Source organism: Sedimentibacter sp. (assembly GCF_038562225.1).
Taxonomy (GTDB): Bacteria; Bacillota; Clostridia; order Tissierellales; family Sedimentibacteraceae; genus Sedimentibacter.
The window spans coordinates 115344-173014 of record NZ_JBCFAS010000004.1 but is presented as its reverse complement, the minus strand read 5'-3'; the positions used below and the strand labels follow the sequence as shown (position 1 = coordinate 173014).

At 40.0% G+C, this 57671-nt stretch carries 54 protein-coding genes and 3 tRNA genes (2 of these 57 cut by a window edge); 43 read left to right on the top strand and 14 right to left on the bottom strand.

Going from position 1 to position 57671, the window contains the following annotated elements; all coding sequences use genetic code 11:
* The 6 genes from gyrA to dnaA form a co-directional block, all read right to left on the bottom strand.
* Positions 1-719, bottom strand: partial view of a DNA gyrase subunit A gene (gyrA, locus tag AAGU76_RS15745; RefSeq protein WP_342486477.1) — the beginning only. Its footprint begins 1753 nt before the window's first position; 719 of the gene's 2472 nt are visible here — the first part of the coding sequence; its start codon is at positions 717-719; the stop codon falls past the left edge of the window.
* 15 nt (positions 720-734) lie between these two features.
* On the bottom strand, positions 735-2645 hold the full coding sequence (gene gyrB / locus AAGU76_RS15740) for a DNA topoisomerase (ATP-hydrolyzing) subunit B (protein WP_342486476.1): 1911 nt from the start codon (positions 2643-2645) through the stop codon (positions 735-737).
* Positions 2646-2659: 14 nt separating this feature from the next.
* Positions 2660-3781 (bottom strand): DNA replication/repair protein RecF, encoded by a 1122-nt coding sequence (gene recF / locus AAGU76_RS15735; RefSeq protein WP_342486475.1) that lies wholly within the window; start codon positions 3779-3781, stop codon positions 2660-2662.
* Positions 3778-3996 (bottom strand): RNA-binding S4 domain-containing protein, encoded by a 219-nt coding sequence (locus AAGU76_RS15730; RefSeq protein WP_342486474.1) that lies wholly within the window; start codon positions 3994-3996, stop codon positions 3778-3780. The genes recF and AAGU76_RS15730 overlap by 4 nt, the downstream gene beginning before the upstream one ends.
* 58 nt (positions 3997-4054) lie before the next feature.
* Positions 4055-5155, bottom strand: a complete 1101-nt coding sequence (gene dnaN / locus AAGU76_RS15725; protein WP_342486473.1) for a DNA polymerase III subunit beta — start codon at positions 5153-5155, stop codon at positions 4055-4057.
* A gap of 242 nt (positions 5156-5397) precedes the next feature.
* Positions 5398-6735: a chromosomal replication initiator protein DnaA gene (gene dnaA, locus AAGU76_RS15720; RefSeq protein ID WP_342486472.1), complete on the bottom strand. Its 1338-nt coding sequence runs from the start codon at positions 6733-6735 to the stop codon at positions 5398-5400.
* A 401-nt stretch (positions 6736-7136) separates the two neighbouring features.
* On the opposite strand from dnaA, the gene rpmH reads away from it, so the two are divergent.
* From rpmH to AAGU76_RS15645, 15 genes are all read left to right on the top strand, one after another.
* Positions 7137-7271, top strand: coding sequence for a 50S ribosomal protein L34 (gene rpmH / locus AAGU76_RS15715; protein WP_019228796.1), 135 nt, complete (start codon positions 7137-7139; stop codon positions 7269-7271).
* A gap of 45 nt (positions 7272-7316) precedes the next feature.
* Positions 7317-7655 carry a ribonuclease P protein component gene (rnpA, locus tag AAGU76_RS15710; protein WP_342486471.1) on the top strand — a complete coding sequence of 113 codons (339 nt, stop codon included), beginning with the start codon at positions 7317-7319 and terminating at the stop codon, positions 7653-7655.
* On the top strand, positions 7652-7861 hold the full coding sequence (gene yidD, locus AAGU76_RS15705) for a membrane protein insertion efficiency factor YidD (RefSeq protein WP_342486623.1): 210 nt from the start codon (positions 7652-7654) through the stop codon (positions 7859-7861). Before rnpA ends, yidD begins: the two co-directional genes overlap by 4 nt.
* A gap of 14 nt (positions 7862-7875) precedes the next feature.
* Positions 7876-8658 (top strand): YidC/Oxa1 family membrane protein insertase, encoded by a 783-nt coding sequence (locus tag AAGU76_RS15700; RefSeq protein ID WP_342486470.1) that lies wholly within the window; start codon positions 7876-7878, stop codon positions 8656-8658.
* Positions 8659-9285, top strand: coding sequence for an RNA-binding cell elongation regulator Jag/EloR (jag, locus tag AAGU76_RS15695; protein ID WP_342486469.1), 627 nt, complete (start codon positions 8659-8661; stop codon positions 9283-9285).
* Between the two features lie 197 nt (positions 9286-9482).
* A complete protein-coding gene (mnmE, locus tag AAGU76_RS15690; protein WP_342486468.1) occupies positions 9483-10859 on the top strand; it encodes a tRNA uridine-5-carboxymethylaminomethyl(34) synthesis GTPase MnmE in 1377 nt (458 codons plus the stop codon).
* Between the two features lie 27 nt (positions 10860-10886).
* Positions 10887-12791 carry a tRNA uridine-5-carboxymethylaminomethyl(34) synthesis enzyme MnmG gene (mnmG, locus tag AAGU76_RS15685; RefSeq protein ID WP_342486622.1) on the top strand — a complete coding sequence of 635 codons (1905 nt, stop codon included), beginning with the start codon at positions 10887-10889 and terminating at the stop codon, positions 12789-12791.
* Positions 12784-13497, top strand: coding sequence for a 16S rRNA (guanine(527)-N(7))-methyltransferase RsmG (gene rsmG, locus AAGU76_RS15680; protein ID WP_342486467.1), 714 nt, complete (start codon positions 12784-12786; stop codon positions 13495-13497). Before mnmG ends, rsmG begins: the two co-directional genes overlap by 8 nt.
* Positions 13498-13510: 13 nt before the next feature.
* Entirely contained in the window at positions 13511-14299 is a 789-nt protein-coding gene (gene noc / locus AAGU76_RS15675) for a nucleoid occlusion protein (RefSeq protein ID WP_342486466.1), read from the top strand.
* 11 nt (positions 14300-14310) lie between these two features.
* Entirely contained in the window at positions 14311-15072 is a 762-nt protein-coding gene (locus tag AAGU76_RS15670; protein ID WP_342486465.1) for an AAA family ATPase, read from the top strand.
* Positions 15073-15082: 10 nt separating this feature from the next.
* Positions 15083-15928 carry a ParB/RepB/Spo0J family partition protein gene (locus AAGU76_RS15665; protein WP_342486464.1) on the top strand — a complete coding sequence of 282 codons (846 nt, stop codon included), beginning with the start codon at positions 15083-15085 and terminating at the stop codon, positions 15926-15928.
* A gap of 306 nt (positions 15929-16234) precedes the next feature.
* Positions 16235-16729, top strand: coding sequence for an NADH-quinone oxidoreductase subunit NuoE (nuoE, locus tag AAGU76_RS15660; RefSeq protein WP_342486621.1), 495 nt, complete (start codon positions 16235-16237; stop codon positions 16727-16729).
* 12 nt (positions 16730-16741) lie between these two features.
* On the top strand, positions 16742-17113 hold the full coding sequence (locus tag AAGU76_RS15655) for a (2Fe-2S) ferredoxin domain-containing protein (protein WP_342486463.1): 372 nt from the start codon (positions 16742-16744) through the stop codon (positions 17111-17113).
* Between the two features lie 16 nt (positions 17114-17129).
* Positions 17130-18920 carry an NADH-quinone oxidoreductase subunit NuoF gene (gene nuoF, locus AAGU76_RS15650; protein WP_342486462.1) on the top strand — a complete coding sequence of 597 codons (1791 nt, stop codon included), beginning with the start codon at positions 17130-17132 and terminating at the stop codon, positions 18918-18920.
* 18 nt (positions 18921-18938) lie between these two features.
* On the top strand, positions 18939-20753 hold the full coding sequence (locus AAGU76_RS15645) for an NADH-dependent [FeFe] hydrogenase, group A6 (RefSeq protein WP_342486461.1): 1815 nt from the start codon (positions 18939-18941) through the stop codon (positions 20751-20753).
* 85 nt (positions 20754-20838) lie between these two features.
* Here AAGU76_RS15645 and AAGU76_RS15640 read toward each other — a convergent pair whose 3' ends face one another.
* Positions 20839-21498, bottom strand: a complete 660-nt coding sequence (locus AAGU76_RS15640; protein WP_342486460.1) for an HAD family hydrolase — start codon at positions 21496-21498, stop codon at positions 20839-20841.
* A gap of 325 nt (positions 21499-21823) precedes the next feature.
* On the opposite strand from AAGU76_RS15640, the gene AAGU76_RS15635 reads away from it, so the two are divergent.
* The 12 genes from AAGU76_RS15635 to pyrE all read left to right on the top strand — a co-directional run bounded on the left by AAGU76_RS15635 (position 21824) and on the right by pyrE (position 31780).
* Positions 21824-23107, top strand: a complete 1284-nt coding sequence (locus AAGU76_RS15635; protein ID WP_342486459.1) for a dihydroorotase — start codon at positions 21824-21826, stop codon at positions 23105-23107.
* A gap of 61 nt (positions 23108-23168) precedes the next feature.
* A complete protein-coding gene (locus AAGU76_RS15630) occupies positions 23169-24317 on the top strand; it encodes an aminotransferase class V-fold PLP-dependent enzyme (protein ID WP_342486458.1) in 1149 nt (382 codons plus the stop codon).
* A gap of 115 nt (positions 24318-24432) precedes the next feature.
* Positions 24433-25503: a DUF5711 family protein gene (locus AAGU76_RS15625; protein ID WP_342486457.1), complete on the top strand. Its 1071-nt coding sequence runs from the start codon at positions 24433-24435 to the stop codon at positions 25501-25503.
* Between the two features lie 14 nt (positions 25504-25517).
* Positions 25518-26183 carry a CvpA family protein gene (locus AAGU76_RS15620; protein ID WP_342486456.1) on the top strand — a complete coding sequence of 222 codons (666 nt, stop codon included), beginning with the start codon at positions 25518-25520 and terminating at the stop codon, positions 26181-26183.
* Positions 26184-26192: 9 nt separating this feature from the next.
* A complete protein-coding gene (gene yedF / locus AAGU76_RS15615) occupies positions 26193-26801 on the top strand; it encodes a sulfurtransferase-like selenium metabolism protein YedF (protein WP_342486455.1) in 609 nt (202 codons plus the stop codon).
* 12 nt (positions 26802-26813) lie between these two features.
* Entirely contained in the window at positions 26814-27035 is a 222-nt protein-coding gene (locus tag AAGU76_RS15610; protein WP_342486454.1) for a DUF951 domain-containing protein, read from the top strand.
* Between the two features lie 226 nt (positions 27036-27261).
* A complete protein-coding gene (gene pyrB, locus AAGU76_RS15605) occupies positions 27262-28188 on the top strand; it encodes an aspartate carbamoyltransferase (RefSeq protein ID WP_342486453.1) in 927 nt (308 codons plus the stop codon).
* Positions 28188-28613, top strand: coding sequence for an aspartate carbamoyltransferase regulatory subunit (locus AAGU76_RS15600; RefSeq protein WP_342486452.1), 426 nt, complete (start codon positions 28188-28190; stop codon positions 28611-28613). The genes pyrB and AAGU76_RS15600 overlap by 1 nt, the downstream gene beginning before the upstream one ends.
* 55 nt (positions 28614-28668) lie before the next feature.
* Positions 28669-29541 (top strand): orotidine-5'-phosphate decarboxylase, encoded by an 873-nt coding sequence (gene pyrF / locus AAGU76_RS15595; RefSeq protein WP_342486451.1) that lies wholly within the window; start codon positions 28669-28671, stop codon positions 29539-29541.
* Complete coding sequence (locus AAGU76_RS15590; protein ID WP_342486450.1) at positions 29541-30269, top strand: dihydroorotate dehydrogenase electron transfer subunit; 729 nt, start codon at positions 29541-29543, stop codon at positions 30267-30269. Before pyrF ends, AAGU76_RS15590 begins: the two co-directional genes overlap by 1 nt.
* 9 nt (positions 30270-30278) lie before the next feature.
* Entirely contained in the window at positions 30279-31181 is a 903-nt protein-coding gene (locus tag AAGU76_RS15585; protein ID WP_342486449.1) for a dihydroorotate dehydrogenase, read from the top strand.
* 35 nt (positions 31182-31216) lie between these two features.
* The gene (gene pyrE / locus AAGU76_RS15580; RefSeq protein ID WP_342486448.1) at positions 31217-31780 is read left to right on the top strand and encodes an orotate phosphoribosyltransferase; all 564 of its coding nucleotides are present in this window, start codon (positions 31217-31219) and stop codon (positions 31778-31780) included.
* An 80-nt stretch (positions 31781-31860) separates the two neighbouring features.
* Here the strand turns inward: pyrE and AAGU76_RS15575 are convergent, their stop codons facing one another.
* A complete protein-coding gene (locus tag AAGU76_RS15575) occupies positions 31861-32148 on the bottom strand; it encodes a hypothetical protein (RefSeq protein WP_342486447.1) in 288 nt (95 codons plus the stop codon).
* 157 nt (positions 32149-32305) lie between these two features.
* On the opposite strand from AAGU76_RS15575, the gene AAGU76_RS15570 reads away from it, so the two are divergent.
* Positions 32306-32381, top strand: a tRNA-Thr gene (locus tag AAGU76_RS15570).
* Between the two features lie 238 nt (positions 32382-32619).
* Here AAGU76_RS15570 and AAGU76_RS15565 read toward each other — a convergent pair.
* Positions 32620-33849, bottom strand: coding sequence for a helix-turn-helix domain-containing protein (locus AAGU76_RS15565; protein ID WP_342486446.1), 1230 nt, complete (start codon positions 33847-33849; stop codon positions 32620-32622).
* A gap of 163 nt (positions 33850-34012) precedes the next feature.
* On the opposite strand from AAGU76_RS15565, the gene AAGU76_RS15560 reads away from it, so the two are divergent.
* From AAGU76_RS15560 to AAGU76_RS15535, 6 genes are all read left to right on the top strand, one after another.
* Entirely contained in the window at positions 34013-35395 is a 1383-nt protein-coding gene (locus tag AAGU76_RS15560) for an MFS transporter (RefSeq protein ID WP_342486445.1), read from the top strand.
* A 100-nt stretch (positions 35396-35495) separates the two neighbouring features.
* The gene (locus tag AAGU76_RS15555; protein ID WP_342486444.1) at positions 35496-37427 is read left to right on the top strand and encodes an aldehyde ferredoxin oxidoreductase family protein; all 1932 of its coding nucleotides are present in this window, start codon (positions 35496-35498) and stop codon (positions 37425-37427) included.
* Between the two features lie 254 nt (positions 37428-37681).
* Entirely contained in the window at positions 37682-39043 is a 1362-nt protein-coding gene (locus AAGU76_RS15550) for an MFS transporter (RefSeq protein WP_342486443.1), read from the top strand.
* Between the two features lie 37 nt (positions 39044-39080).
* Entirely contained in the window at positions 39081-39293 is a 213-nt protein-coding gene (locus tag AAGU76_RS15545; protein WP_342486442.1) for a MoaD/ThiS family protein, read from the top strand.
* A gap of 162 nt (positions 39294-39455) precedes the next feature.
* Positions 39456-40652 (top strand): class I SAM-dependent rRNA methyltransferase, encoded by a 1197-nt coding sequence (locus AAGU76_RS15540; protein ID WP_342486441.1) that lies wholly within the window; start codon positions 39456-39458, stop codon positions 40650-40652.
* Positions 40653-40932: 280 nt separating this feature from the next.
* Positions 40933-43236, top strand: coding sequence for an ATP-binding protein (locus AAGU76_RS15535; RefSeq protein WP_342486440.1), 2304 nt, complete (start codon positions 40933-40935; stop codon positions 43234-43236).
* 20 nt (positions 43237-43256) lie between these two features.
* Here AAGU76_RS15535 and AAGU76_RS15530 read toward each other — a convergent pair.
* Positions 43257-43327: transfer RNA gene (locus tag AAGU76_RS15530), tRNA-Gly, on the bottom strand.
* Between the two features lie 129 nt (positions 43328-43456).
* Positions 43457-45691 carry a UvrD-helicase domain-containing protein gene (locus AAGU76_RS15525; protein ID WP_342486439.1) on the bottom strand — a complete coding sequence of 745 codons (2235 nt, stop codon included), beginning with the start codon at positions 45689-45691 and terminating at the stop codon, positions 43457-43459.
* A 289-nt stretch (positions 45692-45980) separates the two neighbouring features.
* On the opposite strand from AAGU76_RS15525, the gene AAGU76_RS15520 reads away from it, so the two are divergent.
* Both AAGU76_RS15520 and serS read left to right on the top strand, forming a co-directional pair.
* On the top strand, positions 45981-46535 hold the full coding sequence (locus AAGU76_RS15520) for an XRE family transcriptional regulator (RefSeq protein ID WP_342486438.1): 555 nt from the start codon (positions 45981-45983) through the stop codon (positions 46533-46535).
* Between the two features lie 166 nt (positions 46536-46701).
* Complete coding sequence (gene serS, locus AAGU76_RS15515; protein ID WP_342486437.1) at positions 46702-47973, top strand: serine--tRNA ligase; 1272 nt, start codon at positions 46702-46704, stop codon at positions 47971-47973.
* Positions 47974-48360: 387 nt separating this feature from the next.
* On the opposite strand, the gene AAGU76_RS15510 is transcribed toward serS, so the two are convergent.
* From AAGU76_RS15510 to AAGU76_RS15500, 3 genes are all read right to left on the bottom strand, one after another.
* The gene (locus tag AAGU76_RS15510; RefSeq protein WP_342486436.1) at positions 48361-49674 is read right to left on the bottom strand and encodes a hypothetical protein; all 1314 of its coding nucleotides are present in this window, start codon (positions 49672-49674) and stop codon (positions 48361-48363) included.
* Positions 49674-50261: an RNA polymerase sigma factor gene (locus AAGU76_RS15505; RefSeq protein ID WP_342486435.1), complete on the bottom strand. Its 588-nt coding sequence runs from the start codon at positions 50259-50261 to the stop codon at positions 49674-49676. The genes AAGU76_RS15510 and AAGU76_RS15505 overlap by 1 nt, the downstream gene beginning before the upstream one ends.
* A 183-nt stretch (positions 50262-50444) precedes the next feature.
* A complete protein-coding gene (locus AAGU76_RS15500; RefSeq protein WP_342486434.1) occupies positions 50445-51044 on the bottom strand; it encodes a hypothetical protein in 600 nt (199 codons plus the stop codon).
* A gap of 149 nt (positions 51045-51193) precedes the next feature.
* On the opposite strand from AAGU76_RS15500, the gene AAGU76_RS15495 reads away from it, so the two are divergent.
* The 7 genes from AAGU76_RS15495 to AAGU76_RS15465 all read left to right on the top strand — a co-directional run.
* Positions 51194-51742 (top strand): gamma carbonic anhydrase family protein, encoded by a 549-nt coding sequence (locus tag AAGU76_RS15495; RefSeq protein ID WP_342486433.1) that lies wholly within the window; start codon positions 51194-51196, stop codon positions 51740-51742.
* Positions 51743-51826: 84 nt separating this feature from the next.
* Positions 51827-52240 carry a VOC family protein gene (locus AAGU76_RS15490; RefSeq protein WP_342486432.1) on the top strand — a complete coding sequence of 138 codons (414 nt, stop codon included), beginning with the start codon at positions 51827-51829 and terminating at the stop codon, positions 52238-52240.
* 40 nt (positions 52241-52280) lie between these two features.
* Entirely contained in the window at positions 52281-53111 is an 831-nt protein-coding gene (locus AAGU76_RS15485) for a deoxyribonuclease IV (protein ID WP_342486431.1), read from the top strand.
* A gap of 117 nt (positions 53112-53228) precedes the next feature.
* Positions 53229-54161, top strand: a complete 933-nt coding sequence (locus AAGU76_RS15480) for an alpha/beta hydrolase (RefSeq protein WP_342486430.1) — start codon at positions 53229-53231, stop codon at positions 54159-54161.
* 178 nt (positions 54162-54339) lie between these two features.
* Positions 54340-55500, top strand: a complete 1161-nt coding sequence (locus AAGU76_RS15475) for a D-alanyl-D-alanine carboxypeptidase family protein (RefSeq protein ID WP_342486429.1) — start codon at positions 54340-54342, stop codon at positions 55498-55500.
* 281 nt (positions 55501-55781) lie between these two features.
* A tRNA-Arg gene (locus AAGU76_RS15470) sits at positions 55782-55858 on the top strand.
* A 73-nt stretch (positions 55859-55931) separates the two neighbouring features.
* Positions 55932-57671, top strand: the 5' portion of a protein-coding gene (locus tag AAGU76_RS15465; protein WP_342486428.1) for a peptide ABC transporter substrate-binding protein. It continues 168 nt past the right edge of the window; 1740 of the gene's 1908 nt are visible here — the first part of the coding sequence; the start codon lies at positions 55932-55934; its stop codon lies beyond the right edge, outside the window.

Sequence of the window (57671 nt, the reverse complement as noted above, 5' to 3'; positions counted from 1 at the left end):
CCTCTTCCCGTCATATAGGCTTCCCTGATGTTGTCCTTGCCTTCTATGATTGCTCCTGTAGGGAAATCCGGTCCTTTCACATACTTCATAAGACCTGGTATATCTATTTCCGGGTCATCGATGTAAGCTATGGTTCCGTCGATGACCTCCGTCAGGTTATGCGGAGGAATTGAACTCGCCATACCTACTGCTATTCCTGATGAACCGTTTACCAGTAAATTAGGAAAACGGCTTGGAAGTACTACCGGCTCCTTCAGTGTTTCATCGAAGTTGGGCCTGAAATCCACTGTGTCCTTGTTGAAGTCCCTTAACAGCTCCATGGCCATTTTTGACATGCGCGCTTCCGTATAACGCATTGCCGCTGCTCCGTCGCCGTCTATGGAACCGAAATTTCCGTGACCGTCGATGAGCGGATAGCGCATTGAAAAACTCTGTGCCAGCCTTACCATGGCATCATATACTGCCGTGTCTCCGTGTGGATGGTACTTACCCAGAACGTCTCCGACAATACGGGCACTTTTCTTATGAGGTTTGTCAGGGGTAAGTCCGAGTTCGCTGGCAGAATAAAGTATTCTTCTGTGAACAGGTTTCAAACCGTCTCTCACATCAGGCAGCGCCCTTGACACAATTACAGTCATGGCGTAATCCAGATATGACTTTCTCATTTCCTCGGTTATGTTGGTATCTATAATCTTGCTGTTATTTTCTATTTCACTCATTTGCAACCTCTCAGACTATATATCTAAATTCTTCACGTAACGTGCGTTTTCTTCGATGAATTCCCTTCTGGGGGCAACTTTGTCACCCATGAGCATGCTGAAAGTTTCATCAGCAAGAATTGCATCGTCTTCATTGACCTTCAGCAGAATTCTGTCTGCCGGGTTCATGGTAGTCTCCCAAAGCTGCTCAGGATCCATCTCTCCGAGACCTTTGTACCTTTGAATTTCAACCTTGTTGTCTCTGCCTATCTCTTCAAGCACCTTGTTGAGCTCCGCATCACTGTATACATACCTTTCAAATTTGCCCTTCCTGATTCTGTACAGAGGAGGCTGGGCAGCATAAACATGACCTTCCCTTATGAGGTCTCTCATATATCTGTAGAAGAATGTCAGAAGAAGCGTGCGTATGTGTGCTCCGTCAACGTCGGCATCTGTCATGATAATTATTTTGTGGTATCTCAGCTTGGATATGTCGAAATCTTCGCCTATTCCCGTTCCGAATGCTGTAATCATGTTCTTTATTTCTTCAGAATTGAGTATCTTGTCAATTCTGGATTTTTCTACGTTCAGTATTTTTCCTCGAAGCGGCAGAATTGCCTGAAATCTTCTGTCTCTGCCTTCCTTGGCGGAACCTCCGGCGGAATTACCCTCAACTATGCATATTTCACAGAGTCTTGGATCTTTTTCGGAGCAGTCAGCCAGCTTTCCGGGCAGAGCCATGCTGTCAAGCGCTCCCTTTCTTCTTGCCAGGTCTCTTGCCTTTCTTGCAGCGTCCCTTGCCCTGGCAGATCTGAGAGATTTTTCCACTATGAGCTTGGCTGTCTTGGGATTTTCCTCGCAGTATGCGCTCAAAGCTTCTCCGGTTATGTTGTCTACAACTCCTCTTACCTCGCTGTTGCCCAGTTTTGTCTTCGTCTGTCCTTCAAACTGAGGATTTGGGATCTTTATGGATAATATTGCAGTTATACCTTCTCTTATATCTTCACCTGTGAGAGGAATGTCATTTTCTTTCAGAATGTTGTATTTTTTTGCATAATCATTTATAACTCTCGTGAGAGCTGTCTTGAAGCCTACAAGATGGCTTCCTCCTTCTATTGTATTGATGTTATTTACGAAGGAAAATATGTTTTCGTTGTAGGAATCCGTATACTGCAGGGATATTTCAACCATAACCTTGTCTTTTTTGCCTTCGGTGTATATTATGTCCTCATGAAGGGGTTCCTTCTTGGTGTTCAGGTAATGAACAAACTGCTTTATTCCTCCTTCATAGTGGAATTCGTCCATTATGTTGTCTCTTTTGTCCTCAAGGCTTATTCTTATTCCCTTGTTGAGGAAAGCAAGTTCCCTCATGCGGTGCTTCAGTATTGTGTAGTTAAATTGAATTGTTTCAAATATTGTTGCATCAGGCAGAAATTTTATGGTTGTTCCCCTGTCCTCGGTATCATACATAAATTCAACCTCGGACTTTGCGATTCCTCTTTCGAACTTCTGGCTGTATCTTTTGCCATTCCAGTTTACTTCTGCAACCAGGTAGTCAGAAAGGGCATTTACGCATGAAACACCAACTCCGTGAAGACCGCCTGAAACCTTGTATGCGTCATTGTCAAACTTTCCTCCGGCATGCAGTACTGTTAAAACTGTTTCTAACGTGGATTTGCCGGTCTTCTTGTTTTTTTCTATAGGAATTCCTCTTCCGTTGTCCACTACTACAATTGAATTGTCTTCATTTATGGTTACATGTATGGTATCACAGAATCCGGCCAAAGCTTCGTCTATGCTGTTATCTACAACTTCATATACGAGCTGGTGCAATCCTCTTTCACCGGTGGACCCGATGTACATGCCTGGTCTTTTTCTTACAGGTTCCAATCCTTCGAGCACTTGAATCTGCTCGGCCCCGTAATGAATGTTATTATTGTCTGCCATTTATTTAAACTCCTCTAATTTGTAATATTGCCAATATTTCCTTCGTTTATATAAAAAAATTTTTTATTGAAATTCTTAGCCAGTTCTCTAAGGTCATGGTCGTCAGTAGTTGTTATGACAGCCTGAATATCCCTGATGTAGTTCATCAGATAACCCTTCCTCTTGTTGTCGAGTTCTGAAAGAACATCATCCAGCAGGAGTATGGGGTATTCACCTATTTCTTCCCTAATTATTTCTATTTCAGCAAGCTTGATTGCTAAAATGGCGGAACGCTGCTGTCCCTGAGAACCAAAGTACTTGCATTCCTTGCCGTTTATTCTGATAATAAGATCGTCCTTGTGAGGACCGTACAATGTGTATACCCTCTGAATCTCATGTTTCAGGTTTGAATTTATTTTATCTTGAAAAATCTTTTTTATGCTGTCCTTGTCCAGATTCATGTCATGTAAAACATTGCTCTGGTACTCAAGGCTGAAGTTTTCCCTGTTGCCTGAAATATCTGCATAAATATCCACAGCATATTTTTTAAGCTTCTCTATATAATCATTCCTGTAATGAATTATCTCAGCTCCTGTACCAGCCAGATAATCATTCCAAATATTTATAATATCCTTATTTTGAGAATTTGTAAAATAATTTTTTAAAATTACATTTCTTTCCGAAACAATTTTCTTGTACCTGTTGAGCAGGTACTTGTACTTGGGTTTTATCTGAGAAATGTCTATGTTGATAAACTTTCTTCTTTCAACGGGGCTTCCCTTGATTATTTTCATATCATCCGGAGTGAATATTACATTGTTCAAAATTCCAATCATTTCAGATGTTTTATCAAGCTTCACACCGTTTATGAAAACCTGTTTTCTTTTGTTCTTTTCCAAAAGAAGCTCTATTTTTGTATTGTAATTGTTTTTTACAAGAGAAATTTCTACAGAACTTTTACTTTCGTTGAAATTGATCAGCTCGTTTTCACTGTTCAGCCTGAACGTTCTTCCTATGGAAGAAAGATATATGGACTCCATCAGGTTTGTTTTTCCCTGGCCGTTGTCGCCTATAAAAATATTCAGTGAGCTGTTGAGATTAATTTCCGCATCCTTGAAGTTTCTGTAATTTTTTATTTTCAGCTTATTGATTATCATTTTTCCTCTTTTGAAATGATATACTGCTCATTGTTGAATTCAACAATGTCTCCTTCTCTCAACTTCTTTCCCCTTTGAAGTTCCACCTGTCCGTTGACCTTTACAAGTCCGTCCTGTATAACATTTTTGGCCATTCCGCCGCCTTCAACTGCATTTGCATATTTAAGAAGCTGATCCAGCTTTATGAATTCTGTGCTTATATATATGCTTTCCATATTGCACCTCATTTTTAAAGTATTTTGAACAAATACATATTTCTTTCCATCGACGCCTTTAGCTTATTCTAACCGGAAGAACCATGTAGATGTAGTCCTGCTTGTTGTCTTCATTGATGAAGCATGGATTATTTTTGCCTATTAAATTCAAAGTTATGTTTTCATCTTCAATAACTTTAAGGAAATCCAGTATATATTTGGAATTGAATCCAATTTTTATGTCTTCACCGTTCTTTTTTATGCTTAAATTTTCTTCAACGTTGCCGTACTCTGAAGCAGAGTTTATCTGCATATTGTCATTCTTGATGTCCAGTATGATGAGGTTGTTCTTGTCATCCTTAGCCAAAAGAGAAGCTCTTTCGACACTTTCCCTTATGTCTGTGGTGCTTGCGGTGACTACTGTCACATAGTTGTCCTTTATTATACCTTCGTAATCGATGAATTTTCCATCCAGCAGGTTTGATATAATGATGGTATTGTCAACCTTGAATGAAATATGGCTTTCCGATACAACTATATCCGTGTTTCCTTTGTTCTCCTCTATGATTCTGAGTATTTCCAGCAGAGTCTTTGATGGAACAACAACCGATACTTCTCCGCCATACTCTATTACTTCCTTCTTCACAGCCATTCTGTAACCGTCAAGGGCAACAAAAGTACAGATGTTGTTTTTTATTTCTATGAGGCAGCCTGTAAAAATAGGCTTTATATTTTCCTGTGCAGCTGCAAAGTTTGTGTACTTAATGAGATTTTTCAATGATTCAGACTTAATGGGAAATGAACTTCCTTCATTGTCAAATGTATTGTCCGGATACTCGGCAGCTGAATTGCCAAGTATGTTAATTTCAGAATTAAGGCATTTTATTTCTATGTTGTTGTTTTCCATGGTTTCTATGTTCACGTAGGAATTTGAAGGAAGTTTTCTTACGAAATCTCCAATTAACCTCGCCTGTACAACTATAGAACCTTCTTCTTCTATCACACAGGGAGAATACGTCTTTATGCCTAGATCCAAATCTGTAGCCGTCAATATGAGCATATTGTTCTTAGCTTCTATCAGTATGCCTGAAAGTATTGGAAGAGGTGTTCTCGAAGAAACAGCTTTTTGTACAATGTTTATGGATTTATTAAGTTCATTTTGGTTTATTCGTATTTTCATCTTTTGCTCCTTTTATTTTTTGTTGTTCACAGGTGAAACTGAAAAATCATTTAATAGAAATATATAAAATACTTATTAGTAATAATAGTAGGCCCTGTTAATTTGTTGAAAACCTGTACATGCTTTAATATTTCAAAGAATATGAAAATCTGTGGCTGTTGATGGTTTTATTTTTTCAGAAAAACAAAAAATATAAAAAATAATTTTGTAAACAGACTTTAACAGTTTATCAACAAGTTAATTTAATTATTCAGCATGGAAATCAGGTCATCAACGTTCTTTTTTATTTCCTGGCTGTTTTCCATGTCTTCCTCAACCTTATTGCAGGCATGAAGAACTGTTGAGTGGTCCCTTCCGCCGAACTCGTCTCCAAGCTTTGGAAGAGAGTAGTCTGTTAGCTTTCTGGCTATATACATGGCTATTTGTCTGGGGTAAGCTATGTTCTTGGTCTTTTTCTTGGAAACAAGGTCTTCCATGGATATGTTGTAGTAGTTTGCAACAACTTCCTTTATATCGCCAAGAGTAATTTTCTTGTTGTTTGATATAAGGTGCTTCAACGCTTCTTGGGCAAGCTCAAGGTTAACTTCCTTTTTATTAGTCAGTGAAGCGTAGGCATAAATCCTTATGAGAGCTCCCTCCAGCTTACGAATGTTTGACTGTATGTGCTGGGCGATGTAAGTGATCACGTCGTCCGGTACATTGTAATTTTCAGCCTCAGCTTTTTTTCTAAGAATAGCTATTCTTGTTTCATAATCCGGCGGCTGTATGTCTGCAATGAGTCCCCACTCGAAACGGGAGCGCAGTCTGTCCTCAAGCGTTGGAATTTCGCTGGGTGGATTGTCGCTGGACACAATTATCTGCTTGTTTGCCTCGTGAAGAGCATTGAATGTGTGAAAAAATTCCTCCTGTGTACTTTCCTTTCCGGCTATAAACTGAATGTCGTCCACCAGAAGGACATCAGCTTTTCTGTATGTGTTTCGGAATTCCTCGTTTGTGCCGTCTTTGATGGAGTTGATGAGGTCATTAGTAAATTTTTCACTGGTTACATACAAAACATAGGCATCAGGATTGCTGTCCAGAATGTAGTGACCGATGGCGTGCATGAGGTGAGTCTTTCCGAGACCAACACCTCCATATAAAAATAAAGGGTTGTAAGCAGTTGAAGGAGCCTCTGCCACAGCCAGCGATGCAGCGTGAGCAAATCTGTTGCTGTTGCCTATTATGAAGTTATCAAAGCGGTACTTAGGGTTTAATTTTCTCTCATTGTTTATGGAGTCTGTTTCCTCAGCAGAGCCTGAGGAAAAACTTTTTTTGGTTTCTTCCTTGTCTACGCTCTCTCCAGGTACAGTAAAAATCAGCTCCGTTTCTTTTTTTAGAACATATGTGAATGCATTTTTTAGAAAGTTGTAATGTCTTTTTTTCAGGGTGTTTTTTAAGAAATCATCGGCTGTTTCCAAATAAATTGTATTATTTTTATAGGCAACTATCTTAAGGGGCTTGAACCAAGTATTAAAACTGACTTGATTGGTATCTTCCTTTACAATTTCCAGGACTTCGTTCCATAATTCTTCAAAGTTCATATAATTCCTCCGGTTGTTGATAAAAAAATTAACATGGTGTTAATCAGTAGCTGAAAATATATGTCAAAAATCATTGTATTAACAATTGTTAATAATAGCTGTCAACAATTTTCAAAATTGAATATTCAATATTTTTAAAAAGTTAATAACAGTTTGTCCATAAATAAACCGCAAATTAAAAAGTTATCCACAGACACATATCATACTATCATTTTTTATCCACAATTTCAATTTTAATTTTATTTATTTTAAAAAATAATTGCATTCTTCGAAAAAATGTAGTATATTACAGTAGCTATAAATATTTTTGCGTTGACAGGGAATTTCAAAAATATTATAATTTAAAAACATGAAAATTTAAGATATTTATATAGATATCTGTGTACAAGGAGGTGTTTTTTGTGAAAAGAACTTATCAGCCAAAGAGAAGACAGAGAAGCAGCGAGCATGGATTTATCAAAAGAATGAGCACAAAATCCGGAAGAAATGTTTTGAAGAGAAGAAGGGCAAAAGGTAGAAAGAAATTGTCAGCATAAGGCCGCATTTTGTGGCCTTTTATTCCATTCTCACAGGGAAAAAATATGATTATTATTAAAAACAACAAGGAATACAAGTCTGTTTACAACTGCAACAATTCTATTTCCGATTATAATCTGGTGCTGTTTGTAAAAAAAAACGATTTCGGTTATAACAGATTTGGTTTCACTGCTGCAAAAAAAATCAAGAAAGCAGTTTTAAGGAATATTATAAGAAGACGGCTTAAGGAAATAGTCAGATTAAACGAGTATAATTTGAAGGAAGGCTACGACTTTGTGTTGATGGCCAGGGTTAATGCTGCCGAATCGGATTACAAAAGTCTGGAAAAATCATTTTTTAAACTCATGAAGAGAAAGAAACTGTTGAAGGGTGATTTGAAATAAGCAATCTGTTGATTTTTATTATACGAATATATCAGAAGTTTTCTTCAAGTTCGGGAGTAAGACACTGCAGATTTTACCCCACATGTTCGCAATATTTTGTTGAAGCGTTGCAAAAATACGGCTTTTTTAAAGGTTCATATTTAGGAATAAGAAGAATACTAAGATGTCATCCCTTCCACCCCGGAGGGTATGATCCTTTGAAATAATACGGAGGATAAACATGAATTTAAATTTTATAGCAAAGCCAATGGGCATGCTTGTTAAATTGTTATACGACATGGTGTCTGTACTGGATACCGAATATCTTTCTGCTTATGCGATATCAATCATATTGTCAACGATAATATTTAAGCTTGTAATATTGCCGCTGACAATAAAACAGACAAAATCAATGAAAAAGATGCAGGATCTGAATCCAAAAATTCAGGAACTTCAGGAAAAATACGGCAAGGATCCACAGACTCTTCAGAGAAAGCAGATGGAGCTTTACAAGGAAGCAAACTACAGTCCTTTTGCTGGATGCCTGCCTATGCTTATACAGTTTCCGATTCTCATTGCGTTCTTTTATGTTATAAGATCGCCGGAAGTTTATGTATTTCAGAATCAGGAAGCTTACAATCTGATTAACAAGGCATTTTTGTGGGTGAACGACCTCAGTTTTGCTGAAAACCATGTGTTTGACGGAGGATTGATAAACGGTTTGTCCATGGGAGGAATGGTTCTTCCTTTCATAGGAGCGGCAGTGCCTATTCTTGCTACAATTTCAGCTCTTACAACTTACCTTACAAGCAAGATGACCATGGCAGGACAGCCGGCAGGAAATGAACAGGCAATGGCTACTCAGAAGTCAATGAACATGATGATGCCTGTCATGATATTTGTTTTTGCTTTGCAGTTCCCTGCAGGATTAGGATTGTACTGGGTGGTGTCCAACGTTTTTCAGTTAGTACAGCAATATGTCATTATGCATTCGTCCAAAAATCCGAAGGAGGAATTAAAATAAATGAAAAATGTAACTATTGAAAGATCTACCGTAGAAGAAGCTGTTGCCGCAGCCTTAGAAGAGCTTCACGCTGAAAAAGACGAAGTTGAAATAGAAGTCATAAAAGAACCTTCAAAAGGCTTTTTCGGTTTGATTGGAAGCAAGGATGCAAAAGTTAAAGTTACCGTTACAAATGGTCCGGAAGAAAGAACAAGAAAATTTTTCGACATCCTTCTTAAAAAAATGGATATAGCGGCAGATTATGAAGTGGATTTTTCCGACAATGTTTTAAAAGTTGATATAGTTAAAATCGGAGAAGACGACAAAGGTATAATAATAGGAAAAAGAGGAAAGAACCTGGATGAAATTCAATTTCTTCTGAATTTGATTGTAAACAAGGGCAGGGAAAATTACGTAAGAGTAATATTCAATGTTGAAGATTACAGGGCAAAAAGAGAAGAAACTCTGAAGAGGCTTGCGGTAAAGATGGCTGAAAAATGCAGATACTATAAGCATAAGGTTCGCCTGGAGCCCATGAATCCATACGAAAGAAGAATAATACATTCTACTTTGCAGGATGAGAAGGACATAATAACTTATTCTGAGGGAGATGAGCCTTACAGAAAAGTTGTAATTGATTTGAAGTAATTAGCATTTCATATAACCCGGACAACCGGGTTATATTTTATTGTAAAGGCTACAATAGCGAGTATTGCTTTTACAGGATTAATTCTTGATGGATAGGCAATAATAGAGCAAAACAGAACAAATTAAATATTTATGTACATTTGTGAAAAATTAATGTAGAATATATGTGTAAATTTCTTACAAAGGATAGTGAAAGGATGAACTCTGACACAATTGCTGCAATTGCTACATTTCCAGGCAATGCAGGCATCAATATCATCAGAATAAGCGGTGATGGCGCCCTTGAAATAGCAGAAAAAATTTTTGTTAAAAATGGAAGCAAAACAGAAGGCAGTAAATTAAAACCCAGATACCTTCACTACGGTCACATAACAGACCAGGACAACAAGGTAATAGATGAGGTTCTTTTGTCATACATGAAAGGTCCGGGTACGTACACAAGGGAAGATGTGGTAGAAATAAACTGCCACGGAGGTATAATTTCGGCAAAAAAAATACTGGAGACTGTCCTTTTTCATGGCTGCAGACCGGCTGAAAGAGGAGAGTTCACCAAAAGAGCCTTTCTTAACGGAAGAATTGACCTGACCCAGGCAGAGGCAGTCATAGACATAATCAATTCCAAGACAGATTCAAGCCATGCCATATCCGTAAACCATCTGGAAGGAAGGCTGTCCAGGGAAATAAACGAAATAATAGAAAAAATCATGCAGATTCTTGCCAACATAGAGGTAAACATAGACTTTCCGGAATATGATGAGGACCAGATTACAATTTCTATGGCAAGGGAATTCTGCAGCGAAGTGCTGGTCAAAATTAACAAGCTCATAGAAACTGCAGATACCGGCAAGATTTTCAAGGAAGGAATAAAAACCGTAATACTCGGAAAACCCAATGTGGGCAAATCTTCTCTTATGAATTTCCTACTCAATGAAAACAGGGCTATTGTTACTGAAATTCCCGGAACCACCAGAGACACCATCGAAGAGTACGTGAACATCAAAGGCGTTCCGCTCAGAATAATTGACACTGCCGGTATCAGGGATACAGATGATGCGGTGGAGAAGATCGGAGTTGAAAAGGCTCTTTCAAAAGTAGGTGAGGCTGACCTTGTAATGATGATTTTTGATTCATCCCGGGAGCTGGAGGAAGAAGACGAAAAGATTCTTGATTACATCAGGGAAAAGAAAACAATTTTTATCAAAAACAAGACAGATTTGGAAACAAGGCTGGATTTAAGCGGACAAAAAGAAATTGAAAGTGAAGTTATAAACATTTCAGTTGCCAGAAACCAGGGGCTGGATGAAATAATGGAAAAAATCAGCAGCATGTTTTTCCAGGGAACCATAAATCTTGACAGCCAGCTGATTATAAACAACGCAAGGCATAAAAGCCTTCTTGTCAACGCGAAGAGAAACCTTGAAGAGGTATTAAAATCAATAGATAATGATATGACAATTGATTTCGTTGAAATTGACCTTAAGGAAGCTATGGAAAACCTGGGGCTTATTGTGGGCAAGTCTGTAAGCGATGATCTTGTAGACAAAATATTCAACGAATTTTGTATCGGAAAATAGAAAGAGAGAAACAAAATGGATGACAAAGTGAGAGATTTTCTTGCAGAAGAAGTAGATGTGGCTGTCGTTGGGGCAGGACACGCAGGCTGTGAAGCAGCCCTGGCATCAGCAAGGCTGGGAATGAAGACAGCAATGCTGACCATGACATTGGATTCCATTGCCATGATGCCGTGCAACCCTAACATAGGAGGAACTGCAAAAGGGCATCTGGTCAGGGAAATTGATGCTCTTGGCGGAGAAATGGCTTTAAATATAGACAAGACTATGATACAATGTAAGATGTTAAACCGCTCCAAGGGCCCGGCTGTTCACTCGCTAAGAGCCCAGGCGGATAAAAACAGATATCACACTGAAATGAAAAAGGTTATTGAAAATCAGGAGAACCTTGAGGTTGTACAGGCAGAGGTAACGAAACTGACGGTCAATGATGACAAGAGCTTCAACCTGTACACAAAGGTCGGAGCATATTACAGAGCTAAGGCGGTTATTTTGACAACAGGTACCTACCTTAAGGGAAGGGTTTACATTGGCGAGCTTAACTATGCTTCAGGTCCCAATGGCCTGGCACCGGCAAATGAGCTGTCTGATTCTCTCATGGATTTGGGAATAGAGCTTCGGAAGTTCAAGACAGGAACACCTGCAAGGATTCACTCGGACTCCATGGATTACAGCAAGATGGATATTCAGTCCGGAGATGAGGAGATAATTCCTTTTTCATTCATGACAGACAAAATAGAAATACAACAGGTTCCATGCTATATAACGTATACAACTGAACAGACTCATGACATCATAAGAAACAATCTGGACAGGTCTCCTCTTTATGAAGGAGTAATAAAGAGCATAGGTCCTAGATACTGCCCTTCAATTGAAGACAAGGTTGTTAAGTTTTCAGACAAAGACAGGCACCAGCTTTTTGTGGAGCCTGAGGGTTTGGACACAAAGGAAATGTACATTCAGGGAATGTCTTCATCTTTACCCTACGAGGTGCAGATCCCCATGTACAGGTCCATGATAGGGCTTGAAAATGCAAAAATCATGAGGCCTGCGTATGCCATAGAATATGACTGCATCGATCCAACACAGCTTAAGACCAGCCTTGAAGCCATAAGCATTAAAAATTTGTTTTTTGCAGGACAGGTAAACGGTAGTTCCGGTTATGAAGAGGCTGCTGCACAGGGTTTGATTGCCGGCATAAATGCGGCAATGAGCCTCAAGGGCAGAGAACCGCTTGTGCTGGATCGTTCAGAAGCATACATCGGAGTTCTTATAGATGACCTGGTAACGAAGGGAACGAATGAACCGTACCGAATGATGACATCAAGGGCGGAATACAGACTGCTGCTCCGTCAGGATAACGCTGATGAAAGACTGACTGAAAAGGGGTACAGTGCAGGTCTGGTAACAGAGGAAAGATACAACAGGTTCCAGGCCAAGAAAAAGAAAATAGAAGAAGAAATAGAAAGACTTAAAAGTATAAAGCTTACTCCCAAAAATGAAGTAAATGAAATACTGGAGAAACTGGACAGCGTTCCTTTGAAAATGCCGATCAGCTTTTACGATTTGCTGAGAAGAACAGAGCTTAACTACGACAATACGGCTGATCTTGATATGGAAAGACCGCCTCTTTTCAAGGAGACAAAGGACTATGTGGAAACTGTAATCAAGTATGACGGATATATCTCAAAGCAGATAAAACAGGTTGAACAGTTTAAGAAACTTGAGAATAAAAAGATACCTAAAGATATAGACTACAACAACGTTGGAAGCCTCAGGCTGGAAGCAAGGCAGAAACTCAGCCGGGTACGGCCGGATTCAATAGGTCAGGCTTCAAGGATTTCCGGCGTGTCACCGTCCGACATTAATGTACTGCTGGTTTATCTTATGACTTACAGCTCAAAATCACAGGATAAAGGAGAAAATCTTGATTAAGACATTGGAAGAGGGTTTCAAACAGCTGAAATTGCCCTACAGCACTGAAATTGAAAACAAGTTTATCAAGTACCGGGATCTTTTGAAGGAATGGAACAAGAAAATAAACATTACTTCAATTGATGACGATGAGGAAATTTATGTGAAGCATTTCCTTGACAGCATATTGCTTCTTTGCCCTGAAACCGCTCTGGAGAAAAAGAGCATCATCGATGTGGGCACCGGTGGAGGTTTTCCGGGTTATCCGCTGAAGATAGCCAATGATAACTACTCAGTCACCTTGCTGGACAGTTTGAGAAAAAGAATTGACTTTCTTGAAGAGGTTTCTAGGAGCTTAAATCTTAAGAATGTTGAATTCATCCACGGAAGGGCAGAGGATTTCGGGCAGAATCCAGGCTACAGGGAAAAGTACGACATATGTGTTTCCAGGGCTGTGGCACCTCTTAACGTATTAAGCGAATACTGCCTTCCATTTGTGAAGGTGGGTGGGTATTTTGCAGCATACAAAAGCGAAAATATTTCCAAGGAAATATCAGATTCGGAAAAAGCCATTGCTAAGCTGGGCGGAAGAATAAGTGAAGTGAAAGAAGTCAGCCTGCCGGGCTCGGATATTGTAAGGAAGATTGTTATAATAGAAAAAACTGAAAAAACCGATGCGAAATATCCGCGAAAGGCAGGAAAACCTGCCAAGGATCCGTTGGTGTAAGGGGGAGAAGCTATTGATAAGCAATATAGTGAATTTGGATGTAAACAAAATAATTCCTAATAAAAACCAGCCCAGAAAAATATTTGATGACAAGGCACTGGAGGAACTGAGCCAGTCCATTAAAAACTACGGTATTATCCAGCCCATAACCGTAAGAAAGATTTATGACGACATTTTTGAGATCGTTGCAGGGGAAAGACGTTTTAAGGCAATAAGGCTTTTAGGACACGAAACCATACCTGCGGTTGTGATTGAAGTAAAGGAAGAAGAATCCGCAGCCATGGCGCTCATTGAAAACCTTCAGAGAGAGGACCTGGACTTCATAGAGGAAGCTTACGCATATGAAAGGCTCATTGAGGATTTTGAACTGAATCAGACCCAGCTTGCAGAAAAACTTGGGAAATCTCAGTCCACAATTGCAAATAAAATGAGAATACTGAAGCTTCCCGAAGCCGTAAAGCAGAAGCTGAGGGAAGGAAAATTAAGCGAGCGTCATGCAAGGGCTCTTTTGAAAATAGAGGATGAAGAGCTTCTTCTTACGATTGTAGAAAAGGTAATAAAAAAGGACCTTAATGTAAGCGAAACAGAAAAGCTTGTCAATTCAATCGCAGAGGATGTCAATCTCAAAAAGTTGAAGGACAAGCGCTATGTAAGGAATTTCATCAATTATAAAATATATATTAACACAATAAAGAATGCGTACAACGAAATAGTAAAAACAGGTATTGATGCCAGGTTCGAACAGGATGAGTCGGAAGAATTCATAGAAATAAAGGTAAAGATCCCTAAAAAAAGCATGTAGAAGGTGAAAAGATGGCAAAGGTCATAAGCATATTCAATCAAAAAGGCGGAGTTGGAAAAACAACTACAAATGTCAATCTGTGCGCCGCTCTGGCTTTAAAGGGCAAAAAAGTACTAAGCATTGACATAGACCCCCAGGGCAATTCCACAAGCGGCTTCGGTGTCAATAAGAATGAGCTTGAATATACGATTTACGATGTGTTGATTGAAGATTACGATATAAATAAGGTGATTCAAAAGACGAGCATTGACAACCTGGACCTCGTTCCTGCCAACATACAGCTTGCAGGAGCTGAAATAGAACTTACGAACACAAAATTCAGGGAAAAGACCTTGAAGGAAAAAATGAATATGCTGGATGAGAAATATGATTTCATCATCATAGATTGTCCGCCGTCGCTGGGGCTTTTATCATTGAATGCACTGACTGCTTCAAATACTGTTCTAATTCCCATACAATGTGAATATTATTCATTGGAAGGGGTAGGTCAGCTCATAGACACTGTGAAGCTTGTGAGAAAAAATCTGAATCCCAAGCTGGATATCGAAGGAGTTCTCCTCAACATGTTTGACGGAAGAACGAATCTTTCCGTGCAAGTGGTTGAAGAGGTGAAAAAATACTTCAAGGATAAGGTATACAGGACTGTTATTCCCAGAAGCATAAGATTGGCCGAGGCTCCAAGCTTCGGACAGCCTATAATGATGTATGATGAAAAATCAAAGGGAAGCACGGCATATATGAAACTATCCGAGGAAATAATAAAAAACAATTGAGGAGGATAACATGGCTGTAAAGAGAAAAGCCCTGGGCAGGGGTTTGTCAGCTTTGATACCGGAGGATCTGGAAAAGGAAGACAACAAGAGAATTGAAGATATTGACACAAATTTAATATGCCCGAATCCAAATCAGCCCCGCAAGGCATTTGAGCAGGACAAACTTGAAGAGCTGACGGAGTCAATTAGGAAGTATGGAGTTATCCAGCCTATAATTGTCAGAAAGGATAACGACATATATACCATAATAGCAGGAGAAAGAAGATGGAGGGCATGCAAAAACGCAAATATTAAAAGCATCCCCTGCATAGTAAGGGACATCGAAAACAGGAATGCTTCTGAGATAGCCCTTATCGAAAATATCCAAAGGGAAGACTTAAATCCCATAGATGAGGCAAATGCTTATGATTATATAATGGATAGATACGGAATAACACAGGAAGAAGTATCAAACATTGTTGGGAAATCAAGGGTGTATGTTACAAACATCATGAGGCTTTCAAACCTTGACAGCTACGTAAAGGAAAAAATTGTTTCAAATGAAATTACCGCCGGACACGGAAGGGCCATGCTGAGCCTCTCTCCTGAAAAGCAGATTTTAATGACAAACCTTATAATAAAGGAAGACCTGAGCGTAAGGGATGTGGAAAAGCTTGTAAGGAATGAGAAGAAACCAAAAAGAAGAGTACAGCCGGAAAAGGACAAATACATTGCCTACGTGGAAGAAATGCTCACAGATAGATTTTCGTCAAAAGTAAACATAAAAAGAAATAAAAACCGTGGAAAAATTGAAATAGAATATATTAACAACGAAGATTTGAATAGAATTTTGGACTTGTTGAAAATAGAAGATTGATCATTGTGTACGCAATGATTTTTTTCTGCTTTGAATTTGTCCTTAAATTACAAACGTTTACAACTTTAAGATTAATAATATTTGAACAAACTTCAATATCTTAAACGTTTAAATTACTTTACTTAATGAAGAGCCTGTCTTAATAATAGTAAATATTATTAACTAAATTACATCTTGTGATTAATATTAGTAAATAGAAGTATAGACAAACAATCTATTCTATTTAATTGTTTTTTATAATTGACATTATATTAACATAATTATATAATGTGAACAAAATATCTTTCAAAATATACTAGGGAGGTTATTATTTTGATTAAAGGACTTGATGTAAGAGCTAATGAAAAGCAGTTTGTTGAACTCAAAGAATACATTGACTCAATCAGACAATCACAGGGCATCTTAATGCAGACACTGCACAAAGCTCAGGAAATCTTTGGTTATCTTCCAATTGAAGTTCAAAGATTTATTTCCGAGGAAATCGATGTTCCGCTGGCTGAGGTCTATGGAGTAGCAACATTCTACACTCAGTTTTCTATTGAGCCGAAAGGAAAACATAAGATAGGTGTATGCCTTGGAACTGCCTGCTACGTAAAAGGTTCTCAGCTTGTATTGGACAAGTTGTCAAAAGAACTTAACATAAAGGTTGGAGGTACCACAGAAGACAACATGTTTACTCTGGAAGCTACACGATGCCTGGGATGCTGCGGTTTGGCTCCTGTTATGATGATAGACGGTGATGTTTACGGAAAGCTTGAAGCTAAAAAGGTACCGGAAATTCTGGCTAAGTATAAGGATTAAGGGGGCACGCACATGAAATCTTTGGAAGAATTGAAAAAATTAAGAGAAGAGTCAATCAAAAATATAGAAATGCGCAATACCGACAAGGACATTAGAGTGGTTGTAGGCATGGCAACATGCGGGATATCAGCAGGAGCGAGACCTGTACTGACAACTTTGGTTGAAGAGGTTGCTAAAAGAAACTTAAAAAATGTTCAGGTTGTTCAGACAGGATGCATCGGAATGTGCACCCTGGAACCTATTGTAGAGGTTTATTCAGCAGACAGGGAAAAAGTGACATACGTTCATGTAGACCCTGAAAAGGCTAAGAGAATTGTGTCCGAACACTTGGCCAACAACAATGTTGTCGTTGAATATACTATAGGTTCAGCTGAAAAACAGTAGAAGTGGAGGAGAAGCGATGAAGATTTTCAGATCTCATGTATTGGTTTGTGGCGGAACTGGGTGCAGTTCTTCAAATTCAGGCTTAATCAAAAACCGATTTGAAGAAAAGATAAAAGAGTTGAATCTGCAAGATGAAATACAGGTTGTTCAAACAGGATGTTTCGGTCTTTGCGAGGAAGGACCTATCGTAATAATATATCCTGAAGGATCATTTTATGCAAGAATGACAGTTGAAAGAGTTGACGAAATATGCGAAGAGCACCTGCTGAAGGGCAGAATCGTAAGAAAATACCTGTTTGACGAAAGCGCCAAGGAGGAAAAGATTAAACCTCTGGCTGACGTTGAATTCTATAAAAAACAAAAAAGAGTTGCATTGAGAAACTGCGGAGTGATAAATCCAGAAGATATTAATGAATATATAGCACGTGACGGTTATATGGCTCTGGGTAAGGTCCTGACAGAAATGACTCCGGAACAGGTTGTTCAGCTGGTAAAGGAATCCGGTCTTAAGGGAAGAGGAGGAGCTGGATTCTCCACAGGCATGAAATGGAGTTTTGCGGCACCGAACAAGGCCGACCAGAAGTATGTAATATGTAACGCTGACGAGGGAGACCCCGGTGCGTTCATGGACAGAAGCGTTCTTGAAGGAGACCCGCATGCTGTTCTCGAAGCAATGGCAATTGCAGGCTATGCAATTGGAGCAACAAAAGGATTCATATATGTGAGAGCAGAGTATCCCATAGCTGTTCACAGGCTTGAAATAGCAATAAGGCAGGCAAGAGAGATCGGACTGTTAGGAAAGAATCTTTTCGGAACAGATTTTGACTTTGATGTAGAAATAAGGCTTGGAGCAGGAGCGTTCGTGTGTGGAGAAGAAACGGCGCTGATGCAGTCTATAGAAGGCAAGAGAGGTATGTCAAGAAATAAACCTCCGTTCCCGGCAAACAAGGGATTGTGGGGCAAGCCTACAATTATAAACAACGTTGAGACTCTGGCCAACGTTCCACAAATTATAATAAACGGTCCTGAATGGTTCAGAAGCTTCGGTACTGAGAAATCACCGGGAACGAAGGTTTTCGCCTTGGGCGGAAAAATAAACAACACAGGTCTTGTTGAGGTTCCCATGGGTACTTCGCTCAGAGAAGTAATATATGATGTAGGCGGAGGATGTCCAAACGGAAAAGCATTTAAGGCAGTTCAGACAGGAGGTCCTTCTGGCGGATGTCTGACAAAGGATCACCTGGATATTCCCATAGATTACGATAACCTTACTGCAGTGGGTTCAATGATGGGCTCCGGCGGGATGATAGTCATGGATGAAGACAACTGCATGGTTGACATAGCAAGATTCTTCCTTGACTTTACAGTAGACGAATCATGCGGAAAGTGTACTCCGTGCCGTGAAGGTACAAAGCGTATGCTTGAAATTCTTGACAAGATTACAGAAGGCAAGGGCACCATGGAAGACCTGGATAAGCTTGAAAAGCTTGCTGTAACCATAAAAGAAACAGCTCTGTGCGGTTTGGGACAGACAGCTCCAAATCCGGTATTGTCGACACTGAAGTATTTCAGGGATGAATATGAAGCTCATGTAGTTGAAAAGAGATGTCCAGCTGGTGTTTGCCAGTCATTGCTGAAGTATATAATTACTATGGATTGCAAGGGATGTACAAAATGTGCCAGAGTTTGTCCTGTAGGTGCTATTGACGGAAAAGTCAAGGAAATGCATGTCATCAATCAGGAAAAATGCATTAAGTGCGGCGCTTGTATGGATTCTTGTACGTTCCATGCTATCATTAAAAAGTAAGGAAGGCAGGTGCTAAAATTGGATAAAGTAAATGTAACTATAAATGGAATAACAGTAAGTGTCCCAAAAGATTATACGGTCCTGATGGCAGCAAGAGAAGCAGGTATAGATATACCGACGCTTTGTTACCTGAAGGATATTAATGAAATAGCAGCATGCAGACTTTGTGTTGTTGAAGTTGACATAAAGGGAGCGCCAATGCGTAACCTTCCTGCATCATGCGTACTGCAGGTTCAGGATGGAATGAATGTTAAAACCAACACTCCCAAGGTAAGAAATGCAGTAAGGATGAACCTTGAGCTGATTCTTGCAAACCACAACAGAGAATGTCTGACCTGTCTTAGAAACGGAACATGCGAACTTCAAAAGCTCTGTGATGAAATGGGAATAGATGATATAGAGTTTCAAGGAGCTAAAAGAGAAGCGAAAATAGACAACCTTTCATATTCAATCGTAAGGGATTCCAGCAAGTGCGTTCTTTGCGGAAGATGCGTTTCAGCATGCCGTGATGTTCAGGGCATAGGAATTCTGGATTTCACGAAGAGAGGATTTAACACCGAGGTTGCTCCGGCATTCGATTACAGCATGAAGGATGTTCCGTGCGTATACTGCGGTCAGTGCATCCAGGCATGTCCGGTTGCAGCTTTGAGGGAAAGAACATACATCGATGATGTATGGGATGCAATAGATGATCCAGAAAAATTTGTTGTAGTTCAGACAGCTCCTGCAGTAAGAGCATCTCTGGGTGAGGAGTTCGGCTATCCTGTAGGAACTGATGTTACCGGAAAGATGGTTGCAGCATTAAAGAGATTGGGATTTGATAAAGTATTTGATACTAACTTCTCAGCTGACCTTACAATCATGGAGGAAGGAACAGAACTTCTCAGCAGAATCAAAAATGGCGGAACACTGCCAATGATAACATCATGTTCTCCTGGATGGATCAGATACTGCGAGCTAAACTATCCGGATTTCCTTGAAAATCTTTCCACATGCAAATCTCCGCAGCAGATGTTTGGAGCAATCGTTAAGACATACTACGCTGAAAAAGCTGGAATTGATCCTAAAAATATAGTTTCTGTTTCTGTTATGCCTTGTACATCAAAGAAAACAGAAGCAAACAGACCTGAAATGGAAGTGGATGGCTTAAGAGACGTAGATTATTCATTGACTACAAGAGAACTGGGAGACATGATCAAGCGTGCAAGAATAAACTTCAAGAAACTGTCCGATGAGCAGCCTGACAGAATCATGGGTGACTATACTGGAGCAGGCGCAATATTCGGAGCTACCGGAGGAGTTATGGAAGCAGCTCTTCGTACGGTTGCTGACATCCTGACAGGAAAGGACCTTGAACAAATTGAGTACCAGGCTGTAAGAGGTATTGAAGGCGTAAAGGAAGCAACGCTGGTTCTTCCTATAGAAGGAAAAGACACACCTGTGACCATAGCGGTTGCTCACGGAACTGCTAATGCCGCTAAAGTGCTTGAAGCAGTAAAAGCGGGAGAAAAGCAGTACACATTCATTGAAGTTATGGCATGCCCGGGCGGATGCGTTCATGGGGGCGGACAGTCTCACGTTTCAGCAAAGGCAAGGCTTGAGGTTAATCCTAAGGTTAGCAGAGCAAATGCTCTTTATGAGCTGGACAGATCGCTTCCTCAGAGAAAATCTCATAAGAATCCGGAAGTTGTGAAGCTTTATGATGAATATCTGAAAGAGCCAAACGGTCACTTGTCGCACAAACTCCTTCACACTCACTATGTAAAAAGAGAAGCATACGTGGTTGAGCAAGAGGAAGAATTTGAACAAATGCTTGAAAAACTGAACAAGTAACAAGGTTTAAGCAGCAGCCAGACAATAGAAAAAGAGATTTCCAACCGGGAATCTCTTTTCGTATTTAGGTATGAACAACTTATTCTCAATTGTTGATAATTATTTTTTTTAAATCATCAACTGTGGATGCTATGTAATCCGCGCCTTCATTTTCAAGCACTGATGCCGGGCGGAAACCCCACAATACTCCAAGGGATTTTACGTTGGCGTTTTTGGCAAGCTGTATGTCTATTTCTGTATCGCCTATGTATATGCACTGATTTTTTTCAAGACCGAGGCTGCTGATTATTTCCAGAAGTGTCATGGGGTCCGGTTTTGCTTCATATCCTTCCTTAAGGCCATACACTGTCTTTATTTTGCTGCCAAAATACTTTCTTGACATGTTAACCGTGTAATCATGAGGCTTATTGGATAACACTGCTGTTATAACCCCGTTATCATTTAGGTAGTCAAGCATTTCAGGTATTCCATTAAACGGTCTTGTGTTATCGTACATGTGAACTTCATAGTATTCATTGTAGTAGTTTAGGAACTGTTCGACAACTCCAGGCTCGTCCTTTCCAAAAAAATCTCCGACTATGCTTTCAATCACCTTTTGCCTGCCCTTTCCAAGGAGAAGCCTGTACTTCTGTGAATCGACCTTAGGCAGGTTAAACTTCTCCAACGCGTAGTTGCATGCCGTCTCAAGATCGGTCTGAGAGTCGAGCAGTGTGCCGTCCATATCAAAAATTGCAGCTTTAAACATAATTTCCTCCGAATATAATCTATTTTTATATTAACACAATTAATAGATTAAATGAAGATATTTATTCTTTAAGACATCCTGAGGATATGATATAATAAATACAAAAGATGAAGCAAAGGCTAGGCCTTTGCCCGATGTATTTATTGTATCGTTGTGAAGCAAGCCGATTTGCGGCTTGCCTGATGATAAAATAAATACAAAAGATGAAGCAAAGGCTAACGTCTTTCTCTTGAAATGAAGATGCTTAACGATGTATTCGTTTTTCGGTTATTAAGCCGCAAATAACTTTTCATCATAAATTATAAATAGTCTGGCAGGTGATAATATGTTGCTTATTAAAAACGGAAGAGTCATTGATCCTGAAACAGGAATGGATGAGGTTGCCGATATTCTTACAGATAGTGAAACAATAATAAAGATTGGAAAAAATCTGAGTCCCCAGGGAGACTGCATGGTTATAGATGCGGAAGGCTTTGTTGTTTCTCCTGGATTTATTGATGTTCACGTTCATTTCAGGGATCCGGGATTCACGTACAAGGAAGATATCAGCACCGGTTCGATGGCTGCAGCACGCGGAGGATATACAACGGTTGTATGTATGGCTAATACAAAACCTCCTGTGGACAATGCTGAAACTCTTGAATATATTTTAAATAAAGCAAAGGATTCTCCCATACATGTCCTGCAGACTGCGTGCATAACAAAGGGAATGAGAGGAACGGAGCTTGTAGACATGGAGCTTCTGAAGGATAAGGGAGCTGTTGGATTCAGCGATGATGGTTATCCCATAATGAATTCGCTACTGGTAATGAAAGCCATGAAGGAAGCAGAAAGGCTCAATGTGCCTGTGAGCTTTCATGAGGAAGACCCGAGTTTAATAGAAAGTGCGGGAATCAATCAAGGAAAAATATCAGAAGCAATGGGCCTGGGAGGAGCATCACATCTGGCTGAGGATGTGATGGTGGCCAGGGACTGTGCCATTGCTTCAGCAATTGGAGCAAAAGTGAACATACAGCATCTCAGTTCCGGTATTTCGGTGGAGATCATCAGATGCGCCAGAAGAAACGGAACAAATATAACAGCTGAGTCATCACCGCACCATTTTTCAATGACAGAGGTTGATATTTTGAAATACGGTACTAATGCCAAGATGAATCCTCCTCTCAGAACGGAGCAGGACAGGATTAAAATAATAGAGGGTCTTGCTGATGATACAATTCAAATAATTGCAACGGACCACGCACCTCACAGCAGCGAGGAAAAAATGCAGGAGTTTACTAAATCACCCAGCGGCATAATAGGGCTTGAAACTGCTCTGGCTGTGGGGATTACACAATTGGTTGACAAGGGACACCTGAGTCTGTTAAAGCTTTTGGAGAAGATGACCGTAAATCCTGCAAAGTTATACAATCTAAGAACTGGACGGCTTCAGGAAGGGCACCCAGCTGACATGGTTATATTTGGACCGGAAGAAAAGTGGACAGTAAGTGGTTTCAGTTCAAAGTCATCAAATTCTCCGCTCGTAGGGACTGAGCTGACTGGAAAGGTTAAATACACCATCTGCAGAGGCATGGTGGTCTATGAGGACAAAACAAATCAATGGTTTTAGTTATATCCATTAATGGTTAGTGTCATATAATATATCAAATACAATAATAGCAGGTGATAGAATGATTTATCTGGACAATGCAGCAACAACATACCCAAAGCCCAAGCAGGTTTACCAAAGCGTCATGGATGCTATGACGAAGTATGGAGCAAACCCGGGAAGAGGCAGCCATGCAATGGCCATTGAAGGTGCAAGAGTAATTTATGAAACAAGGGAGCTTCTCTGCCAGCTTTTTAACCTAGAGGACCCCATGCGGGTGATATTTACATTTAACGCAACAGATGGATTAAATATGGCTATCAAGGGTATACTAAGACAAGGTGATCACGTTGTGACTACCTCTATGGAGCATAATTCCGTATTGAGGCCCATATCTGAGCTTGAAAAGTACGGAGTCGAACATACAATAGTACAATGTGCTCCTGACGGAACCGTTAATGTTAATGATATCGAAAATGCCATTAAGAGCAATACGAGGCTTGTTGTTACTACACATGTGTCAAATCTTACAGGAACAATTTTCCCGATAGAAAAAATAGGAGAAATGTGCAGACGAAGGAGTGTGCTTTACCTGGTAGACGGATCTCAGAGTGCAGGAGTCATGGAAATAGACATGCAAAGGCAGAAAATAGATTTGCTTGCTGTTCCGGGACATAAGGGACTTCTTGGACCTCAGGGAACCGGTGCACTCCTGATCAACACAGATGCAGAAATAAGACAGCTTAAGGAAGGGGGTACAGGCAGCGAGTCCAGCAGCATGTACCAGCCGAATTTCTATCCGGACAAATTGGAAGCGGGAACGCATAACCTTCCGGGTATAGCAGGTCTGAACGCCAGCTTGAAGTACATTTTAAACAAGGGCACAAAATCGATTTTAAAGCACGAAAAAAGTATTTTAGAGCTATTCATCAATGAAATGAAAAAGAACCCTAAAATCAAAATATACGGTCCGGAAGACATCGACCTTCGATGCGGTGTTGTTCCGGTGAACATTGAAGGGAAGGATTCATCAGAAGTGGCATACATCCTGGATACGGAGTACAACATTGCAGTAAGACCGGGTTTGCATTGCGCTCCTCTGGCACACAAGACAATCGGAACAGATAAAATTGGTGCTGTAAGATTTGGTGTGGGGCCTTTTACAACAAAAGCAGATGTGATGGCTGCCGTAAAAGCTTTGAATGAAATATCCGAAAAAAAAGAAAATTAAAAGAGACAAGAAAATTGCTTTGCAGTTTTCTTGTCTTCCAATTTAATATTTTTTTAATGAAAAGTTGTCATGCATTTGATATAATGAATTTAACATAATTTAACAAGGATAGAATATGAAGAAAATAATTATATTTATATCAATAATCCTTATTATTGTGGCTGGAATATTGTATTCAACCTATGGAAGAGAACTCTTAAGCAAATTGGATGAAAAGCGGGTTTACAGCATGTCAGATGCAAAGACAACAAGTCTTAATCTTCTTGATGAATTCAAATTTTACAACGGAGGAATAGTTACATACAACAATCAAAAGCTTCAATTCATAAACTACGACAGCAGTGTTGCCTGGGAAAGGGAAAATAATTATTTCGCAAACAGGGTATTCGTCACTGACAACTATATATTCAGCCAGACAGACAGCAAGGTAGAAGTGCTGGACAAAAATAATCAGAAGTATGTAATAGCTGAAATTTCAGGGGATATACTGAATGTTTCACGTGAAAACAATGAAGTTTTCATTATAGTCAGACTGGGTACAGGACAAAATTCACTTTATGTTATGAATGATAACAACGAAGTTGTTGTAGATAACAAGGTTTTTGACGATATTATTACGGGAGTGGCCATAAGCGACAAGTCGGAAGCATACGCCCTGACTACTTTGAACTTTGAGAAGGGTGTTCCCGGGAATACTCTTTACTTCAACCTTCTGGATGATGTTGAGCTGTGGAGTGTACCAATTGAAAATGAAATATTGATAAGGACACAGATCGTTAACAACAATGTCATAGCCATAGGTTCTAAAAATATATATTACTTCAACACAAACGGAAAACTGATGTGGAAAAACAGCATATACAACAAAGTAGCAGATATTGAAATTGATAAGGAAAACCAGAAAATATATATTCTCTATGATAAGGATGTGAAAACTGAACTGATTACCTACAGCTTTGAGGGCAAGGTAGCTGAGATTCAGGAAGCTCCGGCAGGTATGGACAACCTTAAGCTTTATGGAAGCAAGACATTTGTAGCCGGAACCAACGGTATATTTTTGCTTCACGGAAGAAAGACGGACAAAATATACGAGGATTCGGAAGGTCTGATTACTGACTTTGAGCTTGATGGGAATCTCATCAGAATTATATCCAAGGACAAGCTGGTTACCGGTCAAATCAAATAAAAGGGGAGGCACTTATGAACTATGTAGATATTCTTATTATTATTTTTGTAATATTGTCATGTTTACAGGGATACAGGAGAGGATTCATTAAAACACTATTTGATACTCTTGGAGTTATAGTTGCATTTTTTGCCAGCAAGGAGTTCTACTACATAATAGAAAATTTTTTGCTGGACAATACAAAGCTATTTGTGAAGGTGCATGATTTCTTTGAAAGCAAAATGTCACACGGTATAGTGGAAAGTTTCAATAATCCTGCTCATCTTCCGGCGGAACTTCAGAATGTTGTAAGCACCATATTAAATTCTGAAAGTTCGGCACAGCTGGATACTTTCTCGCTTTTTGTTGATAATATCAGCTTAATAGTAATAAGGTCCATAAGCTTTGTGCTGACATTTCTGATTATATACGTTGCCTTGGTGCTGTTGTCCAACTTCATAAATGTGATCTTTAAACTCCCGCTTCTTAATCTGACAAACAGGGTTTTCGGAGCTGCCACAGGTGCCCTGAAGAGTGTAATAATACTATACTTGGTATTTGCGCTAAGTTCGCCTGTCATCAGTTTCATGGAGGACGGCTTTATATCTCAGGGAGTACTAAACTCAGAATCAAGCAAAATATTTTATGACAACAACATATTACTGAATTATTTATCATACAAAGGATTTTATAACAATTAGGAGGAAAAGATGAAAACAGTCGACGCAAGAGGTATGTTATGCCCACAACCTGTAATTATGACAAAAAAGGAAGCGGATTCAGGTGAAAAAGAAATTACGGTTATAGTTGATAATGATACTGCTAAGTCCAATGTTCTTAAATTCGGAAACAAGCTGAACTTCAAAACAAACAGCGAAGAAAGAGAAGATGGTATATACGTGCATCTCAACAAGGAAGAGTGTGTAGAATGCGAAGTGATAATTGCAGAAGCAGGCGAAGAATCTGAAATAAGGAATAAGAAACAAAACAAGGGTTATGTTATAGGAGGGGATAAACTCGGCAAAGGTGATGATAATCTTGGCAGGGTACTCATGAAAAGTTTTCTGTACACCGTTTCAGAAAAAAAACCATATCCGGATTTTATGATATTTTTAAACTCAGGAGTAAGACTAACGACGGAAGGTTCCGAGTCTTTGGATGACCTTAAGAAGCTTGAAGAAGGCAATGTTAAAATTGTTTCATGTGGAACATGTCTGGATTTCTTTGAAATTAAAAGCAAATTAGCGGTTGGTTCTGTTTCGAATATGTACGATATAGTTGATCTCATATCTGAATCGGACAATGCAGTAATGATATAAAGGAGTAATTATATGCCAATGCAATTAAATGTAGGAGATGTTGTCAAACTAAAAAAGAAACACCCCTGCGGAGGATATGACTGGGAGATATTGCGTGTAGGAGCAGATTTCAGAATAAGATGCACAACATGCAGCCGGCAGGTTTGGCTGCCTCGCCGGGAGGTTGAAAGAAGAATAACCAAAATTGTCAGCCAGGTTCAGGTTCCTTCGGATAATTCTCCAAAAGAAGAATAATAATAAAAAAACTATTGACATGCAGGATGAAATGTAATAAGATAATACAAAAGTTAATACCTTTAATCTGGCACAGTGAGGCTAGAAAGGAAAAATCAGATTTTAGATAGGTAAGTCTTCCTTTGCTGTGCGCGGAAGACTTTTTTATATTATAAGTCAGTTCAGGAAAGTCGGCATGGCCGGTTACAACTTTAAAATAGTCCAGAGAGGCTAATAAGGAGGAAATATGTTAAAAGGCAGAAGTTTAATTGAACCAATGGATTTATCACTTGAGGAGCTGGATGAGCTGCTGGATTTGGCAGACAGCATCATTGGAGAACCGGCATCATATGCAGATGTATGCAAGGGAAAGGTCCTGGCAACATTGTTTTATGAACCAAGCACAAGAACCAGACTCAGCTTCGAAGCTGCCATGCTGAGACTTGGCGGAAGCGTTATGGGGTTTTCTTCGGCAGATTCAAGTTCTGCAGCTAAGGGAGAAAGTGTTGCGGATACCATAAGAACCATAGCATGCTATGCAGATATAGCTGCTATGAGGCATCCAAAGGAAGGTGCACCAATGGTCGCTGCCATGAGCACTGATATGCCTGTAATCAACGCAGGAGACGGCGGACATCAGCATCCTACTCAGACATTGACTGATCTGCTCACTATAAGGTCATTGAAGGGAAGGCTGAACAATTTCACAGTTGGACTGTGCGGAGACCTCAAATTTGGTAGAACAGTACACTCGCTTATCAAAGCCTTATCAAGATACGAAAACATAAGATTCGTGCTCATATCACCTGAGGAACTTAGAATTCCGGAGTACATCAGAGAAGAGGTTCTCGTTAAAAACAACATAGAATTCAAGGAAGTTGAAAGACTGGAAAATGTAATGGATGAACTTGACGTGCTGTACATGACAAGAGTTCAAAAGGAAAGATTTTTCAACGAAGCAGACTATATAAGACTTAAAGACAGCTATATCCTCAATGCCGAAAAGCTTGAGAAAGCTAAAAGCGATATGATAATTCTGCATCCTCTGCCAAGAGTAAATGAAATATCCGTGGAAGTGGACAATGACCCGAGGGCATGTTACTTCAAGCAAGCGAAGTACGGAATGTTTGTAAGGATGGCTTTAATAATGAAATTACTGGGGGTGGAGAAATAATGTTAAACATAGACAGCGTAAACAAAGGATTGGTAATAGATCATATACAGGCAGGTAAGGCAATGCAGATATACCACTATCTGAATCTCGACAAAATGGACTGCAGCGTTGCAATCATAAAAAATGCAAAAAGCAAGATAATGGGTAAGAAGGACATTATAAAAATAGAAGATAAGATTAATTTAGATCTTGATGTGCTTGGTTTCATTGACCCGAACATAACCGTCAATGTCATAGACAACGGTGTAATTATTAAAAAAATTAAGCTTGAATTGCCTGAGAAGATAGAAAATGTGGTTAAGTGCAAAAACCCTAGATGCATAACTTCAATCGAGCAGGAGATTGTTCAGAAATTCAAGCTCACAGACAGAGATAAAAAGGTATACCGCTGTGTATACTGCGATACGGCGTGCGAACGAAATTAATTTATATAGCTGATGAGATATCATCAGCTATAATCATATATTAACGGAGGTTAAGATGATTGCAGATAAACTATTCAAGCAGGTGGAAGAAAAAGGCCATGTATGCCTGGGTCTTGATACTGACTACAGCTATCTTCCGGCAGGATTTGCTGAAAAATTTGACAGTGCCGGCGAAGCAATATATAATTTCAACAAAGAAATAATCGATGCAACATGGGACGTTGTAGCCTGCTACAAGGTTCAGATAGCGTACTATGAAGCTTTAGGACTAGAAGGTCTCAAGGCTTATGCAGACACATTGAAGTACATCAAAGAAAAAGGATCTGTTTCAATAGCTGACATAAAAAGAGGTGACATAGCCAAGACTGCAGAGATGTACGCTGCAGCCCACTTTACAGGCGACTTCGAAGCTGATTTTGTTACCTTGAATGCTTATATGGGAATAAACGACAGCATAGAGCCCTTCTTGAAATATGTTAAGGAAAATGACAAAGGGATATTTGTTCTTGTCAGAACTTCAAACAAGGGAGCAAGAGATTTTCAGTTCATCAAGGATAAGAATGGTGTCACTCTCTATGAAACGGTGGGTGAGAGACTGGAAGCCATGGCTCAGGAAAATACAGGAAAGTTCGGATTCAGTTCTATCGGAGCCGTAGTAGGAGCGACAAACAATGAAGAGGGAGCATCCTTGCGAAACAAAATGAAATCAGTCTTCCTGCTGATACCCGGCTACGGAGCGCAGGGTGGTAAAGCTGAAGACATAGCTGTCTACCTTATAAACGGAAACGGTGCCGTTGTTAATTCATCAAGAGGAATTCTCCTTGCTTATACAAAGGAAGAAAACGGTCATAATGACTTTGCCATGTGCGCCAGAAGAGAAGCAATCAGAATGAGGGACGACATATTGTCACATATTAAGGAGGCATGATGAAGGTACAAAAGAGCAGAATAAGGGAAAATGTTAGTATATCCCACAAAATTTACAGGCTGACGACAGACTTTGAAGACCAGATAAAACCGGGACAATTCTTCATGCTAAAGACGCTTGATAATGCGTTCTTGCTTCCGCGTCCCATAAGCGTAAATGATGCAGATGAAAACACTGTAACATTTCTGTACAGGACCGAAGGTGCCGGAACAACAAAGATAAGCAGCCTAAGGGAAGGTGACGAACTTCAGCTTTTCGGTCCTCTTGGAAACGGGTTTGACACTGAAAAGTTGAATGGAAAAATTGCTGTGGTAGGCGGAGGAATAGGAATAGCTCCTCTTTTATACCTGGTCAAAAGTCTGGGTAAAAGAGCTGATGCATACTTGGGATTCAGGGATAAGGACAATTTGTACACTTTGGATGAATTTCAAAAACATACAGAAAAAACTTTGGTTGTGACTGAAGACGGAAGCATGGGTGAAAAGGGTTTCGTAACAGATTACGTAGATTATTCCGGTTATGATTTCGTTGTAACCTGCGGTCCTGAAGTGATGATGAATAAAATCATGAAAAATTGTATGGAAAATAATGTAAAATGCTACGTATCTCTTGAAAGAAGAATGGCTTGCGGAATGGGAGTATGTCTCGGGTGCACAGTACAGACAAAAAACGGAAACAAGCGAGCCTGCAAGGACGGACCTGTATTTTCCATGGAAGAACTGTTGTAGAGGTGTATGATGACAAATTTAAAAATTAACGCCATGGGATTGGAGTTTAAAAATCCTGTTCTGTCCGCATCGGGAACTTACGGTTTCGGACAGGAATTTTCAGAAATATATGATGTTTCAGTGCTTGGAGGAATCTGCAGCAAGGGGCTCACACTCCGTGAAAGAAACGGAAACACAGGGATTAGGCTGTGGGAGACGCCCATGGGCCTCATGAACAGCATCGGTCTTCAAAACCCGGGAGTTGAATGCTTCATAAATGATGAGCTTCCGAGGATGAAAAGCTACAATACGGTTGTTGTTGCCAATCTGGGTGGACACTGCGATGAGGACTACTTTGAGGGCATTTACATGCTTAACGAAACCGATGTGGACCTCATTGAACTTAACATTTCCTGCCCCAATGTGAAGAGCGGAGGTATGGCATTTGGAATAAAGTCTGCAGTAGCTTATGAGATTGTATCCAAAGTGAGACACATATGCAAAAAACCATTGATGGTTAAGCTTTCTCCAAATGCCGAGAACATTCCGGAGATGGCAGTAGCCTGCGAGGCAGCCGGAGCAGACGGAATATCACTAATCAACACCATTCAGGCGCTGGCAGTTGACATTAAAAACAGGAAAGCAGTCTTTGACAACATATATGCCGGATTGTCAGGACCCTGCGTCAAGCCCATTGCTCTTCGAATGGTCAGGGATGCGGCAAAGGCTGTGAAGATTCCTGTCTGTGGCCTTGGAGGCATCATGAGTTCCGATGATGTAATTGAGTTTATTATGGCAGGAGCTACCCTGGTGCAGGTGGGGACAGGCAACTTCATAAAGCCGGACATTGTTCCGGATATAGTTAGGGGACTTTCTGAATTCATGGACAGGGAAGGAATAAAATCTCTTGATGAAATAAGAGGTATAATATAATTAGGAATTAGATTGAAAAAAAGACGGAGGTTATTATGAGTGTAAATGTAGTTGAAATACTGAAGGAATGTGAAGCTCTTTTGGAAGGACACTTCCTGTTGTCATCAGGAAGGCACAGCAACAGATACTGCCAGTGCGCAAAACTGATGCAGTATCCCGACAAAACGGAAAAGGTAATATCAATCGTTGCTGAAAAGGTTAGGGACCTTGATATAGATGTGGTTGTGGGACCTGCCATGGGAGGAATCACCGCAGCTTACGAACTGGGAAGACAGCTTAATAAGAGGGCAATCTTCACGGAAAGAGAAAACAATGTAATGACGCTTAGAAGAGGATTTGAAATTAATCCAGGTGAAAGAATTCTGATAATGGAAGATGTGGTGACTACAGGCAAGTCATCCATGGAAACTGCCAGAGTTTTGGAAGGGCTGGGCGGCAAGGTCATAGGTCTTGGATGTATCGTGGACAGAAAAGCAAGCGAGATAGACCTTCCCATATACAGTTCAATAGAGCTGGAGTTTGAAACATATGACTCAGAAAGCTGCCCCCTTTGCAAGGACGGCTCAGCACCGGTTAAGCCTGGAAGCAGAAAGTTTTAACAGTACAAAAATGTTCCGGATCATATCCCGGAACATTTTTATTGCATCAACAAAAAATCCTATTTCAAAAAGACTGACTATTAGCGGAAAAACAAAGGCCAGAACAGCCACCAGATAGGATTTTCGCATCTGCCGTATCTGTCGCAGTACGGATATCTGTAGTATCTCATCCTGTCATAGTAGTCGCGGTCATACCTTCTATCATAGTCGTAATAATCGTCGTAGTATCTGCCGTTATTGTATCTTCCGTCATAACGATTGCTGTAAATGTTGTTGTTCATATCATCCATATAGTACATGCCGTTGTTTTGCATGCTGTCATGCATTGCATCATTGTTTTGAATGTTATTGCTTTTATTTTTGTCCATATTACTCTCCTTCACATAAAATTATATATTATAATATATGAAGCAAATTTCGCGTTGTTACGACATAATTTCCCGGGAAATACCACTATAAAAAATTGGTTAAAATAATATTTTTGTATTTACAAATGATTCAAAAAGTATTAAATTATATATATGTGCTGCCGTGGCTCAGCAGGTAGAGCGACGCACTCGTAATGCGTAGGTCGCCGGTTCGATTCCGGCCGGTAGCTCCATCTAAAAAATATAAGATACTGAGTTTATTGTGTTTTGTAATAAGTGTTAATTACTAAACACAATAAACTCAGTATCTTTAATCAATTTTAGGCACAAAAAAACGCTGTTACCATGTTATTGGAAAATTTTAAAGATTGCTCCAATTATTCTTCTTATTATGGCAGTATAAGTTTATAAGGGATTAGTATAGATTGAGACTAGAAAAAATTAAACAGTGTAATACTTGCTTCCGAAACATCATATCAATGTTCCGGATTTTTTTATCCAATCTGAAACACAATAAGAAATATATATCTTAGAAAAATATTCTCCAATAACTCTTTCAGGGCCTATGAGTTCAAAAATGTTTTTCATTCGATAATTCATAGTGTTTCTATGAATATGAAGAATTTGAGCAGACAAATTAATATTGCATCCGCATAAATAGTATTGGATGATGGTCATGCAATATTCACTGCCCGTCTTTTCATCATGGTCGCTCAATTTTCTGAATGTAGGACTTATATAACCTTCAAGTTCGCACACCTCATGTTTTGACAACAAATGGTACAACATATAGTCGTTAAATTCATAAACTGTTCTTTCAGGGTCGACTATTTTTCCAACTTTAAGCGTCTCTTTTGCTTGAATGAAATATTTTGGCACATCAGTCAAATGACGAAACATCTGGCTTACTCCGACGCTTAAGTTAAGCTTCTTAAGCACATCGCGAATATAACCAAGCTGTTTTCTTTTGTTCTCCCTGTTTGTGCTGTTAAATAACATAACTATATCGCCGTCATATTCTATTGCTTGGATAATAAACGGTGATGAAATGGAAAGCTTCTGCATGAATAATGGATGAAAAAATTTTCCATTGTTCTTTTTGGGAACTTCCACATATAAAACATACAGTTCATCTTTTAAGAGCCAATTGGCAGATTTAATTCTATCATTGAGATATGTCTTTTTCAGTTCCTTTTGTGTTAGCAGATCAAAAAGTAAGTTTTCGGAGATTGTTTCTGTCACAATATTATTTTTAACTTTATCAAGTTCAAGCAATACACCTAGGCTATCAGCAAACATATCAGTTAATTCAGCGTCTTCCATTGTCAATTTGTGATTGCATTCTAAAATAATTACAAAACCGAGACACCGGTTGCTCTTAGTCACTCTCCTAATGATACGTGGAATATGTGTTCCAAAGCTTTTGCTGAATATATGAGCTTTGTCCAAATTATTGACAATATCTGCAGTTTCACGATAAAAGCTATCTATTGAATTGGCGTTGCAGCACCCATGGGTCTCTGCTTCCTTCCAAAGAGGATCATCGACTTTTTTGTCGCTAGCCAGTGAGATAATTTTAAAGGATTCATTTGTCAGCATTATAGGATTATCCAACATATTGCAGCTGGTCCATATGAACTCTTCGATGCTGCAATTTGATGTAATCAGCTTATAAAAAATTTCCATAGCTTTTAAATTCATTTGAAACACCCCTTTTATGCTTTTTGCACAAACAGAAAAATAATATTTAAACAATAATACATTGTACATTTGCATTTGTCAATATATGATATACGTAATTGAAATCAGTAAAAATGCGCATTTTAACTGAAATAAATAAAATTGCTGTTTCAGGAGGAATCACATGAAAAAGAAATTGAAACCAACTTTAAACAATGGAACTATTATTGGCTACGGTATGAGTACTCAGTTTGTAAATACTTTCTATTTGATGCTTGTAGCGTACTTCCTTATGTACTTTCTTACTAATGTCCTGGGTGTAAGTACATTGCTGGCTGCCACAATTTACACCATCACCCAGTGGGCAAAAGTTGTAATGATGATATTTGCCGGTGTTATAGTAGATGCAGTATCTTTAAAATCTGGTAAATACCGTCCATGGATGCTTATTGGTTCATCGGTTTTGCTGATATCACTTCCGCTTATGTATACAAACTTCGGTCTCAATCAGAATGCCGCTTCCGCAGTATTTGTTGTTTTTTACATAATTCATATAATAGCTTATAGCTTGTTATGGACAGCACAGAGAAGCATTGTGGGTCCCATGAGCAAAAATTCTGCTGATGTTATTTCACTTACAACCGCAGCTCAGTTCGGCACATCTCTGGGCAGTGTCTTATACGGCCTTGCAGGAACTGCCATTCTTGGATTCTTTGCTAAAAATGGTCAGGAATACGCACTGACAGCCATTGTTTACTGTTTGCTTATTCTGGGTGGAAACATCTACATGTATCTCACCACCAAGGACTATGATGTTTCAGAGACAGATTCCAAAAATTCAAAATTTAAAAAAACAGAGAGAGTCGGATTTATAGAAATGTTTAAATCACTTAAAGGCCCAATGATTCCTTACTTTATCGCTATGGTATTCGGTTCTGCGCAATCGGGATTTTTCTTTGCACTCCTTGCTTATTATACAAAATATGTCCTCAACAATCCTGCAGCATTGGGAATGTCACTTACGCTAGGCGGAATTTTCAGTGTAGCAGGAACGTTTGCAGTTCGGCCTCTATGCAATAAAATTGGACAAAAAAAGACCTACATTATATCAACATTCTTGAGTGCCATACTGTATGTTTTAATCGCATATCTAGGCAATACAACAGTTCCTTTCCTTATCCTCAGAACAGCAGTTTCGTTCATGGGAGTATTTTCGGGAGCTCTTCTCCCAGCTTTTGCAAACGATATCGCTGATTACAATGAAATGAACGGCGAAAAACCGGCCAGAGGGTTTATCCAGTCCATTGCAGGAACTACAGTTAAGTTTGGTTCGATGATCTCAACAGCAGTTGCTTCCTTCGGGCTTGCGGCTATTGGATTTTCAGCAAAAACAGTACCTACGGCAGAAGTGCTGAGCGGCATGACAAGACTTATGGCCATAGGCCCGGCAGTCGTATGCCTGATTGCCTGTGTAATATTCCTGTTTTATAAAGTAGATGAAAATGAACTCGATAAATTCAGGGAAGACAAAGCAAAAAAAGCCGAAGCTGCAGCAGAAAACGCATAGTCTTTATATTTTGAAATATAAATAGATTTTGCAAATTCAGTGCTGATCTTTTCAATAATATCAGTATAAGAATAATTCAAGTCAAAAAGGAGATTAACATATGCAAGAAAATAAAATCATGTATGGATATGCAGGTAAGATGCTTTTTGTTGACTTAGGTACAGGCATATTGACCGAAGAGCCTTTGACTATTGAAATGGCAAAGAATTACCTTAGCGGCTACGGTATAGGCGCTAAAATTATGCTGGACCGCATGAAAGCTAATGCAGATCCGCTGGGTCCGGATAATATTCTTGGATTTACAACGGGTGTCCTCAATGGCACATCTGCAGCCATAGGGGGTAGATATACAGTCGTATGTAAATCTCCGGTGTCAAATACTTTCAATGATGCAAATTCCGGAGGAGACTTTGGAGCCGAGTTGAAAAAGGCTGGCTTCGATGCAGTTTTCTTTACAGGCATATCGCAAAAACCAACATATTTATATATTAATGATGGTAAGGCTGAGTTAAAAGATGCAACGCATTTATGGGGACAGGACTGTAAAGAAATATGGGATTCCATAAAAGAAGAAACAGGCGAGTCCAAAGTGAAAATCGCAGCAATCGGACCTGCAGGTGAAAATCTCAGCATGTATGCATGCATTATCAATGATGGCTTTCGAGCAGCAGGAAGAGGTGGCTGTGGAACGGTAATGGGTTCAAAAAAATTAAAGGCTATAGCTGTCAAAGGCACAGGAAAAATAGAAGTGGCTGATAAAGAAAAACTGAAGTCATTAAATAAGGAATTGCTATTTGCACTCAAAGGTTCTGAAAAGACACCACTTGGTCCATACATCAAGAACTTCAGAGCATACGGTACAGGATGTGATAACAGGCAAAGCGCATTGGGAGGAGATTCTCCCGTAAAAAATTGGAGCGGAGTTGGCATAACGGATTTTGGAGAAGAAAATGCCAATAAGGTTGATATTAGTACTTTTGATGAAAAGTACAACATTAAAAAATATGCTTGCAACAGCTGTATTTTGGGCTGCGGAGCTATATACGAGGTCAATAGCGGCAAGTGGCCTATAGGCGCCACAGAAAGACCAGAATACGAGACTTTTGCAGCGTTTGGTATTAATTGTCTGAATTCAGATGTTGAAGCTATATTCAAGTGCAATGAGATTTGCAACAGAGCCGGTATGGATGTCATCTCAGCCGGTTCAACAATTGCCTGGGCTATGGAATGCTATGAACATGGAGTTCTTACAGCTGAAGAACTGGATGGTATAAAGCCAACCTGGGGCAATGCAGAGGCCATAGTTGAGCTTACGGAAAAAATAGCTAAAAATGATGGCTGCGGTAAATTCCTATCATTAGGTCAAAAAGGAGCAGCAGAGAAACTGGGTAAGGGGTTTGAATTTCTCACGGTTTGCAAAGGAATAGAACCTGCAATGCATGATGGCAGAAGACCGACAGCGCTGGGTTATTCACGTATGTATCAATTTGATCCTACACCGGGGCGCCATGTTAAGGGAGGTGCAAAAACTAAACCAATAGACGATCTAAAGTATAAGACAATGGACATATCAAAAATTGAAAAATTTTCTGATATGCCGAACATTGCAAGGGTGGCTTATCAGGAGATGATGAATGCTGCAGGTGTGTGTATGTTCTCAAATATGGTATATCCCGGAAACTGGATGAATGAGGCTATTTCTGCAGTGACCGGATTTGAAATCTATCCGTCAAAATCATTCTATATGGGTTTGAGATTCTTTATGCTGCGCCATGGATTCAACATCAGAGAGGGTTTTCTGCGAAAGGATTTTGACATGTCGCCACGACTTTTAGGTCAACCTCCGCTTCCCTGCGGACCAAACGGAGGTGTTGTGGTTGATAACAAACTAATGGGAGATTTGTTCTTTGAGGGGCTTGGCTGTGATGTGGAAACAGGTGTCCCAAGCAGGGAAATACTTGAGAAGATAGGAGCTCTTGATGATGTAATGGAAATAATCTATGGCAGTGAAACACTACAGGAAAATGCATAACTGACCTTAACTTATTGCAGTCATTGCTTAATAATCCCTTGTCCATAATGGACAAGGGGTTGTTAAGCAATATTGTGTTTATAGCCATCCTAAGAAGTAAGTAATATTAAACTTGATTGATTGCACAGTTCAAAGTATATTATAATTGTAATAAGTATCACTGGTTTTGACCTTTATAATAACTAACCCTCACGAATAAGGTCTATAGAAAGACAAGAGCGTTGTTACAATATTTATGAAATTGAGGTGTTCTAATGAACAATAACAAGCTGACTAACAAGACCATATACTCATATGGATTAGGGGAGTTTGGTTTCAATTTTTTCAATCTTCTTGTAGCATATTACCTGCTGATATTTCTAACAAATATTCAAAAGTTTCCTGTAACACAGGCAGCAGCCATATATTCGACGGTTCAGTGGTTTGAAGCCATTGCAGCGTTGTGTTGCGGAATATTAGTAGACAGGGTTAATTTTAAAACCGGAAAGTATTGGCCCTGGTTGATAATAGGCAGTTCCATCTGTTCTGTCAGCACCGTGTTGTTTTTTTCCAAGTTTGACGTTGGTAAAGATCTGTCTGTTGTGCTATTCCTGGTTTTCTATCTCCTCGCATATTTCGGGTATGATTTTATGTGGGTAGCCTACAGGTCCCTTCTAGGAGTGATAGGTAAGGATTCTGTTGAAACAGTTTCACTTTCTGTCGGAGCTTCACAACTTGGGACAATAGCAGGAATAATCTTTAGCTATTTGGGAGTCAAATTGCTTGGTGATTTTTCTGATTCAGCAACCGGTTATACTGCATCAGCTGCGGTATATGGATTTATCATGTTAATTTCTATGTTAATCGTCGCAAGAGTGGCAAAACCATACGACAAGGTTGAAAATTTTTCAGTTAATAAGAATAATTCAAAATTGTCTTTCAAAGAGATTCTTAAAACAATAAATGGACCAATTATTCCATTTATTGTTTCGCAGATATTCAGATACGCTTCCTCTACATTGCTTTTCACCTTGATAGTATATCATTTCAAGTATTTTATAGGAAATGAAACAATTATGAGTTCATATATTTTGATATACACGGTTTTTCAGTTCATTGGATTCTTTGCAGTGAAATTCTTTGTAAAAAGGTTTGACAAGCTTGCTATATACAATGTTTCCACTCTTATTGCATCTGCTTTGACAGTGTTGATATTTCTGTTTTCAGAGAGAATTTTGGTTTTTATGCTTCTTTTGTCCGTTTACAGTTTTGTTTATAGTTTTGGAGCAGCACTATATATGCCGTTTATCACCGATATCGCAGATTACAATGAAATTGACCGCAATATCAGTGGCAGAGCCTTTTCATATTCGATAGGGTCTTCCTGTATGCATTTTGCTTCTGTACTGGGAGCCTCAATCGCATCATTCGGACTTTCAGCGATTGGCTACAATCAGTCTCTGCCTGTGCAGCCACAAGACGTGGCATATGGAATTTCAGCGTTAACTTTTTTGGGATCAGCTGCGTTAACGGCCATAAGCGTCATTCCGATGTATTTTTATAAACTTAATGGAAAAATAATGAAAGATATCTATAAGAAGAAAGAAGGATTATATTATACGAAACAGCTTGGGTAATGTTGTTCAATTTGTTGAAGCATGGAAGAGAGGTATTATGGAGATAGAAATTAGACTGTACACAGGAATGTTCAAAAGCATGCGGATGATCCTGGATAATGAAGTTGAAATTGTTGATGTTTTAGATAAAGTCGGAGTAAAAAAAGAAGAAGTTGAATTTGTTACAGTTAACGGATGCTGCAAGGAACTGGATGAGAGGATAAAGGATGGAGATATATTGACAATTTTTCCTCCTCTTGCCGGCGGATAATAAGCAAGAAGTAGATGTCTTTAAACAGTTTAATTTAAAGCTTTACATTTACTAACATTTATTCTACAATAATACTGAATTTATGAAAACGGAAATACTGGATTTGCATTAGGATCATGGTATTATAGCTAATCACAGTATTTTTTATTATAAGGAGAACATATGGCAACAGTAACATTGAAAAAAGGTGAAGGAAGGACCCTGAATGCCGGAGGCGCATGGGTCTTTGACAACGAAATAGACAAAATAGAAGGAAGCTTTGAAAACGGAGACATTGTAAAGGTTGAAGCCTTCAACGGCTATTTTCTTGGAAGCGGCTTCATAAACACCAATTCTAAAATCACCATCAGGATAATGAGCAGAAATAAGAACCAGGAAGTAGATGATGATTTCATTGAACAGCGTGTAAGAGACTGCATCAGCTACAGAAAGCACACAATTGATATGTCAAGCTGCCGCCTGATCTTCGGTGAGGCAGACTTTCTTCCTGGAATCGTGGTTGACAAGTATTCTGATATCCTGGTGGTACAGTCTCTTGCTCTGGGAATCGACAGGCTTAAGCTTAAGATTATTGACATGCTTAAGAAGGTGCTGGCTGAAGAGGGTATGAACATAAGGGGCGTCTATGAAAGAAGCGACGCAAAAGTGCGTCTTAAGGAAGGTATGGACCTTGCGACCGGATTCATAGGGGATCCTTTTGACACAAAGGTTCAGATTGTGGAAAACGGAGTGAAATACTTTGTTGATGTGGAAAAAGGGCAGAAGACAGGGTTTTTCCTTGACCAGAAAATGAACAGGGCTGCCATTCATCCACTTTGCAAAGATGCAAAAGTTCTTGACTGCTTCACACACACAGGATCCTTTGCTCTCAATGCAGGCATAGCTGGTGCAAAGAATGTTTTAGGCGTTGATGCCTCAGAGCTTGGAATAAATGAAGCAGAAGAAAATGCAAAGCTGAACGGTCTTGAGGACAGGGTTAGGTTCATGGTTGCAGATGTGTTCGATCTTTTGCCGCAGCTTGAGCAAAAGGGCGAGAAGTTTGATGTGGTTGTACTTGATCCTCCTGCATTCACCAAATCGAGGGAATCCCTTAAGAAGGCAATTAAGGGATACAAGGAAATAAATCTTCGCGGAATGAAGCTCGTAGAAGACGGAGGTTACCTGGTAACATGCTCCTGTTCACACTTCATGACACCGGAGCTGTTTGCGAATACCATAGGCCTGGCTGCAAAGGATGCAAAGAAAAGGCTGAGACAGGTGGAATACAGGACGCAGTCCTCTGACCATCCTATACTTTGGGCTGCCGATGAGTCCTACTACCTGAAATTCTATATCTTCCAGGTATGCGAAGAAAAATAATGAGGGAACTGTTGCATTAAGTGTGTTTCTGTCATCTTTCGGTCTATAGCCCTCAGAATGACACGATAATAATCATCACTAATGCAAAAGTCCCTTTTTTCATGCGCAGATTTTGAATGAATATCACTGGTTTAAATGTGGGAAAATTTATGCTATAATAAATAATAAATGAAGCAAAGACTTCCGCCTTTGCCTCGATGTATTTATAGAATCGGTGAAAACAAGCCGATTGCTGTGCACTGATGTTGTGGCATAGTGGATACTATATTGGAGGGCTGCGATGGAAAGAATATTGAAGGAATTCGGTGACAGACCGTTTCTGCTGGTCAGTGAAGGTGTTGTAACAGAAACAAATGACATGTTCCTGAGTATTACCGGCTATTCATCCAAAGAGGTGGTAGGGCAGAAACTTGAATATATAGGGGGGCTGCTCAGGGTTAATTACCAGCTTAGCCTGGAGCAACTCAAGGGAAGGCAGAGATGCTACATATTCGACAGATATCTTGAATCAATAGAGGTAACGGTGGAGTGTGTTCAGATTGATACAGCACTAAAGGCAATATTTTTCGACAGCAGGGTGAACAACAGGTACAACAAGACCTTCAGTATTATAAGCAAAATGTACACAGACAAGAATACAGGAGTTGTGGTTTTAGGATGCCCAGAAATGATCATACTGAAAACAAACAGAGAGTACCTGAATATGCTTGATGAGCCGTTCAACCGGAAAGCAGCGGCTATGGGAATGAAATTAAATGAAATTATTACAGGCTACGGGCAAAGCAACCTCCAGGAAATGTTTTGCAGGGTCATCAGTACAGGCAATGCTTATTTCCAGGAGGAATACGAACAATTTCACTATCAGCGCGGCGTTACATACTGGAATCTTTCCATGGTTCCGCTTCATGAGCACAACAAGGTCAAGTACATAATTATGTCCATACTGGATGTGACTAGAAGGGTACTGGAAAGAAACGCCATTGTACAGAAGAACAAGGAGCTTGAAGCCATATTCGAAAATATGTCAGACGGGTTGTTCATATTTGACAAAGAAGGTACTTACATAAGAATGAACAAGAAAGCCAGGGAATTCGTATACAACCCTGAAACCTTCAGAAAGGTGGGAGATACGCTGGCACATACGCGCTATGCTGACTTGTCCGGTAAAAACATAAAGCTGGAGGATATGCCAATTCCGAGAATCATACGAGGTGAGACTGTAAACAACTTCTACTTTACCAGGGTCAGCCCTGACGGGGTTTTCCATTACTGCGCAAACGGTTCACCCATATATGACGAATATGGAAACATCAATAAGGGAATTTTGCTTTTGAAGGATGACTCAGACAGATTGAAGTATGAGGAAAATCTGTACATCCAGACCCAGTATTACATGCTCAACAGGATAATCACCAGCATGAACCTTGGAATACTAAGGATATCATATCCTGAATTTAACATTGTTGACATCAACACTATGTTCTACGACTTGCTTCGGGATAAACACAACGGCATGTTTACTATTTCAGAAATGCACGGGAAAAACATATTCCAATGCCTGAACCTGCAGGAAGGTAACCCTGAATACGAGCAGCTCATCAAAGTTATACTCAAAACAAAGCAAAACAGCACACATACACTTATAGTCAGGTTCAACGTTAAGGGGGAAGAGAAGCACTTTAAATTGGTTTTTGAACCGCTTTTCAAACTCAACAATGAAATTGCCGAGATAGTGATGCTATGTGTTGATATCACAAACGAGATAGCAGCAAAGGAACAAGCTGAGGAAACGTTGAAGACAGAAGAAGAATTTTTCATTAACATCACCCATGAGCTAAAAACTCCGTTGAACGTCATATTCAGCGCAAATCAGCTCATGAACATACAGTTTGGACGTGGGCTGTCTGAAGATAACATGGAGTCCTTCAGGAGAAATATGGACATCATAAAACAAAACTGCTATCGCCTTACAAAGCTGGTCAACAACATCGTTGACCTATCAAAGCTTCAATCCGGACACATGACCATGAACCTTGAAGATGTAAATGTTGTTGGACTTGTAAAAAACATTGTGAAGTCAGTTTCGGAATACGTGGAGGGAAAGGGATTAACTGTTGAATTCTGTTCCGAAGCAGAGGAAAGGATTATTGCTGTTGATCCTTATAAAATCGAAAGGGTTATCCTCAATCTTATTTCAAATGCAATTAAGTTTTCAGACAAGGGAAGCAAGATTGAAGTATCAGTGATTAACAATGAAGAAACCGTTGAAATTATAGTCAGGGACAACGGCGTGGGAATAGATAAGAATCAGCTGGACATGATTTTTGAAAGATTTCACCAGGTAGACAAGACCCTCTCAAGGAATGCTGAAGGAAGTGGAGTGGGATTGTCCCTTGTCAAGTCAATAGTTGAAAAACACCACGGAGAAATAAGCGTTGAAAGCAAGGTGGGGGAAGGCAGTACGTTCAGAATAAAACTTCCGCCAAGGGTGATTGGTAAGCAGGCAGAACATGTAAGCAACAATTTGCAGCACAGTAAAATTGAGATGATCAACATTGAATTTTCCGACATTTATTCACTTTGATACATTCAAGACACAATAAAAGCGGGTGATGGGAATCGAACCCACACAGCCGGCTTGGGAAGCCGGAACTCTGCCACTAAGCTACACCCGCATACGCTAGTCATAATTATATGACTTTGCGGGCAAAAAATCAAGACATTAAAAGCAATAATTGTCAAATTTGTTACTGGAAAAGTACAAGCCGCCTTAAAGGCGGCTGCATTTGTTTTAACATATTTGATTATGCAAGATATCTTGTGATTTTTCCGGTATGATACAGCGACAGTCTGTGAAGAGCCCTGGTGCAGGCAATGTACAAAAGCTTCTTGTCATAATCGGTTTTGTAGTTTCTGCTGTTGGTCTCATAAATCATTACAGCGTCAAATTCCAGCCCTTTAGCCATGTATACGGGCACTATTATTGTTCCTGTGAGACTCTGCTCGCTTAAATAGTCCACAAGCTTCGCATCTGTTTTGCCAGCAATCCTGAAGTAAAGCTCGGAAGCTTCCTTCCTGTTCTTGCATATAACAGCAATTGTGTTTAAATCCTGCGATTTGTATTTTTCAATGTCCCTTACAATTTTGTCATCCATATCTTCTGAATCGGAACATTTGATTACCTCAGGTTCATCTTCATTTCGTCTGAAAAACTCTGTGTATGTTCCCTCGTCCAGCAGCCTTGAGCTGAACCGGCTTATTTCGTACGAGCTTCTGTAGCTTTTGTTTAGAAAAATTTTGTTGCTTTTCTCAAAATCAAAAATTGATATGATATCATCATAAATGGAAACATTGCTTTTTTTCTCCACTGACTGGTTCACATCGCCCACTACCGTAAAGCGGGCTTCTCTGAACAGGTTTTTCAGCAAATAGTAGTGAAGCTGGAAGTAATCCTGAGCTTCATCGACGATGACCTGCTTAATGCTGCCGAAGGAGTCGCATCCTTCTGCCCTTACTTTCAGATACATTAGCCCGATTCCATCAGCGTATGGAATATTGAATCGGTCATTTATCGTCTTGTTTGTGAATTCTATTATTTTATCTATATTTTCAGGCAGCACTAAGCCTCTTGAAACAGCATCGAATATTTTTCTGTTGCTGAAAAGGGTTTTGTACAGCTGGTAGCAGTCGAATTCCGTGAACTTCCTTATCCTTTCCATGATTGAAGAGGTTTCCCTTGCAGCAAGCACTCTGGTGAAGGACTTGGATTCGAATTCATGCTGGTTGAGTTTAACAACGGCTTTTTCGATTTTGCTGCGGCGTACAGTCTTTCTTTCATGAAGCTTTTCAATCAGCCTGTTTTCGATTATTTTCAGTTTCTTTGCAGTAGGCATGTTCAACCTGCCGTTTAATAAGAATGCCTTGAGAAGCTGCTTGTTTTCAATTATTTCCCCGTTGAAGTAGACATCTTCAAAAGGTATCATCCTGTGCTCAAAGTAATGTACAAAACGGTCCAGTATTTCCCTGAATGTATTGGAGCCCTTGAATTCGTTGTAAGACCTTAAAAAGTCTCGCTCATCCTCTGTTTCGGCACATATGATATTTTCAAAGTTCTCGCTTTTTGTCTTAACCGAAAGACTGTTGTCATAAAGCTTAAAAAATATGTTTTCAAAGGTGTATTCGTTTATGTTGTCTTCTCCAAGTTCCGGAAGAACGTTGGAAATGTACTTTGAAAACAGCGGGTTCGGAGAAATTACAATTATATTGTTTGCTGAAAGCTTAACATTGAGGCCCTGGTACATGAGATAGGCAATTCTGTGAAGCGCTACCGATGACTTGCCGCTTCCGGCAACTCCCTGGACCACCAGAAGGTCATTTTCCAGGTCTCTTATTATGAGGTCCTGCTGCTTCTGAATAGTTTCAACAATTGTCTTCATCTTGGAAGTCATGTTCTTTGAAAGGGCTTCCATAAGCATTTCATCAAGAATGTTGATGTTGCTGTCAAAAAAGTATTCCATTTCTCCCTTTGTAATTTTGTACTGCCTCTTAAGGGTAACAACCCCTTTTATGGTTCCGGCCGGGGCCTTGTATTCCACGGGACCGGGTTCGTTTCTGTAGTACACGCTTGATATGGGAGCACGCCAATCGTAGATTTTTATATCATGAGTTTCCTCATCCATGAGATTGAAAAGCCCTATATAAATCTTTTCTGTGTCATCATAACCTTCCTCGGTGAAATCAATCCTTGCAAAGTAAGGGCTGTCAAGCATTTTTTCATACTTTACAATACGCTTTGCAAGCTCAGTATAGCTGAAGGTTTGATTGTGCAAGGCGCTTAAATACTGGTTCAGGTCAGACAGCTTGTCGAAATCCGCTGATGAATGCGTAGTATTTTCCCACATTTCCTTCCTGGATGCAATCAAATCAGCCTTCTGCTCCTCGAGTTTGTCGTTTTCCACAGCAAGTTTATATTTTAACAGGTTGATGATTTCCTCTAGGTATTCTGCTTCTTCCAAATATTTGTCTTTATATTCGATCATTCTATATCCCCTTTGAACATGCACAAATATTAAAAAATCATAAAAATATTTAATAGTCTATTATATCATATTATGCATTATATGAAAAGGATTAATTAAAATTGCATTGTTTATTATAAAATGCTAATTAATTATAAATAAAAAAGTGCATGCTTCGTTTTCAACAGTTTCTATAATTCTTAAGTTCTTGTAATAGTAATTTTTTACATAATTTTTAAATATTTACGTGACACAATTTGTATTTAGTGTATAATATTTGTAGCACTAATATTATAATGAGGGTACTAAATTGATAGGAGAAAAGATTAGAAGCATAAGGAAAAGCAAAAATTTAACAATTGTTGAGCTGTCTGAGCAAATAGATGTAACCTCGGGGTATATTTCTCAGATAGAAAGAGACCTGATATCACCTTCGCTTTCAGTATTGAAGAGACTTTCTGAAGCCCTGGAGGTTCCTTTATCAGCCTTGTTTCTTGAGGAAGCTGACGAAAAGGTTGTAAGAATTCAGGAGGGTGAAAGAACAAAGGTGAAACCAGGCAATGCCAACGTAGAATTTGAGTTTATCACTCCGGTTTTAGAAAAGTCAGACAGGAACCTGGGGCTTGAGGCATTCCTGTTTAAAGTCAATCCTAAAACATGGGTCAGCAAAAGCACTGTAGTGCACAATGCAAAAGAATGCATCTATGTAATCAAGGGAAAGCTCGACTGTCATGTGGGCGATAAGGTGTATACCGTTTCAAAGGGGGACAGCATATGTGTTCCTGAAAACAACGGACACATGATTTTCAACAGCTATGACGAAGAAACAGAAGCGCTTTGCATATTATCACCTGCAGTTCATTAACCTCTAATGAATGATACCACAATGGTCAGGTGGGCAATGCGTCTGCATAACGCGCTGACAAAGCTCCCGGCCTAGCAGGGAGCTTTTAATATACCAGGGGTAGTCACAGCGGAACGTTTACGGTCGGACATTACCCTGTCAGAGCTGAACAGCTATAGGAGGCAACATGTTAGATATCAAACGAATAAGATATAACGCAAAAGAAGTTGAAGAACTGCTTAAAAGAAGAAACCCGGATTTATGTCTTGATGGTGTTGCAGAGCTTGACAAGCTAAGAAGAGCGAAATTAATGGATGCAGAAACCATGAAGTCTGAACATAACAGGGTCTCCAGACAGGTTCCGCATTTAAAGGTGAGAGGAGAGGATGTTTCACAGATATTGGGGGAAATGAAAACACTGTCTGAAAAAATCAAAGAAACCGAAGATGAAATAAAGAAAATTGACATTAAGATAAATGAAGAACTCTTAAATCTTCCAAATATTCCGAATCAAGATATTCCAGTCGGTGAAAACGATAAGGGCAATCGGGAAGTAAGACGATGGGGAGAGCCCAGGACATTAGACTTTGAGCCGCAGGCTCACTGGGACATAGGAGCAAGGCTGGAAATTTTAGATTTTGAAAGAGCTGGCAAAATTACAGGCCCGCGTTTTGCTATGTTCAAAGCGCATGGAGCCAGGCTGGAAAGATCCCTGATATCATTCATGCTTGACAAACACACTATCGATCATGGATTTACAGAAATTATACCGCCTCTCATGGTTAACAGAAACAGCATGGTAGGAACGGGGCAGCTTCCTAAATTTGAGGATGACATGTTCAAGCTTGACCAAAAGAATTATTATCTTATACCTACGGCAGAGGTTCCTGTAACCAACATCTACAGAGATGAAATTTTAGACGCTTCGCAGCTTCCCATGTACATGACAGCATACACTCCTTGTTTCAGAGCTGAGGCTGGTTCTTCAGGCAGAGATACCAGGGGGCTTATCAGAAACCATCAGTTTGACAAGGTTGAAATGGTAGTCTATGCCTTACCGGATGATTCCTACAAACAGCTGGAGGAGTTAACCGGATTTGCAGAAGAAATTTTGAAGGAGCTTAATCTTCCATACAGGGTAGTAGAACTATGCACAGGGGACTTGGGCTTCAGCTCAGCAAAGACTTATGACCTGGAGGTCTGGATGCCCAGTTACAACCGCTACGTTGAAATATCATCATGTTCAAACTTCGAGGATTATCAATCAAGAAGGGCAAACATCAGGTTCAAGCCTGAATCAGGCAAAAAGCCTGAATTCATTCATACACTAAATGGATCAGGCCTTGCGGTTGGAAGAACATTTGCAGCAATTCTGGAAAACTACCAGAATGAAGACGGCAGCGTGACGGTGCCTGAGGTTCTGAGGCCGTACATGAGAGGACTTGAAAGAATCGAGTAATAAAAAAAAGGCAGTTGAACTGCCGTAAACTATTGACAAACGTTTAAAACATGTCTGTCATCAGATTTATATGAATTGAGCTTTCATTTTAGTTGAAATTCAATAAAAAAATGATTATAATATAAGGTAGTAGCCGAAGTCACTGCTTACCAGGCCAGACTTCATGCTATTATGCAAAGTATAGTCCCAAAAGGGGCTGTATTTTTTTTATGCTTCTCATAGTATTTTGCACCCCATAATCATCAAGATTGAAACTCCAAGCAACTTGAATTCAATTAATTCATAGTCGTCTGCAAATCTTTCGCAAAATCTTCTTAACATCTTAAATCCTTTCTTTTATATATTACACAGTGCATTTGTAGTAATGCACTGTGATAGTAACATTGACTATATGGTCTCAACCTTCTTGTTGTTTGATTTGACATTGCTTTTGTCTGTGTTTTTGCCGCCGTTGTTCCCGTTGCTGCTGCTTTTGCTCCCGGAGTTGTTGCCGGAATTGCTGCTTCCTGAATTCCCGTTGTTTTTTTTATCGGCTGAAGGATTTTCCTTGTCAGCCTTATTTGATTTGCTTGCAGATTTTTCATCAGAGTCTTCTTCAGGAACAATGCTTCCTGAGGGTTCACCGTCATCCGGATTGTTGGCATAATCTGTTTGCGTGTTTTCTTCTGCGACGTATTCGTAGCTGTTGTCGTTAGAAGTTTCATCTGAAGGAACAACTTCAGCTTCAGTTCCGGTTGATTCTTCTTCTTCTGCTTCATAACCAGTTTCTGGTTTGTCATCTTTCTGAGGCGGTGTAAGGTCATCTTTTTTCACAGGTATATAGGTCTCGTGATCTTTTGACTCCTCAATATTTTTTGAAACAGGATTCTCTGAGAAGCTGATTGGTTCAGACTGGCTGTTTTCCTTAGCCTTCACCGGGTCAGCCGTGCTGCCGGCATCTGTACTTCCGGATTGTTTGCTGATCTCTGAGACCGGATCCCTGAAGTAAATTTTCATAAGCTCTTCCATAGACATCCTTGACAGTGTTTCAGCGCTGTAGGAATGTTTCAAATCAGTACGCAGGATGTTGTTTATGAGATTCATTTTTCCCACAGATATGCTGTACTTCTTTGCCGCTTCAGAGTTGTCAGTGTTTTTTTCAAACAACTGGGTAAAAATCTCCGGTCTAAGGCCCTGGCTGTACAAGCCCTCCAATGCTGTTCCGCTTAAGGTGTGAAGCATGTATCCGGCCTTTTGAATGTTTTCGCTTTCGACAGACAGCATTAGTGAGATGTTTCCGTTTTTCAGGAACCCAAGTTTAACCATTGAGCTCAAAATATCATCCACTGCAAGGATGAAATCCTTGTTCATGAGATCGAGCCCTTCAATCATTTCTTCCGACTCCTTGCTGAATGTCCTGACACCTATTACCTTATTCTGTCTGTTTGTTACTATTTCAATGCTGTGCTGCGCATCGACGGAAATGATGCTGTTAGGCATTCTGCACATGAAAATCCAGAATGAAATACAAATCAATACTACCAATGAACAGGCAGCTGCTGTCAGTTTCCGCAGGTGCGGACGGGCGACTTCCTGCTGTCTTGTTATGTAATCATGCTCACACATTCTTTCCACAGGCATGCTTGCCAATTTCTCAAAATCCAAAGACGGTGCTTCGTTAACAGCCCTCATAATTGATTTTTCAATTTCCGATTTCTTCATCAGCTCATCTCCTGTCCTGAAAGATGTTTTTTGAGTTTTTTCAATCCCCGGTGGTACTTTGAAAGTTCGGTGGAAAGGGGGATACCAAGGCTGTCTGCGATTTCGTGGTGGGCTAGCCCTGAAACTGCATGAAGCATGATTATTTGTCTTTCCTGATCATTCAATATATTAAAGGTTGCCTGCATAACCAGCTTGTCGTCGTAGTTGGTCATGTAAGAAAATGATATGCTGTTTTCCATGTCAACCATATTCACGTTATCTGAACGCTTTATTAATCTTAGTCTGCTTATCGACAAATTTCGCGCTATGGTGAAAATCCAAGCCATGGGTTTACCCATTGGCTTGTACAGGTGTGCTGCTCCGCGGATTTTCAGGTATGTATCCTGAACCACATCGAGTGCATCGTCATGGTTTTTAAGAATTGAAAGTACGAATGCATATACGCTTTTTTCGGTTATCCTGTAAAGCTGCTCGAATGCGGCCATGTCATTTTCGGCAATTCTTTCAAATAAAGATTCATCTATAGTCAGTTTGTTGTTATGCTTGGAATATGGGTTTTGCTGCTTTACCATACTCAGAACCATCATCTCACCCCATCTTTTTATTAACGCACATGAACTCTATTTTATTGCATGTAAAATAATTTTATTTTAAATTTTTTTCTTAGGGTATCTATTCTATCATACAAATGAAATTTGACAAGAAAATTGTACGTGGGTAACTCAGAGCACAGCTTAAATCAGTTTTATCCACCATTTCAGCCCTGTTAATCATGGAATTGGACTGTTTTTATTTTTGCGGTAAATGTAAACACAGGTTACGAGTGCGGAAAAAACAAGAATCAGAAGATCTGTGGAGGAATCCTCAATTCCTCCTTTTACCATGCCGGTATTGAACAGATAATCACCGGTGAATTCAAAAAGCTCCCACAGCGTTCCCATGCTCAGGGCAAAACAAAAGGAAGAAACGGATTTGAACAAGGCAAATCTCCGAGAGGATGTGTTTTGCCGTCTTTGTATTATGGTTAAAGACCCGTAGAGGAAGACCAGAGAAGCATAGCAGCCGAATACAAGGTGAAGCAGAAGGTCATACCACCAGAACCTGTTGTAGAAATAATTGATTTCGCCTATGTAAAGGGCAGCAAATGAAAAGGTCGATGAAACAATCAAAAACCCAGGAGGAAGCAAAATATTTTTTTTGTGTGCTGCAAACAAAAGCAAAAATGGCAATACTACCAGCAAGGATGCTGCTGCGGCAAGCTTTAAAACTCTGAAGTCCCTGTTCATGGCTCCTGATGCAAATGTGTAAATCAGTACGGCTTCATATATCAGTGCGGCTGAAGCTGCAATCTTAGTGTTATTTTTGTGCATAACAACCCTCTCTTTTTATTTATTATGTGCATTTATTTAAACTTTATAATATTAACATACGGTTGAAGAAATTCCTTCAATATGGTAATGTATTGTTGTAAAATGTGAAATCAACATGACAAAAGAAAAATAAGGTGAAAGGTGTATATATGATAAAGGATTTTCAAGGCAGAATGCCTGTGATCAGCGAGAAAACATACATAGCGGACGGATGCTTTGTGATTGGTGATGTGATTATGGAGGAATACAGCAGTCTGTGGTACAACTGCGTTGCAAGAGGAGACGTAAACAGCATACGCATAGGAAAATACACAAACATTCAGGATGGCAGCGTGGTTCACGTTGCTGACGAATGCCCCACAGTAATAGGGGATTATGTGACAGTGGGTCACAGAGCCATAATTCATGGCTGCACCATTGAAGATCACTGCCTCATAGGCATGGGGGCAGTTGTAATGAACAATGCCGTAATAGGAAGAGGAAGCATCGTAGCAGCTGGTGCAGTTGTTAAGGAAAATCAGGTTGTGCCTCCATTTTCATTGGTTGCGGGAGTTCCTGCAAAAATAGTAAGGGCGATTTCCGAAGAGACGGACAAGATTCATGCCCAGGCAATAAAGTACAAGACGCTGTGGTCCGAAAAGTACGGCTACATGATTGATGCTGGAGGAGAAACGTACAAGGGTGAAAAGATAGTTTAATCACATGATGAAAATTTCTGGTTAATGTAATAATTTTGAGGTATATGATAATTATACTATTACAATAACCGAAAGGAGAAAAACATGTCAGTAAGCGTATATTTAATATTTGACGGAAACTGCAGGGAAGCGGTGGATTTCTACGCGGATGTTTTCAATGCGGAAAAAAAGGAGGTCATGTTTTTCAAGGACGCTCCTCAAAGACCGGGCGAAGAACTTCCGGAGGATGCCAAAAATCGTGTCATGCACACATACCTTGAAATAAGCGGCATGAAGTTCATGTTTTCAGACACGTTCCCGGGAACGCCGTTTAGCACCGGCAACAATGTAAGCATTGCCGTAGTGGAAAACGACATGGATAAAATTAGGTCATACTTCAATAAAATGAAGGAAGGCGGAACTGTGGACATGGATTTGCAGGAAACATTCTGGAGCAAGCTTTACGGTTCTGTTACAGACAAATTCGGAATACCGTGGCAGTTCAGCCACACAACATAAACTTAAGCCACATCCGGGGCGATTTTACTGCGGAGGATAAATGCTGAACATAGGATGCCATTTGTCCGTTTCCAACGGATATGAAGCAATGGGCAGAGATGCCCTGAACATAGGGGCCAACACATTTCAATTTTTTACACGAAATCCCAGGGGCAGCAAGGCCAGGGAAGTTGATTCTGAGGATGTTAAAAAGCTGCAAAGGATAATGGATGAAAACAGCTTCGGCAAGCTGGTGGGCCATGCGCCTTACACATTGAACATATGCTCCAATGCTGAAAGGACCAGGGAATTTGCCCTTGAGGTCATGGAGGACGATTTGAGAAGGATGGAGCTGCTGCCTGGAAATTACTACAACTTCCATCCCGGAAGCCACTTGAAGCAGGGGGTGGAGGAAGGCTCAACAATCATAGCGTATGCATTGAACAAACTTCTGAAAGAAGACCAGACAACCATAGTGCTCCTGGAAACAATGTCCGGAAAGGGAACTGAAATAGGAAGTACCTTTCAAGAGCTTCGGGGTATTATCGACAGGGTTAACTTTAAGGAAAAGGTTGGGGTGTGTCTGGATACATGCCATGTATATGATGCAGGCTACGACATTGTCAATGACCTTGACGGAGTGCTTGACAGTTTTGACAGAATAATCGGCCTTGACAAGCTTTATGCAGTCCACCTGAATGACAGCAAGAATCCGTACAACAGCCGTAAGGACCGCCATGAAACCATAGGCGAAGGATACATCGGGATGGATGCAATCTCAAGGATAGTTATGCATCCTGCACTTCGGGGCCTGCCGTTTTTGCTGGAAACACCAAACGACCTGGACGGTCACAGAGAAGAAATAAAAAAAATCAGAGAAGCGTGCAAATAAACCGAGAAACAAAAAAAGACAAGTAAATCTTGTCTTTTTTTGACTGCCAAAGTGCAAAATATATTGACTTATGCAAATGAACACAATATCATAAAAACAAAAACATGAGAGGCAGCCATGACCGGAAAGGAAGAATTTTACTACGACTCATCGGACAATAAAACAAAAATTCATGCAATCAGGTGGATACCAAAGGGCAATGTGAAAGCCGTACTTCAGATTGCCCACGGAATGCTGGAGCATATGGAACGGTATGATGATTTCGCGACAAGTCTTGCATCCAGTGGAATACTTGTAACAGGAAACGACCATCTGGGTCACGGACTATCGGTTCACACAGAGGAAGACCGCGGATATTTCAGCGCTAAGGATGGCAACACGGCAGTTGTTGAAGACATGCACAAGCTGAGAAAATTAACGGAGGAAAAGTTCAAGGGAGTACCGTACTTCATGCTTGGACACAGCATGGGTTCATTCCTGTTAAGACAGTACATCACCACGCATGACAGATTAAGCGGAGCCATAATAGTGGGAACTGGACATCAGCCCTATGTCCTGGTCAAGGCAGGGATGGCTGTTTCACGTGCCATAGCCACCGTAAAGGGATGGCGTCACCGAAGCTTATTCGTGAACAACCTGGCCATAGGAAGCTACAATAAGTCTTTTGAACCGTCCAGGACCAGTGTTGACTGGCTCACAAAGGAAGACAGTATTGTCGATGAGTATTTAGCTGATGACAAGATAAATTTCATATTCACCTTAAATGCTTATTACAACATGTTTAAGGGTATGACATATCTTTATGATAGGAAGAAGCTCGAGAAAATTCCCAAGGACCTGCCTGTGATTTTCCTGTCCGGTGCCGGGGATCCCGTAGGAAACTTCGGAAAGGATGTTCCGAAGCTGTGCAATCAATTCAAGGCCCTGGGTGTTAAGGACGTAGACTTTAGGCTGTATGAAAATGACAGACACGAAATAATCAACGAAACTGACAGGGAAGAGGTGCACCGTCACATTGCAAAATGGATTGAACACAGAATAAGTGAATGATTTACACAATAATATATGTTTTTTAAATGTTAAAACAAGGGATTTTCATAGAACCTTAGTTTAATCAAGTAATTACTTAAGCCTGCAGTAAATTATTTACAGCAGGTTTTTTGATTTTAATAATGCATTTGTGTCGAATTTAATATATAATTGTAATATCACAGAATGGAGGAAACAAATGAAAAAATTCAGTAAGTTGCTGTCACTGTGCCTTGTCATAATAATGCTTACGAATACGGTGGCATTTGGTGAAATCAATATAAATGATAACATAAAGGGTGCGCTTCTGGGTGATGTGGAAACCGGCGAAATACTCTATGAATATAACATCAATGAGCAGGTGGCTATGGCCAGTGTTACGAAGCTCATGACTTACCTGGTGATGATGGATGCTGTGTCGGAAGGGAAGATATCTCTGGATGATGATGTTTTAATAAGCGGACATGCTGCTGCTACAGAAGGAAGTAATTTCGGACTGAAGTCTGGGGAAACCGTAAAACTCAGCCTTCTCATAAAAGGCATGCTGGTGGTTTCAGGCAATGACTGTGCAACTGCCATTGCTGAGCATGTAGGAAAAACGGAGGACAATTTTGTCACCATGATGAATTCCAAGGCCTCAGAGCTGGGGCTTTTGTCTGCAAGCTTTGTGAATCCACATGGACTGCCCATAGATGACAATGAAACAGGTCAAAATCACATGTCTGTGTCGGATATTTACAAGCTGGCAAGACACATTCTCCTCGCTTATCCTGAAATACTGGAAGTGACCAAGCTGCCTGAGCTTGTTGTGCCGGAAAGAAACTTCAGAAAGGCTGCCACAAATCCCATAATCGGAGTTGTGGAGGGGGCAGATGGCCTCAAAACAGGATACACCGACAAGGCAGGGCTTTGCCTGGTATCAACTGTGCCCGTAACAGGAAACGGGGAGGACTACAGACTAATTGCAATAATCATGGGGTCTCAGATACATGAGGAAAGGCTTGAAAAAACAAAGACTCTCCTGGATTACGGAAAAAACAGCTTCACCATGGAAAAGCTTACTGATGTTTCTCAATATGCAGATCAGGTATACATTTCAAATTCAAAAAGCGGAAAGGTTGATGTCTATCCAGCCATTGATTACAAAAAGCTGGTTAACAAAGAAGATGCAGTCAGGACAAGCATAACTTACAATCAGACGGTTAAGGCGCCTCTTTCAAAAGGGGACAAGGTCGGAACTATCAGTATTTATGTCAATGGCGAGGAAGTCGGACAAGTTGATGCAATTGTCAGCACCGATGTGGAGAAGGCAAACATATTTGTAAGAATCTACAGGTTTTTTGTAAATCTTTTCAGTTAACGTTCATTCATGATGATGAAGATAATTTCATCATCATGAATTTTTTTCATTAAATTTCAATTTAACGTTTGCATAAATACTTGAAACTTTTATTTCTATCATAGTGAAAAATAGGAAATCAGCGTTGAAATATAAAAGAAAATTTCGAACAATGCATGTTTGTGAGATGACAGCACAATTCCATAAAGGAATAATTATGAAATTTGACGAAGAATAACCGCAATAAGCGTATTGACAAAAAGGAAAAATTAGTGTAATATTCAGTATGAGTCAAATGTAGTGCATCTGTAGCTCAGTAGGATAGAGCAGTGCCCTCCTAAGGCATGTGCCGGGGGTTCGATTCCTCTCAGGTGCACCATTTTTTATTTTGTATGAAAACGATTCGCAAAGGGTTTGTTTAGTGCAAACTAATTAATATATAGGAGGGGAATATGAAAAAAGTATTATCTTTATTGTTGGTATTATTAATGATACTGACGGCATGTACAAGCAAGACTGCTTCTGAGCCTGCACAGGAACCTTCCGGGACAGAAAATTCTGCTTCGGAAGATGTTACTGAAGGGGGAAAATATGCAGCCGAGCAGGTGTACAGGACAGTTTATGCGGAGGAAGCGACAACCATAAACTACCTTACTACAGCCACAACTGTAGACTTTGCCCTGACTGCAAATCTGGTGGACACACTGATTGATTACGACAAGTACGGCATAATTCAGCCTGCTCTGGCAGAATCATGGGAATCATCACAAGACGGTCTCACATGGACTTTCCATTTGAGAAAGGGCGTGAAGTGGGTTGACTTCGAGGGAAATGAGGTAGCTGAAACAACGGCAAACGATTTCGTCAGCGCGGCACAGTACCTGTTGAATCCTGACAACGAATCGGAAACAGCCAACATATTCTACGGAGTAATAAAAAATGCTGAAGCATATTTTAACGGTGAGATAACTGATTTTGCCCAGGTAGGCATACAGGCCCAGGACGATTACACACTGGTTTATACATTGAAGGAACCTGTTCCATATTTTGAATCAATGCTTACATATGTGTGCTTTTTCCCGGCATACGGGCCATTCCTGGATGAAATGGGAGACATGTTCGGAACATCGAACTCTGCCCTTCTTTACAACGGAGCGTACCTGCTTTCGGATTTTGAGCCTCAGATGCAGAGAATTCTTACAAAGAATCCATCCTATTGGGATGCCGAAAATATTTTCATCACAGAGCTTAACTACAAGTACAACAAAGAAGCAGCATCACTGTCAGGAGAAATGTACAAACGAGGAGAAGTATCGGATGTCATAATTCCGCCGGCAAGTCTGGATGAATGGATGAACGATCCTGTTCTCAAGGATCAGGTAAGACCAGATAGGCTGGGAACATATACATATTTCTACGCATTTAACTTCAATCCGAAATTTGATGCTGAATATCAGCCGGAAAACTGGAAGATAGCAGTTAACAACTCCAGTTTCAGAAAGGCAATAATGGCGGGCTTCAACAGGCTTGCTGCAATGAAGACAGAAGACCCGTACAATCCTGAATACAGGATAATAAACACAATAACACCTCCGAACTTTGCTTCACAAAGCGGTCATGATTTCACGCAGACAGGAAATCTTGCAGCCGTTACTGAAAAGGAATTCTTCAATGAGCAGGAAGCAATAGCATTCAGGGACAAGGCTAAGGAGGAACTGGCTGCGGCAGGAGCAACATTCCCTGTTAAAATACTCATGCCATACAATACAAACTCAACATTCTGGGCCAATGAGGCGCAGGTTGTTAAACAGCAGCTTGAAACACTGCTTGGAAAGGATTTCATAGAAATCACGCTGCTTCCGCACGCTCCTACCGGATTTTTGGACGGAACAAGGCGCGCAGGAAACTACGCTATTATGAAATGCAACTGGGGACCTGACTATGCAGATCCGCAGACATATACGGACCCGTTCGAAAGAGACGGAAACTACAACTTCCCCGAATATACCACAGATGTGGATGCACAGGGCAAGAACATTTACGAAGTGTATGAATCTATTGTAAAAGAAGCCAAGTCCGAGTTTACAGATTTGACAAAACGATATGAGCTGTTTGCTGATGCTGAAGCCATGCTTATAGAAAATGCGTTTGTAATTCCTTACAGCGTAAGTGCACGTAACGGATACGTTGCA

What these genes read in the sequence shown, in the direction of transcription:
- recF (WP_342486475.1), bottom strand. Translation starts at nt 3,781, where the DNA reads ATGATAATCAATAAGCTGAAAATAAAAAATTACAGAAACTTCAAGGAT.
- AAGU76_RS15540 (WP_342486441.1), top strand. Translation starts at nt 39,456, where the DNA reads ATGGCAACAGTAACATTGAAAAAAGGTGAAGGAAGGACCCTGAATGCC.
- AAGU76_RS15525 (WP_342486439.1), bottom strand. Translation starts at nt 45,691, where the DNA reads ATGATCGAATATAAAGACAAATATTTGGAAGAAGCAGAATACCTAGAG.
- AAGU76_RS15535 (WP_342486440.1), top strand. Translation starts at nt 40,933, where the DNA reads ATGGAAAGAATATTGAAGGAATTCGGTGACAGACCGTTTCTGCTGGTC.
- AAGU76_RS15495 (WP_342486433.1), top strand. Translation starts at nt 51,194, where the DNA reads ATGATAAAGGATTTTCAAGGCAGAATGCCTGTGATCAGCGAGAAAACA.
- AAGU76_RS15620 (WP_342486456.1), top strand. Translation starts at nt 25,518, where the DNA reads ATGAACTATGTAGATATTCTTATTATTATTTTTGTAATATTGTCATGT.
- AAGU76_RS15585 (WP_342486449.1), top strand. Translation starts at nt 30,279, where the DNA reads ATGACAAATTTAAAAATTAACGCCATGGGATTGGAGTTTAAAAATCCT.
- mnmE (WP_342486468.1), top strand. Translation starts at nt 9,483, where the DNA reads ATGAACTCTGACACAATTGCTGCAATTGCTACATTTCCAGGCAATGCA.
- AAGU76_RS15505 (WP_342486435.1), bottom strand. Translation starts at nt 50,261, where the DNA reads ATGATGGTTCTGAGTATGGTAAAGCAGCAAAACCCATATTCCAAGCAT.
- yedF (WP_342486455.1), top strand. Translation starts at nt 26,193, where the DNA reads ATGAAAACAGTCGACGCAAGAGGTATGTTATGCCCACAACCTGTAATT.
- nuoF (WP_342486462.1), top strand. Translation starts at nt 17,130, where the DNA reads ATGAAGATTTTCAGATCTCATGTATTGGTTTGTGGCGGAACTGGGTGC.
- pyrB (WP_342486453.1), top strand. Translation starts at nt 27,262, where the DNA reads ATGTTAAAAGGCAGAAGTTTAATTGAACCAATGGATTTATCACTTGAG.
- jag (WP_342486469.1), top strand. Translation starts at nt 8,659, where the DNA reads ATGAAAAATGTAACTATTGAAAGATCTACCGTAGAAGAAGCTGTTGCC.
- gyrB (WP_342486476.1), bottom strand. Translation starts at nt 2,645, where the DNA reads ATGGCAGACAATAATAACATTCATTACGGGGCCGAGCAGATTCAAGTG.
- AAGU76_RS15500 (WP_342486434.1), bottom strand. Translation starts at nt 51,044, where the DNA reads ATGCACAAAAATAACACTAAGATTGCAGCTTCAGCCGCACTGATATAT.
- AAGU76_RS15625 (WP_342486457.1), top strand. Translation starts at nt 24,433, where the DNA reads ATGAAGAAAATAATTATATTTATATCAATAATCCTTATTATTGTGGCT.
- rnpA (WP_342486471.1), top strand. Translation starts at nt 7,317, where the DNA reads ATGATTATTATTAAAAACAACAAGGAATACAAGTCTGTTTACAACTGC.
- AAGU76_RS15475 (WP_342486429.1), top strand. Translation starts at nt 54,340, where the DNA reads ATGAAAAAATTCAGTAAGTTGCTGTCACTGTGCCTTGTCATAATAATG.
- dnaN (WP_342486473.1), bottom strand. Translation starts at nt 5,155, where the DNA reads ATGAAAATACGAATAAACCAAAATGAACTTAATAAATCCATAAACATT.
- AAGU76_RS15485 (WP_342486431.1), top strand. Translation starts at nt 52,281, where the DNA reads ATGCTGAACATAGGATGCCATTTGTCCGTTTCCAACGGATATGAAGCA.
- AAGU76_RS15610 (WP_342486454.1), top strand. Translation starts at nt 26,814, where the DNA reads ATGCCAATGCAATTAAATGTAGGAGATGTTGTCAAACTAAAAAAGAAA.
- AAGU76_RS15640 (WP_342486460.1), bottom strand. Translation starts at nt 21,498, where the DNA reads ATGTTTAAAGCTGCAATTTTTGATATGGACGGCACACTGCTCGACTCT.
- serS (WP_342486437.1), top strand. Translation starts at nt 46,702, where the DNA reads ATGTTAGATATCAAACGAATAAGATATAACGCAAAAGAAGTTGAAGAA.
- AAGU76_RS15635 (WP_342486459.1), top strand. Translation starts at nt 21,824, where the DNA reads ATGTTGCTTATTAAAAACGGAAGAGTCATTGATCCTGAAACAGGAATG.
- AAGU76_RS15600 (WP_342486452.1), top strand. Translation starts at nt 28,188, where the DNA reads ATGTTAAACATAGACAGCGTAAACAAAGGATTGGTAATAGATCATATA.
- AAGU76_RS15665 (WP_342486464.1), top strand. Translation starts at nt 15,083, where the DNA reads ATGGCTGTAAAGAGAAAAGCCCTGGGCAGGGGTTTGTCAGCTTTGATA.
- AAGU76_RS15545 (WP_342486442.1), top strand. Translation starts at nt 39,081, where the DNA reads ATGGAGATAGAAATTAGACTGTACACAGGAATGTTCAAAAGCATGCGG.
- dnaA (WP_342486472.1), bottom strand. Translation starts at nt 6,735, where the DNA reads ATGAACTTTGAAGAATTATGGAACGAAGTCCTGGAAATTGTAAAGGAA.
- AAGU76_RS15550 (WP_342486443.1), top strand. Translation starts at nt 37,682, where the DNA reads ATGAACAATAACAAGCTGACTAACAAGACCATATACTCATATGGATTA.
- AAGU76_RS15655 (WP_342486463.1), top strand. Translation starts at nt 16,742, where the DNA reads ATGAAATCTTTGGAAGAATTGAAAAAATTAAGAGAAGAGTCAATCAAA.
- AAGU76_RS15480 (WP_342486430.1), top strand. Translation starts at nt 53,229, where the DNA reads ATGACCGGAAAGGAAGAATTTTACTACGACTCATCGGACAATAAAACA.
- AAGU76_RS15670 (WP_342486465.1), top strand. Translation starts at nt 14,311, where the DNA reads ATGGCAAAGGTCATAAGCATATTCAATCAAAAAGGCGGAGTTGGAAAA.
- AAGU76_RS15565 (WP_342486446.1), bottom strand. Translation starts at nt 33,849, where the DNA reads ATGAATTTAAAAGCTATGGAAATTTTTTATAAGCTGATTACATCAAAT.
- AAGU76_RS15700 (WP_342486470.1), top strand. Translation starts at nt 7,876, where the DNA reads ATGAATTTAAATTTTATAGCAAAGCCAATGGGCATGCTTGTTAAATTG.
- AAGU76_RS15630 (WP_342486458.1), top strand. Translation starts at nt 23,169, where the DNA reads ATGATTTATCTGGACAATGCAGCAACAACATACCCAAAGCCCAAGCAG.
- AAGU76_RS15490 (WP_342486432.1), top strand. Translation starts at nt 51,827, where the DNA reads ATGTCAGTAAGCGTATATTTAATATTTGACGGAAACTGCAGGGAAGCG.
- AAGU76_RS15575 (WP_342486447.1), bottom strand. Translation starts at nt 32,148, where the DNA reads ATGGACAAAAATAAAAGCAATAACATTCAAAACAATGATGCAATGCAT.
- AAGU76_RS15590 (WP_342486450.1), top strand. Translation starts at nt 29,541, where the DNA reads ATGAAGGTACAAAAGAGCAGAATAAGGGAAAATGTTAGTATATCCCAC.
- AAGU76_RS15510 (WP_342486436.1), bottom strand. Translation starts at nt 49,674, where the DNA reads ATGAAGAAATCGGAAATTGAAAAATCAATTATGAGGGCTGTTAACGAA.
- AAGU76_RS15730 (WP_342486474.1), bottom strand. Translation starts at nt 3,996, where the DNA reads ATGGAAAGCATATATATAAGCACAGAATTCATAAAGCTGGATCAGCTT.
- pyrF (WP_342486451.1), top strand. Translation starts at nt 28,669, where the DNA reads ATGATTGCAGATAAACTATTCAAGCAGGTGGAAGAAAAAGGCCATGTA.
- AAGU76_RS15560 (WP_342486445.1), top strand. Translation starts at nt 34,013, where the DNA reads ATGAAAAAGAAATTGAAACCAACTTTAAACAATGGAACTATTATTGGC.
- pyrE (WP_342486448.1), top strand. Translation starts at nt 31,217, where the DNA reads ATGAGTGTAAATGTAGTTGAAATACTGAAGGAATGTGAAGCTCTTTTG.
- AAGU76_RS15555 (WP_342486444.1), top strand. Translation starts at nt 35,496, where the DNA reads ATGCAAGAAAATAAAATCATGTATGGATATGCAGGTAAGATGCTTTTT.